We start from the raw sequence: 56,358 nt of genomic DNA, 5'->3' as shown, positions 1-56,358 counted from the left end.
CGCTTGAAGACTAGCGGAAAGTCCCAATATCTACCGTAAGCATTTTGAAAAAATTGAGGTAATAATGAGCCAGAACCCCTTACTTGAACAGGGTCAGCTTCCTGACTTTGAAAGCATTAAGCCAGAGCATGTAAAACCTGCGGTAGAACAATGTATTAATGATGCGCGACAAACTATTGATGACGTGCTGGCGAGAGGAGATTTCAGCTGGAACGGCTTAATTGAGCCTTTAACCGACGCTGATGAAAAGTTAGAGCACGTGTGGGCACCGGTGTCGCATTTAAATTCGGTTGTCAGCACGCCTGAGTTGCGTGAAGCCCATGACAGCTGCCTGCCGTTGCTGTCTGACTATGCAACTTATGTTGGTCAGCACAAAGGCTTGTTTGATGCCTACGAAACGCTGCGTAACAGTGACGAATTTGCCGAGCTGACCGAAGCTCAGCAGAAGCTCATTAACGATACCTTGCGTGATTTTCGTTTGTCGGGTGTCGATTTACCTGCGGACAAAAAGAAACGCTACGCTGAAATTTCGTCTCGCCTATCTGATTTGTCGTCGACGTTCAGCAACAATTTGCTGGATGCGACTCACGCCTGGACGTGTTTAATTACGGACGAAAGTCGCTTAGCCGGGCTGCCTGACAGCATTAAAGAAGCGGCGAAAGAAACAGCCGAGGATCAGGAAAAAGAAGGCTGGCTATTTACCCTGGATATCCCCAGTTACCTGCCAGTGATGCTGTATGCCGAAGACCGTGAGCTTCGCAAGGACATGTACCAGGCCTTTGTGACCCGAGCGTCAGAAACCGGCCCTAACGGTGGTAAGTTCGATAACTCGGCAGTGATGGATGAGACCCTGGCTTTGCGTCATGAAATGGCCAAGTTGCTTGGTTTTAATGACTATGCCGAAATGTCGTTAGCAACGAAAATGGCGGAGTCACCCGAGCAAGTGCTGGGCTTTGTGAAAGACTTAGCTGACAAGTCCATGCCGCAGGCAAAAGAAGAATACGCTGAGGTGGAAGCCTTTGCCAAAGAGCAGGGCGTTGAGAAAATGGAAGCCTGGGACGTGCCGTATTTCAGTGAGCAACTGAAGCAACAGCGTTATTCCATTTCCGATGAGTTACTGCGCCCGTACTTCCCGGAACAACAAGTGTTAAATGGTCTGTTTGAAGTGGTTAAGCGCTTGTTTGGCATGACGGTGAGTGAACAAAAAGACGTGAAAACCTGGCATGAGAATGTCCGCTTTTTCCGCATTCACGACGCGGATGGTCACTTGCGTGGCAGCTTTTATTTAGATTTGTATGCCCGCCAGGGTAAACGCGGCGGCGCCTGGATGGCAGACTTTGTTGGGCGTCGGGTTCATGCCGACGGTGAGGTACAAAACCCGGTGGCGTTTTTAACCTGTAACTTTAGTAAGCCTGTGGGTGGTAAGCCTGCGCTCTTTACTCATGACGAAGTACTGACGTTATTCCATGAGTTTGGCCATGGCTTGCATCATATGCTGACGCAGGTCGATACGGCTGGGCTTTCTGGTATCAATGGCGTTGAATGGGATGCCGTAGAGCTACCAAGCCAGTTTTTAGAAAACTGGTGTTGGGAGCCGGAGGCACTGGCGCTTATTTCTGGTCATTATGAAACCGGAGAACCATTACCGCAGGAACTGCTGGATAAAATGCTGGCGGCACGTAACTACCAGTCGGCTATGCAAATGATGCGTCAGTTAGAGTTTTCGCTGTTTGATATGCGCATTCACCACGAGTTTGATGAAAGCAAAGGCGCGCGTATTAGCGAAATTTTGAGTGAAGTTCGCGAGCAGACCTCAGTACGTATTCCGCCAGAGTACAATCGGTTCCAGCACAGCTTTGGTCATATCTTTGCCGGTGGTTATGCGGCGGGGTACTACAGCTACAAATGGGCGGAAGTATTGTCGTCAGATGCGTTCGCACGTTTTGAAGAAGAAGGCATTTTCAGTGCCGCAACCGGCCGCGACTTCCTGCAAGTTATTCTGGAGCGCGGTGGCAGCCGTAAAGCCGCTGACTTATTTCAGGAGTTCCGTGGTCGCGAACCCAGCGTGGAGCCGTTGCTACGTCATAGTGGCATCAAGGCTGCATAGCTATTGGGGCGCTCTAAAGGTTGTGAGGGGTCTTCAAGAGGTGTGTAGCGCCATGGATGGCGCTACTCAAGCCCTACAGGGAAGTACTCGCGGGCGTCCTCATGAAGACCCCTCACAACCTTCGCGCCCCTAATGTTATGCGGCGGATGCCATAACTAGACTCACAACGCCAATCAGGCCAAACACAAAAAGAATGGTCAGAATGACGCCAATAATGATATAGGCTTTGGGGTTTCCATGTTGAAAGTCGCGATGCCGATTTTTCTCGGTTTGCACACCTAAAAACGCCGCCAGTACGCTGACAACCATGCTAATGAAACCGGGTTTTTGTTGGTTGTTTTCCTGCTGTTCAGACATTATTTGACGTCTTAACGAGAGTAGTTGTTTTTGTAGCGTTCTTTTTGAGCGTCGCTAGAGCTTGAAAAAAGCTCTATTAAGTCGAAGAAGTGGAACTGCACTGAACGACTGTGGCCTTTTAGCCAGTCACCCCAGGTGACTTCCTCTGTGGCCAGTCCACATTCTTTTTTCGCCTGAGAGTTTTCGCTACCAGCCAGAAGTTGCTGGCATTGCTGAGTGGCATTTTGCTGGGCGAACAATGTGCTAGGCGTTACCGTCGCAACTGCGGCAAGAGCCATCAGTGTCAGTGATAGAGTAACTATAGATAAGCGCATAACGTCCCCCCAAAAGCATTAGACTGAACAATTTATCAGCGATTTTGTAAAAATTCCAGTTATCAATACGAATTTTTTTGTTTCGGGTTAACTGCTACAATAGCCGCCTATTTTGACACCGTGGGATAAATAACGATGAAGCCATTAATTGCCCCTTCTATCCTGTCCGCAGATTTTGCGCGCTTAGGAGAAGAAGTTGAGTCTGTATTAAGCGCTGGCGCCGATGTTGTCCACTTCGATGTGATGGACAACCACTACGTGCCAAACCTGACCATAGGCCCTATGGTTTGTCAGGCGTTACGAGACTACGGCATTAAGGCGCCTATCGACGTGCATTTAATGGTTAAGCCGGTAGATAGAATTATTCCTGACTTTGCAAAAGCCGGTGCTTCAATTATTACCTTCCACCCGGAAGCGTCTGATCATGTGGATCGTACTTTGCAGCTCATTCACGAGCATGGATGTCAGGCTGGGCTGGTATTGAACCCAGCGACACCTTTGCATTACTTAGACCATGTTATGGACAAAGTTGATGTTACTTTACTGATGTCGGTAAACCCGGGTTTTGGTGGGCAGTCGTTTATTCCTTCAACGCTGGATAAACTCCGGGCGGTGCGTAAGCGAATTGATGACAGTGGCCGCGAGATCCGTTTAGAAGTCGATGGCGGTGTTAAAGTCTCAAATATTGGTGAAATAGCAGAAGCGGGTGCTGATATGTTTGTGGCCGGTTCGGCTATTTTTAATGCGGATGATTATGCCAGTGTCATACAGACCATGCGTGATGAAATTGCTGCAGTAACAGGTTCGTAGAGGAAAGAAAAAGAATGTCGAAACCAATTGTATTAAGTGGTTGTCAGCCGTCAGGGCAGTTGTCTATTGGGAACTATATTGGTGCCTTGCGCCAGTGGGTGAATATGCAGGACACGCATGACTGTAAGTTTATGCTGGTTGACCAGCATGCAATAACCGTTCGCCAGGAACCTGAACAACTGCAGCAGGCGACGCTGGACGGTTTAGCGCTTTATTTGGCGTGCGGTTTAGACCCTGAGAAAAGTACCGTCTTTATTCAGTCGCACGTACCTGAGCATGCACAGTTGGCCTGGGTACTGAACTGCTACACTCAAATGGGCGAACTGAATCGCATGACCCAATTCAAAGACAAGTCACAACGTCACGCGAATAATATCAATGCGGGTTTGTTTACGTACCCTGCACTAATGGCGGCTGATATTTTGTTGTATCAGGCCAACGAAGTGCCTGTGGGCGATGATCAAAAGCAGCACTTGGAAATGACGCGCAATGTCGCAGAGCGTTTCAACAATCTGTACGGTGATATTTTCACGATTCCTGAGCCTATGATTCCAAAAGTAGGCGCACGGGTTATGTCGCTGCAAGATCCAACCAAGAAAATGTCGAAATCAGATGACAACCCAAATAACTTTGTCGGTCTGTTGGAAGAGCCCAAGAAAATTCTTAAGAAAATTAAGAAAGCGGTTACTGACTCGGACGAGCAAGCACGTATTTATTTTGACCCTGCCGAAAAGCCGGGCGTATCCAATTTGCTGAGCATTATGTCTGCCGCAACAGGCAAGTCGATAGACGAGTTGGTCCCTGAATACGAAGGCAAAATGTACGGGCATTTGAAAGTCGATGTGGCGGAATCAGTAGTTGCTATGCTTGAGCCCGTTCAGCAGCGCTACCATGACATGCGTAATGATCAGGCTTTTTTGCAAAGCGTCATGAAGCAAGGCGCCGACAAAGCGCGCGAAGCTGCCGCAAAAACCTTAAAAGATGTTTATAACGCCGTTGGATTTGTGCCCTACCCAGAGGCGTAACGCCGGTACATGATTGTACTTATTGATAATTTTGACTCTTTTACTCATAACCTGGCTCGCTATTTCTGCGAGCTGGGTGAGTCGGTTGAGGTTTTCCGCAACAACGAAATAAGCGTAGCTCAGATTAATCGTTTAAATCCAAAGGCTTTAGTTATCTCTCCAGGCCCATGCACACCCAATGAGTCGGGCGTGTCGCTGGATGCTATTTCCGCCTTTAAAGACAAGCTTCCGATTTTAGGCGTCTGTCTGGGTCACCAAGCTCTGGCGCAGGTGTTTGGTTCAACGGTGGTGCGTGCTGAACAGGTGATGCACGGAAAAGTATCTAACCTGACACACAACAGTCAGGGATTGTTTGAGGGGTTGCCAACCCCGATGGAAGTCACCCGGTATCACTCGTTGGTTGTTGAACCTGACACATTAGCTCAAGAGTTTGTCGTAGATGCCGAAACCAAAAGTGAGACAGGCCAGCGGGAGATTATGGCTATTCGACATAAAAAATGGCCGCTTTTTGGTGTTCAGTTTCACCCTGAATCGGTTATGACCACGCAAGGCCATAATCTATTAGCGAATTTTTTACGTTATATACGATAATTAGTAACTGTTGCCAGGCGCTGAAATCGCCGATACTTAAGCTGTTTTAAAACTCATAGGCGAACATCGATGTTTCACTTTTTCTCAAATACCACGGAAGGTGGTTCTAAAGACCCCGCACTAAGGCTGGAGAAACGGTTTATTAACTATCTCATTAGTTTTCCGTTTGCTCGTAAAGCCCGTTCTAAAGCCGATGGGGTCGAAGATGAAGAAAAAGAGCAACGTCGTAAGCTACTAGAGGTAGAGCGTTTAAACTACGAAGAGCGTGACCGAAAAGCGCAGGCGCGCCAACGCTTCTCCGATAGGGTCTCAGAAGAGCTGCATGAAGAAATTTATCATCGCGCACTAGAAACCATAGAAGACGGCGACTATGTGCGAGAGCGCCTAATACCTCTACCCGAAAAACTTCCCGAATTGTTAGATACGCTTAGCTTAAAAGCAGCGTCTATGCGCCGTATTGAGTCCCTTGTTCAGGGGATGGACTGGTTTCATACTGGTTTACTGCGTACCGTGAACCAACCTCCGTTTATTGACCGTAACCGACAGGTTAAAGTCGATAATTTACGGGTTGCGATGAGCTTTGTGGGTACTGAAAACCTCCGTTTGCTGGCACCTGCCTACATCATGCAAAACTGGCTGCCGCCATCGACGCAGCCTTTTACTTTATTTCGTCGCAAAGTGTGGGAGCACTCATTAGGCACCGCCATTGCCGCTCATAATATTGCGGTTGAGAGAAAGCTGAAAGACCCCATATTGGCTTACACTATGGGGATGTTCCACGAGCTGGGCAAAATTGCATTGACCAAGTTGTACCTGAAACTGTTTGATGATGTGCAGCGCGAGTATGCAATGGCTTCAGTTAATGACAAGTCGCCTGAGCGCCACAATGCCTTAGTTCAGCTGACGCCTGACGAGCGTTTCCTGCGTGATTTAATGCTGGAAAAAGACAAGGAAGTGAGTTACTTGGTGGCTGAAGGGTGGGGACTAAAGCGCGTTCCAGTAAGTCAGCACTTACTGTCTTTTACACAAGCCGATAGGGTGAACCCAACATACGACTCAGACTATGCTGAGGTATTGGCACAGGCTAATGCGTATTGCGAATTTCGTATGATGCGTGAAGTCGACTTAGCAAGCCTGGAAGAAGGCAAACGCATACTGAACAAGTACTCGGTGTCGGCGGAAACGGTGGCCAGATTGAACAACGTTAGCTTAAAACGCCCACCAATTATAGTTCCTGACTAACACTCGAAGTCGGTGTCGATAAGCAGGTGATTAAACACTTCGGTTATGTGTTCTTCTGGGTCGGTGAAACGAACACCGATACCAATTCGCCCAACCTCTTTGCGTTGGTTCATAATTTGGCCGGAGAGAGTTAACGGTTCTCGTTGAGAGCCAGAGCCAATGTTTATTTTAATGTTCATGTGCGTCACATTGCCTGCGTTACTCTGTGCTTTGAAGAGTATGCGGCAACCTGCCGTTGAAATATCCACAATAACGCCACTGGCAAGTTTCTTGCGATCACCTTCTTGAACAGCTGTGGAAGTCACATCAACGGGAATATGGGTACTGACTCTTTTTTGTGCCCGTAGCGCCCGTTGCTCAACTTCTTTAGGGTAATCGAGATAAATAAGCCGAAAAGGGAAGTTGGTCACTGCCCGTATCTTACTTTTGAAAGCGATACACTCGCCGGCTTCGCCTTCTATGACAAGACGAACAACAACTGGGTTGCCTTCATACAGAACGTCAACGTAGCTTCCATCGGTTTTCGGGTTAGGTTGTTTTAATAAAAGGTAACGACCGCTATCAAAACCAATTAGCTGCAGTTTGGTGCGCACTTTGGTGGCGGATGCAAATTCAACATCTATCATATCGCCAGGGCGCAAGTAATTGAGCTTCATATGAGGCTGCGACGATTCTGGTAGTGTCGATGTCTCTTTTTCCATAACATCTGCCGAAGTTGTATACGAATAGTCTCAGGCTAAAAGAAGGCGGTAAAAATTGCAATGCAATTCATGATATAGAGTTGTTAATAAATTTTACAAAAAGAAATTTACAGAAAAAATGTGAGTAAAGATTCAGTGACTATTCACGCTTAAGCATAACTATTCAGTTAAAACGCAATAAATCCCCAAATGCTGATATGAAAAGGCTTTTGAAAGGAATTAACACAGACAAGCTGGTCAAATTTTGGCATAATAGCGCCCTTTTCAAGACATTCATTTGTTGACACCTTTGTTAATTCGCATGAGCGATAAGGACGAGAGTAATGACAGACAAAATGGCAGTAAATCGCGAAATGTTTAACGACGTTATGGTTCCAAACTACAACCCAGCGTCAATGATCCCGGTTAAAGGCGAAGGCGCCCGCGTGTGGGATCAAGACGGCCGCGAATATGTAGATTTTGCTGGCGGTATTGCTGTTAACTGTTTAGGTCACTGCCATCCGGCAATGGTGTCAGCGTTGCAAGAGCAAAGTCAGAAGCTATGGCACTTAAGTAACGTATTTACTAACGAGCCGGCGATTCGCCTTGCTAAAAAGCTGACCGATGCAACTTTTGCAGACCGCGTTTATTATGCAAACTCAGGTGCAGAAGCCAACGAAGCTGCGCTGAAACTGGCACGTCGCTGGGCGATTGAAAAGTACGGTGAACATAAGCAAAAGATTATTGCTTTTACTAAAGGCTTCCACGGTCGTACTTTCTTTACGGTAACCGTTGGTGGACAACCGGCTTACTCAGACGGCTTCGGTCCGAAACCAGGCGCTGTTGAGCACGTTGACTATAACGACGCTGAGGCGTTGAAAGCGCTTATTTCTGACGACACTTGTGCCGTTATGATGGAGCCGCTGCAAGGTGAAGGTGGTGTGGTAGCGCCAGATGTCGAGTTTGTAAAAACTGTTCGTGAATTGTGTGACCAGAATAACGCGTTGCTCATTTTTGATGAAGTTCAAACAGGCTTTGGCCGCACGGGTACTTTGTATGCTTATGAACAATTAGGCGTAACACCTGACATTTTGACTTCTGCTAAAGCGTTGGGCGGCGGTTTCCCAATTGGCGCTATGCTAACCACCAAAGAAATTGCCGAGCACCTGAAGCCAGGCACGCATGGTAGTACTTACGGTGGTAACCCGTTGGCTTGTGCTGTCTCTGAAGCGGTATTCGATATTGTGAACACCAAAGAAACCCTGGATGGCGTTAAAAAGCGCGAGCAGCTTTTCAAAGAAGAACTGCAGCGCATCAATGAAAAGTATAACGTCTTCAGTGAAATTCGTGGTCAGGGGCTCTTGTTGGGCGCGGCACTTAACGAGCAATACGAAGGTAAAGCGCGTGAATTCTTGTTAGCCGGTCAAGAGCATGGCGTTATGGTGTTAATTGCAGGCGCAAATGTTGTGCGCTTCACGCCAGCGCTCATTATTTCTGAAGACGATATCAAAGAAGGCCTGCAACGCTTTGAAAAAGCTGTTGCTCAGGTTGCCGGTTAATTACTGAGGCGTTTTTATGTTGCTAATCAGACCCATTAAGCCGTCAGATTACGAAGCCTTGTATCAGTGTGCGATTGAGTCAGGTCACGGGTTTACCTCGTTGCCCGTCGACCAGTCGCTACTAGAGCGCCGTATTGATCGTGCCCAAAAGGCTTTTCGAAAAGAGAACGTCGAAACACCGGGTGATGAAAGTTACCTATTTGTGATGGAAGACACCGAAACCGGAACCATCGCGGGTGTTAGCGGTATTGAAGCTGCGGTGGGTCTGGATGAAGCATTTTGGCATTACCGTCTCGGTAAAGTCGTGCATCATTCAGAAAAACTTAATATCTATAATGCATTGGAAACTTTGACCTTGTGTAATGACTACACGGGGGTGTCAGAGTTGTGCACCTTGTTCTTGCGCGAACCATACCGTCACAACATGAATGGTCGTACGTTGTCGCGTTTCCGTATGTTATTTTTGGCCCAGTTTAAACAGCGTTTCAGCGACTGGGTGATTGCCGAAATGCGTGGGGTTTCCGACGACAATGGTGACTCGCCGTTTTGGACTTGGCTAGAAGATAATTTCTTTTCAATGGATTTTCCAAAAGCGGATTATCTAAGCGGTATTGGCGATAAAACCTTTATTGCTGAGCTAATGCCACGCTTTCCAATTTACACGAACTTGTTGAGTGAAGACGCTCGTGCAGTTGTCGGAAAAGTACATGACAACACGCGACCAGCACTTAAATTGCTGGAGTCGGAAGGTTTCCGTTTCCGTGGCTTTGTCGATATTTTTGATGCTGGTCCAACGGTAGAAGCAGAGGTCTGCAACTTAAACAGTGTAAGAAACAGCAAAGTGGTAACCGTGAGTGTTAAAGAACAAGTGCCTGAAGTTGAAGCAGCGGTGCCTCATATTGTCTGCAATACACAGTTGGAAAACTTTCGAGCCACCAAACTGTTGTTAGCAGAAGGTGCAGATGAGCTGATTCTCGATAACGAGCAAGCCGAAAAAATGCATTTAAGTGACGGCGACGACGTTCGAGTTGTCGCACTTTAAGCAGGAGTTAAATTTATGACAAACAGTATTCAGTTTATTAACGGAGCATGGGAAGCAGGCGAAGGCCAAAAATTCGATTCTGTTGACCCGGCTCGTAACGAAGTCATTTGGTCGGGTGAATCGGCCAGCGCGAACCAAGTGGAAAAGGCTGTTATGGCTGCTCGACAAGCGTTTCCGGAATGGGCTGAAAAGTCTGTCGACGAGCGTTTGGCTATTTGTAAAAAGTTTTCAGAGTTACTGGAAGAAAACAAAGAGCACTTAGCGCGTACCATGGCAAAAGAGACCGGTAAGCCGGTTTGGGAAACTCGTACAGAAGTTGGCGCTATGATGGGAAAAGTAGCAATTTCAGAGCGAGCTTATAATGAGCGTACGGGCACGGTTGAAAATGAAATGCCAGGCGCGAAAGCCTTTATCCGCCATAAACCGCACGGTGTTGTTGCCGTTTATGGTCCTTATAATTTCCCAGGTCATTTGCCAAACGGACACATAGTACCAGCACTTATTGCCGGTAATACCATTGTCTTTAAGCCCAGTGAGCTAACGCCTATGGTCGCTCAGGAAACCGTTAAGCTTTGGGAAAAAGCGGGTATACCTGCTGGTGTTCTTAACTTAGTGCAAGGCGAAGTTGAAACGGGTAAGGCGCTGTCTGCACACCCTCAAATTGACGGCTTGTACTTCACCGGCTCATCGAATACCGGACACCTACTGCATAAACAGTTCGGTGGTCGTCCGGATAAAATCTTAGCGCTGGAAATGGGCGGTAATAACCCATTGTTAGTGACCAATGTTTCGGACATTGATGCGGCGGTTCACAACATTGTGCAGTCTGCGTTCATTACCTCAGGCCAGCGCTGTACTTGTGCGCGCCGCCTGTTTATTGAAGACTCAGAACAAGGTCGAGCGGTACTAAAACGCTTAGTCGAAGTCACTGAAAATATTCTGGTTGACGACTATGAAGCAGAACCTCAGCCATTCATGGGCGCAATGATTTCTGCTAAAGCTGCCGGCGAAATGGTCGATGCACAGAATGAGCTTTTGCATAAAGGTGCCAAGTCGCTGGTTCGTATGAAGCAGGAAGACCCTAAAAAAGGCTTTGTGACACCAGGTATTGTTGATGTCACGGGTGTTGAAGGTCTTGAAGACGAAGAGCACTTCGGTCCGCTGTTAAAGGTGTATCGTTATAAAGAGCTTGATGATGCAATTAAAGAAGCAAACAACACGCGTTATGGTTTGTCGGCTGGTGTTCTTTGTGATGACGAGCAGACCTATCGCTACTTCTTTAAGCACATTCGGGCAGGCATTGTGAACTGGAACAAGCCAATTACAGGTGCGAGCAGCGCTGCGCCATTTGGTGGTATTGGAGCCAGTGGTAACCACAGAGCAAGCGCTTACTACGCGGCTGACTACTGTGCGTACCCTGTTGCTTCAGTTGAAGCTGATACCATGACATTACCTGAGTCATTGGCACCAGGACTTAAATTCTAGTCACAATCTGTGCTACTTTAGCGGTTGGGCAATTTGAATGATTGTCCAGCCGCATACGTAAAGAGAGTCAGATGATAGTAGAAACCGACGGATACATTGAGCTGATTCAGTACTTAACGGGGCAATTACCGTTATTTTCTGACCAAAGCGCACAGGTAAAAACCGCAGACTACACTTTGCGAGACTTAATGGAAGAAAAGCTTTCCATGAGCATGATGGCGGTTTTTGAGCAAAATGAGCTGAGTCAGGAGCAGCGGCTCGATATTGTTCGTGAAACAGATGCTATTGTTTATGACTTAGAAGAAGCTCTCTCCAAAGTATTGGATACCCATCCAACTCCAGAGCAGGAATCTTTCATAGATGAGTTTGTCGGGCTGGTGAAAAACCTGTTTGACGAGCACCTGCGAGAGTATCGCGTATAACCTTACTGAAAACGACAAGGAACAATAATGGCTGATAACACGATGAACGCAAAAGTGAGCTGGCATGAGGACATGACGTTTGTAGCTACCTCCGGCAGCGGTCATCAGGTCATTATGGATGGGGATTCTCCCGGCAAAGCGCCAAGCCCAATGGAAATGGTCTTGATGTCTGCGGGCAGCTGCGCCTCAGTCGATGTTGTCAGTATTTTGCAAAAAGCCCGTCAGGACTTCAGCGAATGCTACTGCGAGCTTTCTGGTAAGCGAGCTGACTCAACGCCCAAAGTGTTTACAGACATTCATATTGAGTTTGTGGTGGTTGGTAAAAACGTCAGTGAAAGTCATGTTGAGCGTGCGGTCAAACTGTCAGCCGACAAATACTGCTCAGTGGCTAAAATGCTGGAAGCCTCTGTCAATATCACCCATAGCTACCGAATAGAGGAAGCTTAAAAGCTATTGCTGGCTTGAGATCCAGTCGACTTGTCGGCGAACTTGGTTCTTTCTATCCATAATTTGCTCAATTAATGGCGTTAAAATTAGCTCCATTGCCAACGCCATTTTTCCACCCGGAACGACTAATGTGTTGGTCCGGGACATAAATGAACCTTCTATCATTTGTAAGTAAAACGGAAAGTCGACGTTTTTAATTCCGCGGAAACGAATAACCACGAAGCTTTCATCCAGTGACGGTATGTCCTTCGCGCTAAATGGGTTGGACGTGTCTACGGTGGGAACGCGCTGAAAATTAATATGGGTGCGTGAAAACTGCGGCACAATATGGTGAATGTAGTCTTCCATACTGCGTACAATGCTGGTGGTGACCGCCTCTCTTGAATGACCGCGCTCTGAGGTGTCACGAATGAGCTTCTGAATCCATTCCAGGTTAACAATGGGAACCATGCCAATGAGCAAGTCGACATATTGCGCCACATCATAACTGTCGCCACAAACACCGCCATGAAGGCCTTCGTAGAAAAGTGCGTCGGTGCTTTCCGGAAGCTCTTCCCAGGGAGTAAAGGTGCCTGGCATCTGGTTGTATGGCACAGCATCATCAAAACTGTGTAAATAACGTCGGATTTTGCCCTGACCGGTTTGTGAATAGGAGCGAAAAAGCGACTCTAAGCGATCAAAGTCATTGGCTTCAGAGCCAAAGTAACTGATGTGCCGCCCCTGCTCCTGAGCTTTGCGAATGGCTAGGTCCATTTCCGGTCGGGAGTAGCGGTGAAAACTGTCACCTTCCACAAAGGCAGCGCTTACATCTAATGAGCGAAAGATGTGCCTAACCGCTTGGCCCGTTGTGGTGGTTCCGGCGCCTGATGAGCCGGTGACCGCAATAATTGGGTGTTTTGATGACATAACATTCCCGCAAACTAAAACAGAACAGTTGTTATACGTTGCTTAGCCCGCAAGATCAATATTAGTAATGTGGTGGTGGCGGCTCTTTTGATGGATCAGAGCTGTCTGAGCTTTGCTCCTGCATTTGCTTTAAACGCTTACCCAGCCAGCGAATTTGACGTTGCATTTCAGTCATTTGCTGAGTTTGTTCAGTGACGAGCTTATTCAATGATTCAATGGTGTCTTCCTGAAAGGTTAATTGCATTTCCAGGTTTGCCATTTGTTGTTCGACTTTCTTTAAATCCATTATTTACTGCCTGTTAAGTCAATTTCCCACCATTCAACGAGGCCTGCTGAGCTTTCGCTGACGACGGTATTTTCAGCTTCATCGAAGACTACCGCTAAAACGGACGCATTACTTGGACGTCCACCGTCTCGTAAGTCGACTCGCCAGTCACTTAATAGTTTGCCAGTAGCAGTGTCCCAAATAGCAATGCGACGCGAAGGAGCTCCCGTGATTAAGTAGTCTCCCGATTCACTAAAGCGGGCTGCGCTAAAAATACGTTGCCGGTCAGGAAACTTCAATCGACTCACTTCCTCCCCTCCGGGCAATGCTCGAATAACTGCATTATCCGTAGAGTCGGCAGCAAACGCATACCTGCCACTGGGGTGAAGTGCCACTTGCGTCATACGACCTTCATACTCCCAGCGGTGCACAATTTGGCCACTGCGAGTGTCCCATAAAATGGCGGTGTAGTCGTTAGATGCACTGAGTACATAAAAACCATTGGGTGAAATATCCAGCGCATTGACGGCTTCGGTATGACCGTAAAACTCTATGCGGCGGCCGGACTGCGGGTTAAAAGCGACCTGAGTGCCGTCACGTTTACCTAACACAACGGTACCACCGGACTTGCTCACAACAATTTTCTGAATGCGCCCATTACCAATGCTCCAAAAACCTAAGTTTTCACCGGTTTTCATATCCCACATAGAGAATTCATAGCGCGACGCAGCAACGGCAACACTATTGTCCGCGGCAATATCAACATCAATAATTTGTGAGACTTCACCTTCTTCGTGTTCCCACTGATACTTTGCGTTATTCGCGTAGCGTGGCCATAACAGTAAGCCGGTTTCGTCAGTAGACACTAAGCTGTAAGATCCGTCGTCTGATATGTCAGCCGCGTAGGTGCCATTTTCAGCATGGACCTTCTTGTGAATTTTATCAGGGGAAGGCTGGCAGGCACTCACTGCTAAAGTGAATAGCAGTATAGCGCTAAGCTTTATAAAAGGCATAGGCAACTCCCCTGTGGTTGTGTAGTATGGTTCTGTTCACTAACACTATTATGACATAGTCCGAAAGGATGCAAGACGATAATTGGAGAAAACAATGAAACATCTGATGAAACCGTTGGCAGTATCAGCGGTCGCCCTGGCGTTAGCCGCTTGTTCACAAGAAAAATTTCCGGCAAACGACACTCAGTTGCAGACAGAAAAAGACAAACAAGCGTACGCGTTGGGCTCATCGGTTGGCGGCTTTATTGCACGTAACTTGGAGCGTCAGGAAGAAGCCGACTTCATTCTGGAGCGTGATGTTATTATTGCTGGTTTTGTGGATGCTATTAAAGGCGACCCTCAGCTGAGCGACGAAGAAGCAGAAGAAATTTTGAACGCTATGCGTCAGGAAGTGATGGAGCAGCGCCAAAACGTTTTAGGTCAGAAGTCGGCTGAAGAAGGTCAGGCTTACCTGGAAGAAAACAAGAAGAAAGAAGGCGTTAAAGTGACTGAGTCCGGCTTACAGTACGAAGTTCTTGAAGAAGGCAGCGGCGAGAGTCCAGCCGAGACCGATATGGTCGAAGTTCACTATGAAGGTACATTGATTAATGGCGAAGTCTTCGATAGCTCATATGAACGTGGAGAGCCAACCTCGTTTCCTCTGAATCGTGTCATTCAGGGCTGGACCGAAGGTCTTCAACTGATGAAAGAAGGTGCGAAATACCGCTTTGTCATTCCAGCTGAGCTAGCTTACGGCGAGCGCGAAGTGGGTGGCGGACAAATTCCACCAAACTCAACGCTAATTTTCACGGTAGAGCTGTTGGACGTGAAAAATACTGAAGAAGAGCCGGCAGGCGATACAGAGCAGTAATACTTTGTAATATGACGTGGCCTGACGTAATTAACGTCAGGCCACGTGCGTTTTAGGCTTATGCAGTTATAAGCTGATGCTCTTCTAAGTGGTTGAGTAATTGATCCTCAAACTCCATGCGAAGCTCAATGGCTTCACCTAACGCAGACAAGTCTCGGTCAAACTTGTCGCAATGATTGGTTGAATCGATATCGCCGTATTTGTCGTTAAAGTCTAATGCAATATCGGTTGTATCAGAGATTAACGGGAATAAGTCGTCTGCTAAGTCATCAACTGAATGTCCCTGACTGCTCGCTTCTCGGACAATCTGGTCATAAATTTCAAAATGACCACTGGATACATAATCAACTAACTGACCGCAGAAGTTTCTTATATCAACAACGTCTGGCAAGCCTTTATGACTGTTTTCATAAGGCGGTAAGGCGGCAAGTTTAAAGTAATTGATCAGCAAGTCCTGGCGTTCTTCCAGCCAGTGATCAATGGTTTTATGAGCGCCACCCCAGCGCTTTTTTGCCTGTTCATTACGGCTTAACATGATACTCTCCGTTATTGATATCAGTCATCAATGTAAATTCTCAGTCGTTAGAACTCAATAGGTTTTACGCAAAAATCGTCTTACAGAAGAAAGAACCGAAATATGGCAACTTTATACGCAACTCCAGCGAATGACGAACCCGCATGGTGGTTTGTTGTCAGCGCCGATCATATTTTTCTGACTCATGATGGCGAAGTGCCTTTTGGGCAACTAAACCAGCTTGCGTTTCCGGACTTGGCGCAATACCAGGTTATTGAAATTGGCGAAATTCGCGAAAGAACCTGCTATCTGGTCATGGCGGATTACATGGATGAGCAGTTTAAAGGCGGTGATTTTGCACCGTTGCGACAGCTGTTAAGACCGGATGACATGGAAATATTCGAGATGGCCGGGCGCGCGCGGCAGTTCAGCGACTTTTTGAATACACACCGATTCTGTGGCCGCTGTGGTACTCGCATGCAAAGTGTTGAATGGGAACTCGCCATGCACTGCCACCAGTGTCAGCACCGCTGTTATCCGCGAGTGTCCCCTTGCATTATTGTTGCAATCACAAAAGGCGAGCAACTGCTTCTAGCTCAGGGTAAACGACATAAAGCGGGGCTTTACTCTATTCTAGCCGGATTTGTGGAAGCGGGAGAAAACCTGGAGCAAGCACTTAAGCGCGAGGTGTACGAAGAAGCTGGTATTCGTGTGAAAAACATTCAGTACCATATGAGCCAACCTTGGTCTTTTCCGCATTCTCTTATGATGGGCTTTACCGCCGAATGGGACTCCGGCAATTTGCATATTGACCCTCACGAACTGGTTACCGGAGACTGGTTCCCAATTAATGACTTACCTCAAATACCCCCGCAGGGAACTATCGCACGCACACTTATCGATATAGCCATAAAGAGGTAGAAACCAGCTAGCTATAAGTTTTCATGGAGTGCGCGCGCATGCACTGCTAAAATGCGCGCCAGAATTTTGTAAAAATGGATGAGTTATGACGGCTCCAGCATTAAAAAATGATCGTTACCTTCGCGCTTTATTGAAGCAACCTGTTGACCGGACTCCAGTTTGGATGATGCGTCAGGCTGGACGTTATTTACCTGAGTATAAAGAGGTTCGGGCTGAAGCTGGCGACTTTATGTCGCTTTGTCGTAATACGGAATTGGCGTGCGAAGTCACTCTGCAGCCGCTACGCCGTTTTGATTTAGATGCAGCTATTTTATTCAGCGACATTCTCACTATTCCTGATGCTATGGGTCTTGGGCTGTATTTTGAAGCGGGTGAAGGGCCTAAGTTTAAAAATCCAGTCAGAGATATGGCGGCGATAAAGAATTTGTCAGTACCTGACATGGAAGATGAACTGGGCTATGTCATGGATGCGGTCAGAATGATTCGCCGTGAACTGCAAGGTGAAGTGCCCCTGATAGGCTTTTCCGGCAGCCCCTGGACGCTGGCGACTTATATGGTCGAAGGCGGCAGCACTAAAAACTTTTCCAAAGTTAAGCAGCTAATGTTTGCAGAGCCCGAAGCCATGCACCACCTGCTGAATGTACTGGCTGACTCTGTCACTCAATATTTGAACGCGCAAATAGCTGCAGGAGCGCAGTCGGTTATGATTTTCGACACCTGGGGCGGCGTTTTGTCACCACGAGACTACAAAGAGTTCTCGCTAGCCTACATGGAAAAGATTGTACAAGGCCTGACGCGTGAAGCCGACGGTCGCAAAGTACCAGTGACGTTATTTACTAAGAATGGTGGTCAGTGGTTAGAAGCAATGGCGGCGTCAGGAGCCGATGCTCTGGGAGTTGATTGGACAACCGACTTATCAGACGCGCGAGCTCGCGTTGGCGGACAAGTTGCCCTGCAGGGAAATATGGATCCGAGCGTTTTGTACGCTTCGCCTGAGCGCATTGAACAAGAGGTTCAGACAATACTGGAAAGCTTTGGTCACGGGAATGGTCATGTGTTCAACTTAGGGCATGGTATTCACCCGGAAGTAAACCCAGAGCATGCGAAAGCGTTTATTGACGCCATTCATAAGCACAGCCCGATATACCATAAGTAAACACCCTGACTTGTAGATTCGGGCAAAAACGCATCTAAAATACTGAATTTGCGATTAAAGACCGATAATCCTCGTTAAGTGCACCGCCTTTATGGCGGTGTTTTTCGTACAATAAGCTATGTTTAAAACCGTTGGACACAAGCTTTTAGAGGTCAACATGGCGAAACGTAGCTGGATTAACCCAATTACCATTGTGGTTGTCGTTTTATTAGCGGCAGCAATTTACTTATTTGGGTTTCCACCAAAAGAAGCGGTAGAGCAGGGAGAGCAGCAGGCCGTGCCGGTAAAGGTACAGCAGGCAGAGGTCAGTGAGTTTCGGGATACTATCGAGGCTTTGGGTACTGCTATGGCCAATGAAACTGTCGAAATTACTGCGCAGACACAAGACGTGGTTGATAAAATCTACTTCGACAGTGGTGACCTGGTGAAAGAGGGTCAGCTTTTAGCCGAGCTTAACGCACGCAAAGAAGTTGCTCGTGTTCAACAAATTAAGTTCAGCTTAGACGAAGCAAAACGTCAGTTAGATCGTATTGGTGAGCTGCGTCGTGGCAATGCAGCGTCACAGCAACAGCTCGATGAACAACAGGTAAAAGTTAATGGCTTACAGGCAGACCTGGAAGTCGCAGAAGCCACGTTGCGAGAAATGAAGATTTACGCTCCGTTCTCAGGACGCGTAGGTATCCGTCAGGTCAGTCCTGGGTCTTTAGTAGGTCCAGGCGACGTATTCACAACTTTAGACGACATTAAACCGATAAAAATTGATTTCAGTGTGCCAGAACGTTTCTTTGCCAGCATAGCGGTGGGTCAGGAAGTGATGGCGCGCAGCCGGGCATACCCGGGAGAGCTTTTTAGCGGACGCATTACCAGCATTGATTCACGCATTGACCCGGTAACCAGAGCTGTACGTGTTCGAGCCAAAATAACCAATGATGATGAGCGCTTGCGCCCGGGGATGCTGTTGCAAATTACCCTATTGCGCAGTATCGACGAAGCCATGTTGTTACCGGAAAAAGCGTTGGTTCCTATTCAAAACCGCCAGTATGTCTATGTGTTAACTCCTGACAACAGAGCCCGTCAGAAAGAAGTGACCATTGGTCGAAGAAAGCCGGGGATTGTTGAAATTACTGATGGTCTGAAACCTGGCGAGAAAGTCATTATTGAAGGTATTGTCCGCCTTCGCGACGGAATTCCAGTATCCGTTCAGGGAGAGTAATTTATGTTGTTGTCTGATCTCTCTGTTAAACGTCCGGTATTTGCGACGGTTCTAAACATACTTTTATTGGTGTTTGGTATTGTTGCGTTCACGATGCTGCCGCTGCGTGAATACCCTGATATCGATCGCCCAATTGTCTCAATTGATACCGACTACCCGGGAGCCTCCGCCGAAGTTGTGGAAACGCAGGTCACTCAACTTGTGGAAGACCGCATCAGTGGCATTGAGGGCATTAAAAATATCAGCTCCAGTAGCAGTAATGGCCGCTCGCGTATCAGTATCGAATTTAATTTAACCCGTGACATTGATGCGGCATCGAACGACGTTCGTGAGCGCGTATCGCGTGTGCTCGATAACCTGCCTGAAGAAGCCGACCCGCCTGAAGTGTCAAAAGCCTCCAGCGACGAAAGTACGGTCGTTTGGTACAACCTGCGCAGTGAAAGCATGTCCATTCTTGAGCTGACCGACTACGCTGAACGGTACATTGTGGACAGACTGTCGGTGGCTGACGGGGTAGCGCGAGTGGTAATCGGTGGTGACCGCCGTTATGCCATGCGTGTTTGGCTGGACCGCGATGCAATGGCGGCACGGCGTGTGACGGTGACTGATATTGTTAATCGGTTGCGTGAAGAGAACGTTGAATTACCTGCCGGTGAGGTTGAGTCAACAGACCGGGAGTTTTCGGTTCGAATGGCCCGGGCTTACCTGGCGCCGGAAGACTTTAAAAACCTTGTAATACGCCAGGGCGATGATGGTTACCTTGTTCGTTTAGGGGAGGTTGCCCGGGTAGAACTCGGCGCCGAGGACGATAAAACCGACTTCCGCGGTAATGGCGTGAATATGGTCGGTATTGGCATCATTAAACAGTCCAAGGGCAATACGTTGGAAGTGGTGAATAATGTTCACCGGGAAATGGAGAACATACAGGAAACACTTCCGGAAACCATGTATTTGGCGCCAAGCTACGACTCATCGATATTCATACAGGGGTCAGTGGATGAGGTATACAACACCTTAGCCGTAGCGATGTCGCTGGTTATTGTCGTGATTTACCTGTTTTTGGGGAATGTACGGGCGACCATAGTTCCCGCGTTAACGGTACCTGTCGCCATAATTGCCTCTTACATTGTGCTTTTTGCCTTAGGCTTCTCTATCAACCTTCTGACTTTGCTGGCGCTGGTATTGGCGATAGGCCTTGTGGTTGATGACTCCATTGTCGTGTTAGAGAACATTTACCGACGTATCGAAGAAGGCGAGCCGCCATTGTTGGCCGCTTACCGGGGCGCGCGAGAAGTTGGCTTTGCCGTTATAGCAACCACATTAGTGCTTATTTCCGTGTTTGTACCTTTGGCGTTTCTGGAAGGGAACATTGGTAAGCTCTTTACCGAGTTTGCTTTAGCCATAGCTGCGGCGGTCGCTTTCTCAAGTATTGCAGCACTGACGCTAACCCCAATGTTGAGCTCCAAAGTACTCAGCAAAAAAGAGCGAACCAGTAAGTTTGGTCGGGCTTTTGATGCGACCTTTAACTGGCTGGAAAACGGCTACGGCAACATTCTTGAAAAAAGCGTGAAGCGCCCGCTAGTGGCGGTAGTTTTAGTCGTAATGTCAGGTGTCGTTGCTTATGGCTTGTTTAGTTTTATTCCGCAAGAGTTTGCGCCACCGGAAGACCGCGGAACCTTTTATATCCGTGTAAACAGTGCCGAAGGTGCCAGCTTTGAGTCGAGCTCACGACACATGGATGAAATTGAGCAAATACTTCTTCCATATATTGACGAAGGAAAAATTGACCGCTTAATTGTCCGAGCGCCGGGTTGGGGCGGCAGTGCCGGTATCGCCATTGTTGGCGCAGTGCCATTTGATGAACGCGACTGGTCAAGCTTTGACTTAATGGAAGAAATGCGAGAGCAATTAGACTCTGTCGTTGGTGTTCAGGCATTCGCTTTCATGCGCAGCGGCATTAGTGGTGGCGGTGGTCGACCGGTACAGTTTGTATTACAAGGTAATACGTATGAGCGCCTAGCGGAATTTCGCGACATCGTTATCGAAGAGGCGTCAACAAACCCAGGGCTGCAAAACTTGGACAGCGACTATAAAGAAACGCTGCCACAACTGCTTATTGAAGTTGATGAAGCCAGTGCGGCGGACTTAGGTGTGTCGGTTCAGGATATTGGTATTACGCTGCAGTCCGTGCTGGGTCAGCGCCGTGTCACCACGTATCTCGATAGAGGTGAAGAGTATGACGTTATGCTCGAAGGTGAGAAAGCAGACTACCGCAGTCCAAGCGCTATCGATAATATCTATGTGCGTTCGCGCAAAAGTGACGAGCTCATTCCGCTTTCAAACTTAGTCAGCGTTACTGAGCAGGCAACTTCAGCGCGACTGAACCGTTATAATCGTATGCGCAGCGTGACCATAGAAGCGAACTTAGCCGAGGGCTATTCGCTTGGCGAAGCTTTGAGTTACTTAGAAGGCGTGGTTCAGGAGAAGTTGCCTGAAGACGTTTCTATTGACTATAAAGGTGAGTCGCAACTTTATAAAGAAAGTGGCAGCTCTATCGTCTTTGTATTCGGCTTAGCGTTGGTGATTACCTTCCTGGTACTAGCCGCTCAGTTTGAGAGCTTTATACATCCGTTGGTCATCATGCTAGCGGTTCCAATGGCGATTGTGGGTGCTCTCATAGGTCTTTACGTAACGGGCATGAGTATCAACATTTACAGCCAAATTGGTATTGTCATGCTTATTGGTTTGGCTGCCAAAAACGGTATTTTGATTGTTGAATTTGCGAACCAGCTTCGTGACTCCGGTGTCGATTTTAAAGAGGCGGTGCTGCGGGCTTCGCGTCAGCGTTTGCGGCCTATTGTGATGACTGCATTTACGACTCTCATGAGTGCTATGCCGCTTATTCTTGGCTCAGGGCCGGGCGCTGAAAGCCGTCAGGTTATTGGTACGGTGATATTTGCCGGTGTGGCGGTATCGGCGTTCTTAACCTTGTTCGTCATTCCTGCGTTGTACATTGCGCTGGCTCAGAAGACCAGTTCACCTATGGCAATTACACGTAAGCTGGAGTCGATGCAGGAAGAGTATCCGGACCACCACAGTTAATAGTGCAAGATAGGATCATTGCCGGCAGTCGTTAAGCCGGCAATGACATTTTGTGCAAAGCTTGGATGGTTCGTGAAAATGCCATCAACGCCCATTTCGTGCAGCTCTTCAATATCGTGTCTTTCGTCGACCGTGTAGACATACACCTGAAGTCCCCGTTCATGTCCGTCTTCGACCAGTTCTTTAGTCACAAAGTCCACGGCGAAGTGAGCGGAATAGGCGTTAAGATCCTCCGCAAACTGACAGTAAGTTAACGGACAGCTGGCACTTAAAGCGCCAATAAGGGCGTCGGGGCGACGCTTTTTGAGGCGTTGCAACCAATGATGGTTAAACGATGAAAACAAAAGCTGCTCTTGCGAAAAGCTCGTATTGGTTAGTGCGAAATCCACATCTTTAAGCAATTCGCGAGTCGGAATGTCGCCTTTTAGCTCAATGTTCACATGACAGTGACCATTAATGTGTTTAAGGGCATCGCGTAGCGTCGGTATGGGTTGCTGTCCAAATATTTTTAGATGCTTTATTTGCTCGGCAGATAAGTCTTTTAAGCGACCAGGCGTTGCGGTGAGGCGCTCGAGGTAGCGGTCGTGAAAGACGAAGCGCTCGCCGTCAATGCCGTAAACATCGAGCTCGATGCCATGGACGCCGGAGTCCATGGCGCGCGTAAAGGCCGCTAGTGTGTTTTCCGGGGCTTCGTAACTTGCGCCCCGGTGAGCCCATAAAATCAATCGTCACTCTCTTTAGTTTCTGCTTTTCTTTTTGCCATGACCTGACCCATGCGAGTTGTAGAGCGAGGCTCAAGGTCATCGTCAAATTCTATAGCATCCTTGGCAAACGTCAGCACCACGGTCGAGCCTAATTTGAAGTGACCCATTTCTTCACCTTTCTTTAGGTGTATAGCCGCAGGGCCAGATGCCGGATAAGACCAGCTTTGAATGCGTCCACCAGTTGGCGGTGTCACAGTGCCGGACCAGACTGTACCAATACTGGCAACAATAGTGGCGCCAACCAGAACCATCGACATGGGGCCAACTTCTGTGTCAAAAATAGCCACAACACGCTCATTACGAGCAAATAAATTGGGCACATTGGCTGCTGTGAGTGGGTTCACTGAATAAAGGTCCCCCGGTACGTAAACCATTTTCTTGAGCACGCCATCGCATGGCATATGAATACGGTGATAGTCTTTCGGTGCCAGATAAATGGTCGCGAAACCGCCATTCATAAAGGGTTTGGCATCTTCTTCGCTGCCGCCTAGCAGCTCTTGTAACGAGTAGTCGTGACCTTTGGCCTGGAATATACGCCCGTCTTTAATTTCGCCAAGCTGACTGACTGCACCGTCTACCGGATGTGCCAACTCGTCATCATCCGCCTTTAATGGTCTTAGTTCGGGCTTTAGACGGCGCGTGAAAAAGTCATTAAAGGTTTTATACGCTTGCGGTGACTCTTCAATAGCCTCACTCATATCAATTTTGTATTGACGGATAAACCAACGGATGAATGTCTGTGTGAACCATCCGGCACGTGCCGCTGCAAATTTTCCCATCAAGCGGGAAATAAGGTGCTTCGGCATAACGTGCTGAAAGAATATTTTGGCTTTATCGGTTTTTGCCACAGTTAATTACCTCTAATGACCCTGCTGGGTTTCTGTGTTTTCATCGTTTCAATAATGCGATGATAATTAGAAAGGCGCCAGTCGTGCAATTCATTCTTGCTGACAGCCTCTTGTAAAGCACAACCGGGGTCTTCTGCATGTTTGCAATCCCGGAATTTGCAGCCGCCTAAATAGTCACGAAAGTCGACATAACACCAGGCAACACGCTCTGGCTCCAGGTGCCACAATGAGAACTCCCGAATACCGGGCGAATCGATAAGCGCACCGCCCTCGGCTAAGTCGTACCAAGTCGCTACCGTTGTTGTGTGCTGGCCGAGCCCGGAATTATCTGACACTTGTTTGGTTTCGGCGTTCACTTCAGGCAATAGCTGATTGACCAGCGATGACTTCCCGACACCGGATTGTCCGACAACAATAGATACATGGTCTTTAAGCCGTTGCCTAAGTGCTTCAAGCCCCTCGCCGGTTGTACTGCTGACCTGAAGCACCGTGTAGCCAATATTCTGATAGTCAGCTAAACGTTGCTCAATATACGCTTGTTCTTTGTCATCGATATTGTCGAGCAAGTCGGCTTTGTTAAGTACAATAATAGGCTCAATACCTATGTCTTCGCACGCCACTAAATAGCGATCGATAATTTGTGCCGAAAAGCTAGGCAATACGCTTGATATGACAAAAATTTGGTCAATATTGGATGCCACAGGCTTCAGGCCGTCGTAATAGTCTGGACGTGAAAGCAGGCTTTGGCGCTCGTGCACTGCGATGACAACGCCCTGCATACCCTGCTGCTCAGTCGTCGCCCGTGCCCATTGAACAATGTCTCCACAGACTAAGCTGTCGACCACACGGCGAATATGACAACGATAGGTGTTGCCTTGCTCATCTCTAATGTCAGCGTGCTGTCCAAAACGGCTAATGACACGGCCTGTTTCAGGCGCATTAAGCTGGCCGTCGTTCCATTCGACGTCATTACCTTTCAGCCGCTTTTTTTGATTCGCCGACACACGGCGCTGCTGACCTTTATTGAGACGTTTGCGTTTTGCCAATCGGGATAACCTGTTGTCGAGCTTTAAATGACGCTATCATACAACAAATTGCATTGAGAGAGCAGGGTAATGGCTGAAGACAATAAGAAACAACGCTTAATCTGGATAGATTTAGAAATGACCGGATTGGTGCCGGAAGAACACCATATTATTGAGGTAGCGACTATAGTCACGGATGCTGAACTCAATACAATAGCCGAAGGTCCGGTAATTGCGGTTCATCAACCTAAGAAATACCTCGATCGTATGGACGCCTGGAATGTGAAAACCCATACCGGCTCAGGTCTAGTCGAACGCGTGCAAAAAAGTCAGCATAACGAGCGCACAGCAGCGGCAGCAACCATTGAATTTTTGCAGCAGCATATCGATGCCGGCGTATCGCCTATGTGTGGCAACAGTATCTGCCAGGACCGTCGTTTCTTAGCCCGTCACATGCCGGATCTCGAAGCGTTTTTCCATTACCGAAACCTCGATGTGAGCACCTTAAAAGAACTGGCTAAACGCTGGCAGCCAGAAGTAGCGGATAGCTTCAAAAAGTCCGGTGCTCATGAAGCTCTGGCAGATATTCGAGAGTCTATCGATGAGCTGAAACATTACAGAGAACATTTTTTCAGCAAATAAGCCAATTGCAGCGCAAAAACTATTGACCTTATCAGTGGTATCAGTAGAATACACGCCGCACTGACGAAGCGGGAATAGCTCAGCTGGTAGAGCACAACCTTGCCAAGGTTGGGGTCGCGAGTTCGAATCTCGTTTCCCGCTCCAACGTCAGACTTTCCAGAATACTGCAAAAGTACCAATATGCGGGAATAGCTCAGCTGGTAGAGCACAACCTTGCCAAGGTTGGGGTCGCGAGTTCGAATCTCGTTTCCCGCTCCAAGTTTTATCTAAAAGTCAGCTAATAAGTCTCTCTTTTCGACGATTAAGACCTTCAAAAATAGGCTCTGCAACTTTCATTGGAAAGTGTTTGGGTAAGCGCTTACTAACCTTTTCAATAACGTTATCTGTGCTTTCATACATTACCTTAAGAACGTCCTGCATCTGTTTTAGGCTGTACTGCGCTTCCTTTGCTGAACTTATGAAGTGACGCCCGTAAATCTGAAAAAGCTTTGATTTTCGACCTTTTGAGCCTTTAAGTGTCATAGCGAGTTTTAAGTCTCTTAAATGAAGCCCTTGACCGCCGACAGCTGGGTACGCAGAAAGAATGTCATAAATCGGAGTTAACTTGAAACCACCCCCTGGCTCTATAAACACAGAAAAGTTTTTAGCGTGACCGTCGGTTGCTCCTAGCAGAAAAAATAGCACCTGTGCTGCCATAAAAGTTCTTCTGTCTTTGTGAGAGTTAGAAGAACTTTGTAAGTGCTTCATAATTTGCGCTATGGACGGACCGCCGTCAGACTCGTACTTTCGAGCAGAAGGGCAGCTAAGCACCTGACAGTAATCCTCTTGCGGCAGGCGCATGAGCCAGGATCTATCACTGGAGTGCTTGCGATCAAAACGTTCTACAGCCAAGGCTTTTACTCTACCTGTATTAACAATCTCACAAGCGGGCACGTCGAACCCGAACTCTCTGGCAATTTCCAGACACAGCAGCTCATTTTCAACGCTATCGGATAAGTCGATAGTATGGTCTGCTCCCTGAATCTTGCCTATAGGTAGCTTGATGATGTGGCTTGTCGGTGTAGTCCCTTCGGGAATGCACCATTTATCTTCTATTTTCAACAGCGCCGTCTTTTCTTGCGCGCCGGCTATAGATATACGAAAGTCATTGAGCTCATTCACCATGCCAAGTGGTGCTTTTGACTGGTAGCCGAGAAGAACCTTTTCTAGCTCGCTGTCATTCAGAGGCTGGTAGTTTATTGTCTTTATATTGCCAGGTTGTTCCCCTTGAGGGTAAAACTGTAAAGCGCCTACTGTATCTCGGCCTACTGCTTTGAGAAGATCGAAAGGTTGTTTCGAGTCGGCTCGGTAGCGTGCAACAATCCTGTCTCTAACTTCCTGGCTATCGGGCAGAAGATTATCGAAAAAGTTGATGACTTCAGGACCTTCGTAGGCGTTCCTTGTTAGAGGCATTGATAACGAAATGGGACGGGCGCCCGGTGTATCGAGCCAGTTGATACTGTAAGTAAAACGGTGCGCGCCAGAGTTACTGCGGTGCAGCTCACCGACCAGCAACCCGTTCATATAAATATCGAGTTTATCCATTACCATTCCTCGTTCCATGAGTGTTCAGTGTTGTTTTCCTGAGCGTTTTCCTTGCTCTTAATGCTTAATTCTAACCCCAGCGCTGATAGAAGCCGAAATAACGTATCTATTTGGCTTTTCTCAGGAGAAAGCTCAAAGCTTGAGACAGTGCCCTGTCTTAAACCAACAGATTCAGCAACTTTTGCCTGACTTAAACTTTGTCGTTTTCTTTCATCTTTTAAATGAACCGCTAACGCGTGGGGGCTTGTAATTTTCATACCTATTCCTAAACGTGAGTCCGTTTAAGAACAGTATTATACGCATTTGCGTGTAAATCAAATTTTAATCGCTAGTGCGTGTATATAAATTTATAAACGCACTAGCGACTAACCGAGCTTGAAGGTTTTCACTAACTCTTTTTCGAGCTGTCCACAAACATCGCAATAGCACCGTCACCGGTAATATTACAGGCAGTACCGAAGCTGTCCTGAGCCATGTACAAGGCTATCATCAAGGCAACTGCAGTTTCGCCGAAACCCAGCATGGAACCTAACAGGCCAACCGCCGACATAACCGCACCGCCTGGAACACCCGGTGCAGCTAACATGACAATACCCAACATTAAAATAAACGGCAGCATGGTAAAGAACCCGGGAATGGCGAGGGAGTTATGCAGCACCATAACCGCAACAGCACAGCTGACAATGGTAATGGTGGAGCCGGCTAAGTGAACGGTGGCGCAAAGTGGCACGGTAAAGTTGGCAACGTCGTTATCGACTTTGTTCTTGCGCACGCTTTGCAGGGTGACAGGAATAGTGGCGGCGCTGGACATAGTACCTAGTGCGGTAAAATACGCCGGCAGCATGTTTTTGATTAAAAACAGCGGTGAACGACCGGTTTTTATGCCCGCCATAATGTACATAGAGGTAATGTAAACCCAGTGCAGGGCGACAGCGAGTATCAGAATAACACCAAAGGTTTTCAGCGTGTTAAACACCGTGCCTGCAACGGCCATTTCCGCGAAAATGCCGGCAATATACAGCGGCAGTAAAGGAATAATGACTTTAACCAATAGCAGCTCAATAATGTCACGGCCTTGATCCGACAGTTTCTTCAGGTTTTCTGCTTTGGTACTGGCAATACCCAACCCGAAAATAAAGGCTAACACCAGTGCTGACATCACCTCCATTAGCGGTGGAACCGACAGCTCAATAAAAGGTTCGATAGTGGCTTTTGCTTCGGTAGAAACACTCTGCGCATCGGTGGTCAACCAGGGCACGACAATGCTGGCAGCGAAAAAGGCAACAATACCAGCTGTAACGGTTGAGGCATAAGCAATGCCTAAGGTTTTACCCAGCATTTTTCCGGAGTTGCTTGGTAAGCTCGCAATACCGCTGGTAATAAAGAACAAAATAAGTAATGGGATAGTGAAGAACAGCAGCTGACCGAACAGTGTTTTGAAAGTCAGCAGAAGTTGGCTGACCCATTCTGGCATGTATAACCCAATAAGAATACCGGCGACAATACCCGCCACAAGCTTAAGAACTAATCCCATAATATTCGACTCTTTTTTATGAATGTTTTAAGAATAGAGGTGCGCTTAGAGTAAGCCTTTTAAATGCGCAACAACACTGCGGCCTAACGCGCTGAGATTATACCCACCTTCGAGCGTAGATACGATACGACCGTCACAGTGTTTGTCGGCAATTTCTTTCAGCTTAACGCTTATCCAATGGTAGTCCTCTTCTTTCAGGAGAAACTGAGACATGTCGTCTTCTGCGTGACCATCGAAGCCGGCAGAAATAAGCACCAGTTGAGGCTGGAATTGGTCGAGGGCATGGAACCATTTTTCTGAAACGGCTTGTTGCCATTGTTCGCCTTTACAGCCAGCCGGCAGTGGCACGTTATGTACATTGCTGGCGCTGCTGTCTTCGCCGGTAAAGGGGTAGAAGGCCTGCTGGAATGACGAGCAGAACAAGATACGGTCATCACCCTGAACTATGTCTTCGGTACCGTTGCCGTGGTGTACGTCAAAATCGACAATAGCAACGCGCTCAAGCCCGTGTTGTTCAATAGCGTGGTACGCCGCAACGGCAATGTTGTTGAATAAGCAAAAGCCCATGGCTTTTGAGCGCGTAGCGTGGTGGCCGGGTGGGCGAACGGCACAAAAAGCCTGTTTGTTGAGGGTAGTCATAACATCGTCAACCGCATTAACCGCTGCTCCGGCTGCTTTCAAGGCAGCGTTTAAGCTACCCGGTGTCACTAAGGTGTCCGGATCTATCCATTCATGGTCGAACTCAGGAATTTCCGCACGAATAAAGTCGATATGTGCTTGCGAATGCGCCGCTTGAATAGCTTCCCAGGGTGCTTCTGTTGCTTCTTTTCGTATGAGAACGAAGTCGAACCCGGAGCGAATGAGTTGGTCATTAATAGCTTCAATACGGGCAGGGCACTCGGGGTGCTGCTCGTTGGGTATGTGTTTAAGGCAGTCATCGTGACTGAATACGACTATCGACATAATTTATTCACTGCCTTCTTTAAGGTCGAGTTTTAGCAAAACCTCACCGGGCTCTTCACTGGGCAAGCGCTTAAAGCCGCCCCGTTCAAACACACTCAGCATGGGTTTATTCGCGGCTAATACGTAGGCTTGCATACTGTCCAGGCCGCGCTCCCGGGCTATGCGGATCATTTCATCTAAGAGCTTGCCCGCCATGCCGCGGCCCTGGTATTTCTCGCGGGTTACAAAAGCAACTTCGCAACTATTTTGCGACTCGATGTAGTAGTAACGCCCAACGGCCTGAATTTGAACGGCTGAACCTTTTTGGTGAACAATACAGAGTGCTAGGTCTTTAGATTGATCAACACTGACTAAGTTACAGGACTTTTCACGACTCATGCTAGTGGGCACGGCGTTATAGCGCAATTGCAGCGTTTCTTTAGTGTGCGAGTAGAAAAATTCCTGCAGGCGACGTTCATCAGATGGGTATAGCGGGCGCAGATCGAAATTTTCGCCGTTGATTTTCAGCTTTTTAAAGCCAATGTCGCCAAGCTCCGGCACATCAACCGGCGTTTGTTGCTGATAATGTGGCACCCAGTAGTGTTTACGAACCTCCTGCAATAAGTGACTACGGAATTTAGGGTGAGCTACCCGAATTAACTCCATAGCTCTCTCGCGGATACTTTTGCCACGCAATGAAGCGACCCCAAACTCTGTGACCACATAGTGAACGTGCCCTCGAGTGGTAACTACGCCAGCCCCTTCTCTTATAAAGGGAACGATGCGTGATACTTTACCGTCGTTTGTGGTTGAGGGAAGAGCGATAACTGGTTTACCGCCTTTACTTAAGGAAGCCCCTCGGCTGAAGTCCACTTGCCCGCCTATACCGCTGTAAAATTGATGTCCAATAGAGTCCGACACGATTTGTCCGGTTAAATCGACTTCAATAGCACTGTTTATCGCCACTAACTTATCGTTACGTGCGACATTAGCGGGTGAGTTGACGTATTCACTCGGATAGAAGCCTACGTGGGGGTTGTGATCGACAAAGTCGTATAGGGCTTTTGACCCCATGCAGAAACTCGTCACAATTTTATTCGGGTGAAAGGTTTTCTTGCGGTTATTAATGACACCTTTCAGCATCAAATGCATGATATCGTCGGTAATCAGTTCGCTATGAATGCCTAAATCTTTATGATTACTGAGGTATCTCAAAGCGGCTGCACAAATATTGCCAATACCAACCTGCAACGTGGCACCGTCCTCGACGAGCAAGGAAATATACTGACCAATACGCTCAATGATTTTGCTGTTGTCGTGCTCTGGCGGCGCCAGTTCCGGCAAGGGTGAGGAATGCTCCCAAAAGTAGTTAATTTGATTTTCGTGTAAAAACGACTGTCCGTAAGTGACAGGCATTTGCGGGTTAACCTGAGCTATCACGGTTTTTGCGGATTTAGCTGCAGCCGCTACCACATCAACTGATACACCCATTGAGTGATAGCCATACTTATCGCCCGGAGCAACCATAATCAACGCTGCATCCAGTGGCAAAATACCATTATTGAACAGGTTGGGGATGTCAGAAATAAAGCTTGGCGTGTAATCAGCCCGGCCTTCGTTAACAGCCTTGCGAATTGTACCGCCACCGATAAAAAAGGTATTTACCTTAAAAAGTTGCTGATATTGCGGCTCTGCCCATTTGTTATCGGACAGCGTCATAAGCTGCACAATTTCAATATCGTGCAGATCTTTTGAGTTCTCTATCAGGTCGTCAATTAAGGCTGTTGGCACCGCAGCATGAGAGCCGATAAAGATGCGCTGACCCGATTTTAGAACGTTCGACCAATTAATTTTTGTTTCTGTCATAACATCCGTTTTATCGCAGATGTATATTTTGTGCAATGGTTAAAATTCGGGTAAACTCGGCGATTAATTTATAAACGAAACGACGTCGCACCCATGCATAACAAGAACAATAAATGGGCTCACTTTGGGGCTACTTTGTCATTATTGCTGCTACTTAGCTTTGCGGTTAACGCAAACCAGGCACCTATTGAGAATATCAACGGAGTGCCGGTTGATATGGCGATAGAGAAGCAGCTCGATAAGTATCTTACGACTAGCGGTGAAGAAGGCGTCGATTCCAAAGCGTTGCTTTTTGGCGTTCTTGAAAAAATCTCTAGCGAAACCCCGGTTGCAACTCGTGCCAGAGCGTTGAGCTATGAAGCTTACTGGCACTATTATGAAGGCAATACAGAGCTTGCTTTTGAAACGCTGGATAAATTATTTAATCTTGCTGAAAATACAGAGCTAGCTGATGTAAAAGTGGAAGCTTTAGCAACACAGCTGGAGCTGCTCCAATATGAAGGCAAGTACGGTGAAGCATTTTTATTACTTAGTGATATAGAGATTCACCTTTCCAGCGCACGCATGCCTCGTCTTAGATACTTTGCACACAACCGTATTTCCCGTGTTTATGCTGACTGGAATAGGTATGACGATGCCCTGCGTCACTTGCTCGCTGCTCAGGAAGCTGTTAGCGAAACCAACAACGAAAGAACCCCTATTCGTCAGCAGTACCTAGACTATTCTATCGCTGTTATTCAGTCCGAACTGAAGAACTGGGAAGGTGCTTTAAGCACCATTAACAAAGCGATAGAGCATGCTAAACAGCATGAATTAACTTACGATTTGCCTGACTTTTACCTTCATAAATCGTATGTCGAAGCCGGCATGGGTGACAGGCGAGCCTCGCATGACTCATTAAGAAAAGCCTATGATACCGCTAAAAGTGGCGAACGAATTTATTTGTTGCCGACAATTTTGAACAATTTCGGCGATCATTACATGTATGAAAAAGACTGGGAGAAGGCACGCAGCCATTTACTAGAAGCGCTAGAGCTTGCTGAAGAGGTTGAAGATGTTTGGATGGCTCAAACTATACATTTTAATTTAGGGTTTGTTGAGGTGCATCAGGGGAATACTGAGGCGGGCCTAAAAGAAATGACGGATGCCGTTCAATTTTACAGGGATGAAGAGTTAACAAAAGAAGTGGAAGCGATGTTAGGTGAACTCGCTCAGGCTTACGAATTTGCGGGCTTATATCAGAAACAAGCAGAAACTCTAAAAGAGCAGGTTGCGTTGTCAAAGGAGCACTACCAAAGCGATCAGCAAAAAAACCTCGCAAACCTGCAACAACTTTATGAAACCAAAGACAAAGAGCAACAAATCGAGTTATTAGAGCGGCAAAATGAACTTAAAGAACAGTTGCTTGAAATAAACAAACAGCGGAATATGATTTGGTTGTTGCTTGGTATTGTGGCGTTATTTGCTACTGTTTTCGTATTCATCATGTATCGAAAAGCACGAAAAGCGAATTTACGTTTGAAAGCTGCGAACAGTATGTTGGCTGATCAGTCGCTAAAAGACCCGCTTACAGGTTTGTGGAATCGGCGCGCACTACAAAAAGAAATGGATGAGCGCAGGAAACATGGTGAGCGCCGTGATGCCGCGACTCAATCCGATGGCTTAATCCTGCTTGACCTCGACTTTTTCAAGCGCATAAACGATCAGTTTGGGCATGCGGCGGGGGATGAAGTATTGGCCGAAGTTAGCCGACGCCTGCAGATGATCTGTCGAGACAGCGACAAGCTGATACGCTGGGGCGGGGAGGAGTTTCTATTCTTGGTTCGCAACGTCGATGATGAGAACTTAAAAGAATTGAGTGAACGCATACTGAACGAGCTTGCCAAAAAGCCTGTTAGGTTTGAAGGTCATGAAATTCCAGTGACAACCACTATTGGTTTTATTCGCCTACCTTTCTCGGGTGTTTCAGAGAAACAAATGGATTGGGAAAAAGTACTTCAGGTTGCTGATATGGCGTTATATATGGGCAAAGCGCACGGACGTAACCGTGCTTGTGGGGTTACTGAGTTGCATGTGTCTTATGAAGAAGCTCAGGCAATACTGGAAACCGACTTATCTGAGGCATTAAGTAATAAATGGATCTCTATGGAAACCATTGAGGGTCCGGACGCGCCTCAAGACCCCTCATGAAACTCTCTCAGTTTGGCCCCGGCGCGCTGGTCGCTGCCGCTTTCATAGGGCCGGGAACTGTTGTTACAGCGTCGCTAGCCGGTGCGAATTATGGCTATGCTTTGTTATGGGCTTTAGTTTTTTCTGTTTTCGCTTGTCTTATCTTGCAAGAAATGTCGGCTCGTATTGGGTTAGTAACGCAGGCTGGGCTGGGCGAGAATATCCGAAATAATCTAACCTCCGGCTGGCTGCGGTGGTTAGCTCTTTTGCTTATTTTCAGTGCAATAGCCATTGGCAACAGCGTTTACCAGGGCGGAAACTTGTCCGGAGCGAGTTTAGGAGCTTATGAACTGTTGGGCCCTGTGCCATTAGTTGATAAATGGTTAAGCAATGCCTGGGCCGTCGTTATTGGTATTGTGGCTTTTCTGGTACTTTGGTCGGGTAATGCGCGGGTTATTGAGAAATCGTTAATCGCCATGGTGCTCCTTATGAGTATCGCATTTCTAGGTACGTTCTTTTTGACCGATCCTGACTGGACTGGCGTATTTAACGGTATTTTCGTGCTCAGCATGCCTTCGGGAGCGACGCTTACTGTGGTTGCGCTCATTGGCACAACGGTTGTGCCTTATAATATCTTCCTGCATGCTTCCAGTATTTCTAAAAAATGGCAGTCAACCAGTGATTTGCCAGCAGTTCGCCGCGATTTATTTGTTTCCATTCCATTAGGCGGCTTAATATCCATGGCAATTGTGGCGACTGCCGCATCAGCGTTTTTTGGTCACCAAATTACAATCTCCAGTGCTGCCGATTTAGCCGTCTCTTTAGAGCCTCTATTTGGTGATGCCGCAACGTATCTAATGGCAATTGGTCTGTTTGCTGCGGGAATTTCTTCAGCGACAACGGCCCCTTTAGCAAGCGCCTATGCGCTAAATGGTATTATGGGGTGGTCAGTGAATTTGAAGAGCAGGGCCTTTAGAACGGTCTGGTTGAGTATTCTGGTCTTGGGCGTAACTATTTCCAGCCTTGGCATAGAGCCTGTCACCGTTATTTGGTTTGCGCAGGTCGCTAATGGGATTTTGCTGCCTGTTATTGTGGGCTTTTTATGGTGGTTGAGTTGGGGAAGCTTGTTGGGTCAAAATCGCAATTCCTGGTGGCAAAACCTGTTAGCGGCAATGGTGTTCATCATTTCAATTGTACTGAGTGTCAGAAGTTTAGGCTCAGCGTTCGGAGCTTTTTAGCTCTCTAAATAAGAAAAAGGCAGCGTCCCTGCTGCCTAAAACTGTGAAACGAGTTATTCGCTTGCTGCACCAACGAACTCGAGTTCTACTGGCTCACTTGATGCTTCAATGGTGACATTTTCAGTGAGGAAAAACTCTATGTCATCATCTGCTTCTGGGTCATCCGCATCATTACAAGTTAACGCAGCGGTGTACTCGCCGGTCGCAATGAAACCCATCGTAAAGTCATAGGTATCAACTCCGTCAAAATAAACCGCTGTGCTCGCGTACGGCTCATTCTCTTCGCTACCGCCGTTGTCTGCTAATGTCGAAGCCTCTAAGTCGCTGCCCTCATAAAGGTAAACGTAAGCAACGGGCTGCGACTCATCTTCAGGTGCGACAGTGCAGGCTTCATTAAACAGCAGAGCCCCTTCCGCGACCGTTCCTTTCAAGTGACCAACAGCTGAGTTATCAACTAAGCGAACGCCGCGAGGCTTGATAATATAGTGTTCTTGACCAACAGGGTTGGTCATGGCGTGGCGCAAATCAAACTCAACGGTGAAGTTAAGGTTACCGCCTGCATCAGCGATGAACCCATCGAGTTTAAGTTCATTAGACGGCACCTGGACAGGCACTTGCTCAGCTTCTCCATCGCCATTTGTGTCAGTCATAATGTACGAACCATCGGCCATTACCAGTCTGAGCTGTCCATATTGACCGGCTTTAATTTCCGCATTTTCGAGAAACACCATCGACTCGTTACCCGTAAATTCAAGTAAGTCGATGCCTATAGTATTAGGAATCGGGTTACCTTCATCGTCGAGGCAAAGATCATTCTCTTCAGGCGCTTCTAAATCATCGCCAACAGTAAATGTCTGCGTTCCATTACCGTTTCCAGTGAGCTCCACGGCATTAAAGCAGGCAATCACGGACTCCGCGTTATCGACAGGCGCGTCACTCACTCCTAAAGTAAACTGAGCAGTATCCGGTGTGGTCGGGTCATCATCTGAACCTCCACAAGCGGCTAGCGTTACTGTCGCCAAAGCTAACGTAGTGTAAGCAAATAAACGCATGGGCATTCCTCCTTATGAGTTAACTCCTGTTATTTATAGGCATTACCGCACTTATTTAAAACGCGTTTTACAAACATTTTCATTGACAAATTCTCAGTATGGCTCTATATCGTTTTTGTCGTAAATAACGACAGGCTTTTTGTTCGGTTTTAGTCTGTAGGAAGGGCTTATCATGACCATTATTACCCGAGAGTTATTATTGAAGAAACCGTTTAACGATTTCAGAAACTACCCTTATGGCTTCGCGCGTTCTGGCGACTTTTCTATCCGGGAAAGCGATGCTTTGACACACTACGGTTGTTTAATTACCGCCATGCTTAATGGAGAGTTTAAACCGACTTCTCAAGAGGATATCGACTTACTGGCTGCTGCAAAAGGCGAGCAAGCGCCTGCTACCCCGGTTGAAAAAGCCTGGGCCAAATATCAAGCGCGAATTCACCGCCCTAAAGTCGCCAGTATGTATGGCAAAGGTAAGTTTGCAGATGACTCATTAGGTTCTTCTTCAGACACAGAAGACGATTTGATTGTCGAAGATTAAGAATGTGAACTAACAAGCTTTAAGCGTCTGGGGGCTTGGCGGTGGCAAAGGTAACAATGGCTGCCGCCAAAACGCTTTGCTTCTTTCTTGGCCTCGGTTGCTAGTAAGGCAACGTCATGGTGCGACTCACAAAGTTTAGCGTCTGGGCTGACCACTCCAACGGCAATGCTCAATAAAGAAAAGAATGTTGGGTGACCCTCTCGGTTAACTGCCTTAATGCCGCCAAGCTTTATATGTTCCTCTTGATAAAACTGAATGACATCCCTATCAAACAGCTCAATAACGTTTTTACAGCTGTTTTCAACGAGACCTGCATTTCCCGCTGAGTGATCAAATATTACAACAAAGTCATCACCACCAATATGACCGACAAAGTTACTGCACCCTGTAAGGCGTTTCTGCAGTAGCTGAGCAACCCACTTGATCACTTGATCACCTTGCTCGTAGCCATAAATATCGTTATAGGGCTTGAAGTGGTTTAAATCGAAGTAGGCGACACTAAATGGGGTTTGAGCTTTCAACTTTTCGTTGATAACCCGATTTATAGCTACATTACCGGGCAATTGAGTTAAGGGATTGGCATGTCGGGCATCATTAATTTTTAGCTCAGTTATTTTCCGCAGTAAGCTCTTTATAGAAGCTACGCCGTAATATCTGTTATTGCGAGTGACGATAATATGTTGATAGACATCGGTTTCTTCGTGCTCAGTGATTAACTGACTGACGTCTTCTAACGATGCTCGCCAATCAACAGCTATCGGTTCTTTTTCCATAATATGCACAACGTGCTTGCTGGCATTTAAGGCATGCCCATAAGAGCCGGAAAAACGCTCTAACAGTTTTTCTCTGCGAAGCACGCCTACCACTTGCTGGTATCGGGTGACCGGAAGTAACGACAATGAGGCATTCTTGGTAAAACGGTTGAGTGCCTCTAGTGCCGGTTCATCATCAGCAATAGTTTCCAGTGAATTAACAACGCTGGCGATAGTTTCGTGGTAGCTGCTTTTAGTAGGCTGATATGTATTTAAAAGGGATGTGTTTACATCTCTCGCAGGCAACTTGGCAGGCCTACCGAACAGATAGCCCTGGCAGTGCTTAATGCCTAATGCGTGAAGCTGTTCAAGCTCATCTTTGGTTTCAATCCCCTCAGCAATAACTTTCGTTTGTATATTTTTTGCCAGCGAGAGAATGCTTTGAACAAACACCCGTTTAACCGACGACTCATGAATATCCTGAATGAAATAGCGGTCAATTTTAACGTAATCAGGATGCAGCTCAGACCAAAGCTTTAAGCCAGAATAGCCGGCACCTAAGTCGTCGATGGCTATCATAAAGCCTAATTGACGGTAATGAATAATGGCTTCTTTCAGGTTTTCGGTATCCTCTATTGGATATCGCTCTGATATTTCAATAACAATTTGGTGAGGATCCAGTCCCAGCTGCTGTGACAGTCGTAATGTTGAACCATGGGGGTGGGAGTCATCTTTTAAAACGTTGGGGTTTACGTTTAAAAACAGTTTGCCGGTCATACCTCGGCGCTGAAACTCTTTTATCGCGGCGTAACGACAGGCAAGCTCAAGCTCTGAGAGTAAATCGCTTTCGTGAGCAACCGAGAACAGTTTATCGGGAAACTCCAGAACATGGCCTTTAGGCCCCCTAATAAGGGATTCATGACCAATCACACAACCGCGGGTAGTATCAACAACGGGCTGAAAGAGGGGATACAATTGTTGATTATCAATGAGTGAAATGAGTGCCCGGCGGTTATCGCTCGTTGACATAAAGCCTCCTGTCATAAACACCACGGATGATAAGTCCTTTTTATGACGGTGTTATGACAGGAGGTGGGTTTTAGCTTTCGCGTTTAATGGCTCTGTGGGCAATATCTGTGCGGAAGTAGACATTGTCCCAGCTAATATTATCAACCAGTTGGTATGCGAGGCTTTGAGCTTCGGTTACGGTTTTGCCAAGTGCGGTGCAGCAAAGAACGCGACCTCCGCTGGTAACTACGTTTTCGTCGTTCATTTTGGTACCGGCGTGAAAAACCTTTTGGTTCTCCAGTTCAGCGTCCAGTAAACCGTGAATAACGTCGCCTTTATGGTAGCTTTCAGGGTAACCACCTGCAGCCATGACGACGCCTACCGCCGCGCGCTCATCGAACTCGATAGGTGCTTGGTTTAATTTGCCCTCGACTGCTTGCAGACATAGCTCAACTAAGTCTGACTTAAGGCGCATCATAATTGGCTGTGTTTCCGGGTCTCCGAAACGGCAGTTATACTCGAGGACTTTAGCGGTTCCGTCGTCGGCAATCATTAAGCCGGCGTACAGAAAACCTTTATAAGGTGCACCTTCAGCCGCCATTCCGTCAACGGTTGGCTTAATAACATGGCGCATTACCCAGTCATGAATAGCCGGAGAAACGACCGGCGCTGGAGAATAGGCGCCCATACCACCGGTGTTCGGGCCGGTATCGCCATTGTCACGAGCCTTATGGTCCTGACTTGATGCAAAGGGTATTGCGCGTTCACCGTCAACCATCACAATAAACGACGCTTCTTCGCCTTTTAAAAACTCTTCAATGACCACGCGGTGACCTGCGTCACCAAAGCGGTTGCCTGCCAGCATATCGTCTATCGCTGCGTTAGCTTGCTCCAGGGTTTCAGCGATAATAACGCCTTTACCGGCTGCTAAGCCGTCTGCTTTGATGACAATAGGCACGCCTTTTTCAGCAACATAAGCTTTTGCAGGTTCTACTTCTGTGAAGTTTTGGTAGTCGGCGGTTGGAATCTTGTGACGTTGCAGGAAGTCCTTACTGAACGCTTTAGACCCTTCCAGCTGAGCGGCTTTAGCTGTAGGACCAAAAGCGGCTAAGCCAGCTTCAGTAAATTTGTCGACAATGCCGGCGACAAGAGGTGCTTCAGGCCCAACAATGGTCAGCCCGATGTTTTCCTGTTTGGCAAAGTTAAGCAGGCCGTCGATGTCTTCGGCCGCAATATCAACGTTTGTGAGGTTTGGCTCACGTTCAGTTCCTGCATTGCCAGGAGCTACGAACACACAGTCTACTTGTGAGGACTGTGATGCTTTCCACGCCAGTGCGTGTTCACGGCCTCCGCCGCCAACAACTAAAACTTTCATGAGTATCCTTATTCTACGGGTTTTCTAAACTTCAGTGTGAATCGGTCGCTCTCACCGATAGCTTTATAAATTTCAGCGTCATCACCATCTTCGACATTGAGTGTTGGAGGTAAATTCCAAACACCGTTAGGATGGTCCGCTGTATCTTTCGGGTTTGCATTAATTTCACTGCTTTCGACAAGCTCAAAGCCAGCCTGTTCAGCAAGATCAATAACCCAGCTTTCTTTAATGTAACCACTGTTTTCCATAGCGCCGTCATCGGCACTTTCAGGCAAACGATGGTCGACCACCCCTAAAATGCCGTCAGGAATTAGCGCTTGGTGGAACTGACGAAAAGCGCTGAGTACAGCTTCTTCACCGCCGCTCATATACCAGTTGTGTAAGTTACGGAAGGTCAGTATGCGATCAGCGCTGTTTGGCGGCGCAATATCAGTTTCCAGTGGTGTCAAAGGGGCAAACTGAGTCAGCTCAACATTGCCAAAAACAGCTTCGCTGGTGAGGCGTTCTTTAAATTTATTGAGTGAGCGCTGGTAATAGTCGCTTTGCGTGTCTTCCGGAAAATGTGCAGCGTAAAATGTACCTTCGTCAGCGAGGTATGGCGCCAGAATTTCGCTGTAGTAACCTCCGCCTGGCCATATTTCGACAACGGTCATCGAAGGTTCAAGTTCGAAAAACTCTAGAGTTTCTTTTGGATGGCGGAACTGATCACGCTCAACATACGCAGGCGTGCGATCCTCGTGGTTAACTGCGCTTTCTAAAGTGATAGGTGCGCCTTGCTCTGTGCTTGCCGGTGCCGACGACTTCGGACCACTGTCACAGGCTGATAACGCCAAAAGAGAAACCATGGATAATGCGATTGCAGAATATTTCATATAACTGCCTCTTCGTTTTTATAAGTGTTTGTAAAGATTAGCCCCGAATCGTCGGGGCAGCAAATAACATCACTTATCACTACGCATTAATGGCGGAAATGGCGCATTCCGGTAAAGACCATGGCAATACCGTGCTCGTCTGCGGCCGCTATAATCTCGTTGTCGCGAATAGACCCACCGGGTTGAATAATGGCTTTAATGCCCGCTTCAGCGGCAGCATCGATTCCGTCCCGGAATGGGAAGAATGCGTCAGACGCCATGACTGACCCTTCGACTTGAAGACCTTCATCAGCGGCTTTAATGCCGGCAATTTTTGCACTGTAAACCCGACTCATTTGCCCAGCGCCAACTCCAATGGTCATACCGTCTTTGGCATAAACAATGGCATTTGACTTAACAAACTTAGCCACCTTCCAGCAGAACATTAAGTCAGTCATTTGCTCTTCGGTTGGTTGAACCTTGCTAACGACTTTCAACTCGTCTTCGTTAAAGTCTTTTGTGTCGGTATCTTGTACCAATAAGCCGCCGGTGACTCGCTTATAGTCGAGCTGAGTGCCAGAGTCAGCCCACTGGCCGCACTCAAGCAAACGTACGTTTTTCTTACCGGAGACGGCTTTTTTCGCGGCATCGCTAACGCTTGGCGCAATAATAACTTCGACAAACTGGCGCTCAACAATTGCAGTTGCTGTCGCTTCATCCAGTTCGCGGTTAAACGCAATGATGCCACCAAAAGCTGAGGTTGGATCAGTTTTAAAAGCGCGGTCATAGGCATCATTAATAGACTCTCCAATGGCAACGCCGCAAGGGTTCGCGTGTTTTACAATGACGCACGCAGGCTCTGCGAAACTTTTCACACATTCCAATGCTGCATCGGTATCGGCAATGTTATTAAAAGACAGTGCTTTGCCTTGTAGCTGCTCTGCTGTAGACACGTTACCTTTAGGCGCATTACGCTCAGTGTAGAACGCTGCCGATTGATGCGAGTTTTCACCGTAGCGCAAGTCTTGTTTCTTAGATACTTGCAAGTTCAAGGTGCGCGCAAAGTCATTGTCGCTGAGCTGCAGGCCTAAGTAGTTCGCTATCATACCGTCGTATTGGGCTGTGTGTTCAAACGCAGCAACCGCTAGATCAAAACGGGTGTTGTAGCTGACACTACCGCTGTCATTAATCTCATTTAAAACACGGTCATAGTCAGACGCATTAACTACTATAGTGACATCTTTATGGTTTTTAGCTGCTGCGCGAACCATGGTTGGACCGCCAATATCGATGTTCTCTATGGCGTCTTCTAAAGTACAGCCTTCTTTCGCTACCGTTTCGGCAAATGGGTATAGGTTGACTACTACCATGTCGATAGGCGCAATGTCTTGCTCCTGCATAACGTCCTGATCAATGTCTCGTCGACCTAAAATGCCGCCATGAACTTTCGGATGCAGCGTTTTCACGCGGCCGCCCATAATTTCCGTTTGACCTGTATGCTCAGAGACATCAATAACGGTTAAGCCAGAGTCGCGCAAAAGTTTAGCAGTGCCACCTGTAGAGAGAATTTCAATATTTTTCGCTGCTAACGCCTGAGCAAACTCAACGATGCCTGTTTTATCTGAAACACTGATTAACGCGCGTTGGATAGGACGGTTTTCCATGGTTTTGCCTTTCTGTTCTGAGTTACTTTTTAAGCCATAAAAAAAGGGCGCCAAAAGGCGCCCAAAAATCGTATTAGTTCATGCCGTATTTTTTCAGCTTTTTGCGTAAGGTGCCGCGGTTAATGCCTAGCATGGTCGCGGCGCGGGTTTGATTACCCCGGGTGTAAGTCATGACCTCTTCAAGTAATGGTGCCTCTACTTCTGAAAGCACCAGTTCATACAGCTCTTCTGGGTCCTGACCGTCAAGCTGGCGCAGGAAGCTGTGCAGTGCTTGCTTTACGGAGTCACGCAGCGGCTTAGGCTGAGCGTTGTTTCCGATAGTGGTCAGGGGAGATACATTCTCACGATTAGGGTTTTGATCAAACATAATACGCTTATCTCTTCTCTACAGTGACAAAATAATCTTCAAGTGCCTGGAGTTGCTCGCTGGCGTCTTCCAGACGATTAAATACTTGCCGGAACTCATCGTTGCTGGCTTGTTCTTTTAAGTACCAACCAACATGTTTTCTGGCTATCCGAACACCTTGAAAGCTGCCGTAAAATTGATGCAGCTGTTCAACGTGATTAATCGTTGTTTCCGCGACTTCCGATATTGACGGTGGCGCTAATTCTTCACCGGTTTCCAGGAAATGGCTTATTTCCCTGAATAACCAGGGATTTCCTTGCGCGCCACGTCCTATCATTATTGCGTCAGCACCGGTATAAGCTAAAACCTGTTGTGCTTGCTGTGGTGTACGAACATCACCATTAGCAATGACAGGGATTGAAACCGCTTCCTTTACCGCTCGTATGGTGTCGTATTCGGCTTCGCCTTTGTACATACAGGCTCTTGTTCGACCATGCACTGCGAGCGATTGAATACCACAACGTTCGGCAATTTTTGCTATTTCAATGCCATTTTTATTGTCCCGGTTCCAACCGGTACGGGTTTTTAACGTGACCGGAACATCGACAGCTGAAACCACGGCTGTCAGTATCTCTTCAACAAGCTCCGGGTATTGCATCAGCGCAGAGCCTGCCATTTTTTTATTCACTTTCTTCGCTGGGCAGCCCATATTGATGTCAATAATTTGAGCGCCCATATCGACATTCACTTTGGCCGCTTCTGCCATTAAAGAAGGCTCGGAGCCTGCAATTTGCACGGCGCGAATACCTAATTCACCCGAGTGGTCCATGCGTTGCCTGGATTTCCCGGTTTTCCACACTTTCGGGTTACTGGACAGCATTTCAGACACTGTCAAACCTGCCCCTTTGCTGTAACACAGCTGACGAAAGGGCTGATCAGTAACTCCGGCCATGGGAGCTAGAATGACCTGATTGTCGAGTTGATATGGACCAATCCGCATCGGTTAAAAACTACTCAGCGAAAGGGGAGAGAATTTTATGGAATTTGCGCAATAAAGAAAAGGCTATTTATTACGCAATTTGATTCTTTTTTTAACTTTTTACTATTGACAAAGCGAACGCTTGTTAACCAACTCGAGTACCGCTGAGCATTGCCCAGTCGCCGTCTATGACGGGCGTGTCGAATTTTATGTCAGGCTGGTAGGCTTGTATTACATCGCTGACTTGACGTTCCAAAATTCCGGAAAGTACGAGCTGACCACCGGGTTTAACAAATGCCAGTATGGTGTCCGACAACTCTCTGAGTGGTCCGGCGAGCACGTTGGCTAGGACTAAGTCGACCTGTGTTAGTGGTTGCTCGCTTGGCAGGAATACGTCGAATTTGCTGCTGACACCATTACGCTCCGCATTGTCTTTAGTGGCGATAAGTGCCTGTTGGTCAATGTCGATACCAATAGCGTGCTTCGCATCAAACAAGAGTGCGGCAATACCCAAAATACCGGAGCCACAGCCAAAGTCTAAGGTGGTCTTATCTTTTGGTGGGTTAGCGTCAAGCCATCGCAAGCACATAGCTGTCGTTGGATGCGTACCGGTACCAAACGCCATGCCTGGATCAAGCAAGATATTTACTGCTGACGGGTCAGGAATATCGCGCCAGCTAGGGCAAATCCAAAGGCGCTCGCCAAACTGGATAGGGTGGAAGTTATCCATCCACTCACGTTCCCAGTCCTTGTCTTCAAGCGCATCGGTTTTGTATTGAAGCGGGGTCGGTAAAATCGACGACTTTTCCAAATTCGTGACAACGGACTTAATGTCGGCTTCGGCGTCAAACAATCCCGTTACTAGAGTGTTTTGCCATAATGTCACTTCGCCCGGTCTGGGTTCAAAAATAGGTGTGTCGGCGCCGTCACGGTAGGTGACCGCTTGAGCGCCATTGCCCATGAGCATGTCGCCGACACGCGGCGCATGCTCTTCACTACTGGAGAGGGTGAGTTGTATCCAGGCCATTCTGTTAATGACCGCCCATACCGAGCTTTTTCTCTAAGTAGTGAATGTTGGTACCACCATGCTGGAAGTTTTCATCCGCCATGATGCTTTTTTGCAGAGGTACGTTGGTTTTAATGTTCTCAATAATGAGCTCACTCAACGCATTGCGCATACGTGCTATAGCAATATCGCGGTTTTCGCCGTAGGTAATGAGCTTACCAATCATTGAGTCATAATTAGGTGGCACTTTGTAGTCTGCATAAACATGAGAGTCCCAGCGAACACCAAAGCCGCCCGGAGGGTGGAATCGTGTGATTTGTCCTGGTGACGGCACAAAGGTGTCAGGGTCTTCTGCGTTAATTCGGCACTCTACAGCATGTCCACGAATAACAACGTCTTCCTGGCTGATAGAAAGCTGTCGGCCAGCAGCAATGCGAAGCTGCTCTTTAATAAGGTCGATACCGGTAACCATTTCGGTGACTGGGTGCTCCACCTGAATACGGGTGTTCATTTCAATGAAGTAGAATTCGCCGTTTTCATATAAGAACTCAAAAGTACCAGCACCGCGATAGCCAATTTCTATACAGGCCTTGGCACAGCGCTCACCAATGAACTTACGCATTTCTGGCGTAATACCTGGGGCTGGCGCTTCTTCGACCACTTTCTGGTGGCGACGCTGCATAGAGCAGTCTCGCTCGCCTAAATGAATAGCGTTGCCCTGGCCGTCGGCGAGAACCTGAACCTCTACGTGGCGAGGGTTTTCCAGGAACTTCTCCATATAAACAACGGGGTTCCCGAAAGCCGCTCTTGCTTCATTCTGAGTCATACTAATGGCGCTTAGTAACTCGCTTTCTTGACGCACAACGCGCATACCGCGGCCACCGCCGCCGCCTGCCGCTTTGATAATAATTGGGTAACCAATGCGCTTGGCGAGTTTAATATTGCGCTCATCATTGTCGTCCAGAGGACCGTCTGACCCTGGAACACAAGGAACCCCGGCTTTTTTCATGGCTTTTATCGCCGAGACTTTATCGCCCATCAGGCGGATAACATCGGCAGTAGGGCCAACGAAAACAAACCCCGATTGTTCAACTTGCTCAGCGAAGTCTGCATTTTCAGCAAGGAAGCCGTAACCTGGGTGAATGGCGGCTGAGTCGGTAATTTCTGCAGCGCTAATAATTCTGGGTATGTTCAAATAGCTTTCATTCGCCGGTGCTTTACCAATACAAATGGCTTCATCAGCAAGCAGTACGTGCTTTAAATTTCTGTCGACCGTCGAGTGAACCGCAACCGTTTTAATGCCAAGCTCTTTACAAGCTCGCAAAATTCTCAGTGCAATTTCGCCGCGGTTGGCTATGACCACTTTATCTAACATGACAAATTCCTGCGGTTACTTTATTCGATAACAAATAGTGGCTGATCAAACTCAACTGGCTCTTCGTTCTCGACCAGAATTTGTTTCACAACACCGGACTTGTCTGCTTCAATTTGATTCATCATTTTCATTGCTTCAACGATGCACAGTGTTTCGCCGGCGTTGACTTGTGAACCCACAGTGACAAATGGCTTAGCATCAGGTGAAGGCGCTTCGTAGAACGTTCCCACCATGGGTGAGCGAACGATATGACCGGATATTTCTTCACTGGGTGCTTCAGCACTATCGGCAGCAGCTGGTGCTGACTGAGCTTGAGGCGCCGCTTGAGGTGCTGGTTGCGGAGCGTACTGAACGGGCGCTGGTGCAGCCTGAGCGCTGTATCGGTTAATACGAACTGACTCTTCACCCTCGGTGATTTCTAACTCAGCCACGCCTGACTCTTCAACCAGTTCAATCAATTTCTTAATTTTACGAATGTCCATGCTAACGCTTACCTTTCAATGTCGTTGTTATTTAAATGCTGTAAAGCGGCCTTCAAAGCGTACTCATAACCTGAAGGTCCTAAGCCGCAAATAACGCCGGTTGCGGCGTCCGCTAAATACGAGTGATGCCGGAATGACTCACGGCGATAAATATTGGAAATGTGTACTTCAATAAATGGAATAGCAGTGGCTAATAGCGCGTCTCTTATTGCAACGCTGGTGTGAGCGTAAGCCGCAGGATTGATGATGATGTAATCAACGTCAGATTCTGCTGCTTGCTGTATCCAGTCAACCAATTGGTGCTCCGCGTTTGACTGCTTAAAGGTCAGTTCCGCGCTCTCTGCTTTAGCGATACTGTTTAAGTTCTGCTGAATATCAGTGAGTGTTTTATGACCATAAATAGAGGGTTCCCGCGAGCCTAGCAGGTTAAGATTCGGGCCATTTAGCACTAATATATGAGAAGGTTTCGCCATTATGCCGCCATCTGCTTCGAAATCACTGAAAACTAACTATTGTAGACAGCAACTTCTAATGTGAGTTCTTATTTTCCGTATTATAGGCAAAAATGACAGGAATGCAGCACATTACTGGTCTTATCAGAGCATTTAGGCGCAAAATTACTCATTTAGCATCTTCTCAAGATGCGCGTTAAAGTCTTCGGCGTCTTTAAAGCCAGTTACGCGGTACATTTTTTGTTCTTCACCCTTGGGTGAAAAGAACAAAATGGTTGGCAGACCCAGCACTTTGTAGTGATTCAGTATAGCGATGTCCTGCTTATTGTTGGCGGTAACGTCAGCTTGTATCAAATGCATACTTTCAAAGTGTTTTTGTACGTTGGCGTCAGAAAAGGTGTACTGCTCAAACTCTTTACAGGCAACACACCAGTCAGCGTATAAATCCAGCATGACCCATTTATCGCTCTCGGTTATCTCGCGCTGAATGTCTTCAAGAGTACTCACTTGCTTAAATAAGCCATGACTTTGCTGTTCCAATTGCGCTTTATTCACTTGCCAGTAGATACCAACGGTTGCCAGGCTCGATAAAATGACTAATAAAACAACGGTCGGTTTAACTGAAGTAATTCGACTAATGGCGGCAATTAACGCTCCGGCGGCAATCACAAAGTAGAATACCCAGAGCCACATACTTATATGGGTTGGTAGTAAACGCTCGATTAAGAACAGCGTGACAGCAAGCAGTAGCCAGCCAAAAACCTGTTTCACAACGGTCATCCAGGCGCCGGCTTTAGGCAGCAGCTTACCGCCACTGAGACCGAACAAAATAAGAGGAACACCCATGCCTAAACTTAACGCATAGAGTATTGCCGCTCCGTTAATGATATCGCCTGATTGTGCAATAAAGAGTAAAGCGCCGGAAAGAGGTGCCGTTGTGCAGGGAGAGGCCACTAATCCGGAGATGGCGCCGATAATGAATACACCTAAGGGGCTACCTCCTTTTTGTTGGCCGCTAAACTGCTGCAATCGAGACTGCCAGCTAATGGGAAGCTGTAAGGTAAATGCGCCAAACATGCTGAACGCGAACGCGGTGAACAATACTGCTAAAACAATGAGAACGACAGGGTGCTGGAAATAGGCTTGGTATTGCATGCCTGCGAGCGCAACGACTAGGCCTAATAACGAATAGGTGATAGCCATACCTTGCACATAAATAAAGGACAGCCATAACGTATTACGCCAGGTGCGCTGACGGTTTCCCAGGACAACGCCCGACAGAATCGGATACATAGGGAAGACACAAGGGGTAAATGCTAAACCGATACCTAAGGCAAAGAACAGAAGAAGAGTCACCACAAGTGACTGCTCGCCAATACCGAATAACGACTCGTCGGAACGTGTTTCGTTTGCTGTACTGGCGTCAGCTTCGGCGCTAACGTCAAGCGTTATGGTTTTCTGGGTCGGTGGGTAACATAGCCCCGCATCAGCACAGCCTTGATACTGAATGGTAATTTGTTGGCCGGAGTAGTCTTCGCTTAGCTCGAAGGTAAGCTCTGCATACTCTCGGTAAATAAAAGACTCGCCGAAAAATTCGTCGTGATGAGACTCTGCTTCAGGGAAGTTTAACTCACTAGCTAAGGCGTTCTTTGGAACCACCGAAAAGCGGTGTTGATACAAATAGTAGTTTGGCGCAATTAACCAACTGACAGTTACTGTTTTGCCATCAACGTCGCTGCTAAAGTCAAAGGCTTCATCGACCGGTAAAAACTCTTGGTTATTACTGGCGAATGGACTCTGTGTCGCGGTAGCGGGTAATGTCGCTGCGACTATCAATAATAAAGCTAGAGTTACCTGGAACAGCGATTTTATCATTTTACGGTATCCTGAACCCATTGTAGGTAATCGGGTAAGCCGTCGGTAACATCGACACTGATAAGCTCTGGTGAATCGTACGGGTGTATCTTCATTATTGCTTCTTTGAGAGCCTTAGACATGTCGTCAGTGGTCTTAATAAGTAGCAGCCATTCTTGATCGTGCTGAATTTCGTTATTCCAATGATACACCGAGGTAATGCCCGGGATGATATTAACGCAGGCGGCCAATTGCTGTTCCACAATCGATGCGGCTAACTCATTAGCGGACGACTGACTATCGGTTGTGCAATAGAAGAGTTTGACCATGGAAACACCTGTATCATTGCGTTATTCAATTGAGCAGCAAAATTACCATAAAAAATTTTTATCTGCCCCCTTGATAAGACAAAAATTTCCCCCATTTATTGAGCACAACGTTTTTAACACGCCCCAAAGGGGTATTTACCACTAACAACATAGGTTGAGGAGTTATCACCAATGAAACTTCGTCCTTTACACGATCGAGTCATTATCAAACGCATCGAAGTCGAAGCTAAATCGGCAGGCGGCATTGTTCTGACTGGTTCTGCGGCAGAAAAATCTACACGCGGTGAAGTCGTCGCTGTAGGTAATGGCCGTATTTTGGATAACGGTGAAGTGCGTGCGCTGGACGTAAAAGCCGGCGACAAGGTTCTGTTCAACGAAGGTTACGGTGTAAAAACCGAGAAAATCGACGGTGAAGAGTACCTGATCATGAGCGAAAGCGACATTTTGGCTATCGAAGAATAAGCCAAACCCTAACGCATAAATCGTTAAACCGCATTTGAGAGGAAAGCAAACATGGCAGCTAAAGAAGTTAAGTTTGGTAACACAGCGCGTCAAAAAATGCTGAAAGGCGTCAACGTACTGGCTGACGCAGTAAAAGTAACCTTAGGCCCTAAAGGTCGTAACGTTGTTTTAGATAAGTCATTCGGTGCGCCGAACATCACTAAAGATGGTGTGTCAGTTGCAAAAGAAATCGAGCTGGAAGATAAGTTCGAGAACATGGGCGCACAAATGGTCAAAGAAGTGGCGTCTAAAGCAAATGACGAAGCTGGTGACGGTACAACTACTGCGACCGTATTGGCGCAAGCTATCGTAAACGAAGGTTTAAAAGCGGTAGCTGCGGGCATGAACCCAATGGATCTAAAACGTGGTATCGACAAAGCGGTTATCGCTGCCGTTGAAGAGCTGAAGAAAATTTCTCAGCCATGTGCTGACAGCAAAGCGATTGCCCAGGTAGGTACTATTTCTGCGAACTCAGACCATACTATCGGTCAAATCATCGCTGAAGCGATGGACAAAGTTGGTCAGGAAGGCGTTATCACCGTTGAAGAAGGTCAGGCACTGACTGACGAGCTGGATGTTGTTGAAGGTATGCAGTTCGACCGTGGTTACCTGTCTCCTTACTTCATTAACAATCAGGAAAGCGGTTCAGTTGAACTGGATAACCCATTCATCCTGTTGGTTGACAAGAAAATCTCTAACATCCGTGAATTACTGCCGGTATTAGAAGGTGTTTCTAAAGCAGGTAAACCATTGCTGATCATCGCTGAAGACGTTGAAGGCGAAGCGTTGGCAACCTTGGTTGTAAACAACATGCGCGGCATTGTTAAAGTTGCAGCCGTTAAAGCGCCTGGTTTCGGTGACCGTCGTAAAGCAATGCTGCAGGACATCGCTGTATTGACAGGTGGTACTGTTGTTTCTGAAGAAATCGGCATGGAGTTGGAGAAAACTCAGCTGGAAGACTTAGGTACAGCGAAGCGCATTGTTATCACTAAAGATAACACCACTGTTGTTGACGGTAATGGCGACGACGCCGCTATCGAAGGCCGTGTAACGCAAATCAAACAGCAAATGGAAGAAACCACTTCTGACTACGACCGCGAAAAACTGCAAGAACGTCTGGCTAAGTTAGCTGGTGGTGTTGCGGTCATTAAAGTAGGTGCTGCGACCGAAGTTGAGATGAAAGAGAAGAAAGCACGCGTTGAAGACGCGTTGCACGCGACTCGCGCTGCGGTTGAAGAAGGCGTTGTCCCAGGTGGTGGTGTTGCACTGGTTCGTGCAGCAAGCAAACTGGGTGAATTACGCGGCGACAACGAAGAACAGAACGTCGGTATTCGTTTAGCATTGCGTGCAATGGAGGCGCCACTGCGTCAAATCGCAACCAACGCTGGTGCAGAAGCTTCTGTTGTTGCTAACAACGTACGTGACGGCGAAGGTAACTACGGTTACAACGCGGGTAACGATACGTACGGCGATATGCTGGAAATGGGTATTTTGGATCCAACCAAAGTGACTCGTTCAGCGCTGCAGTTTGCTTCTTCAGTAGGTGCGTTAATGATTACTACCGAAGCTATGATTGCTGACATCCCACAAGATGACAATGCTGGCGGAATGCCTGGCGGCGACATGGGTGGCATGGGCGGAATGGGCGGCATGATGTAATACGCGCTTAAACGCCTGAAAAAGGGAGCCTGCACTGGCTCCCTTTTTTTATGGAATTTTTTTAGCATTGCGTACTCTAAGGCTGTATAAGCAAAGCGTATGATGGAGGAATAAGCATGCGTATTCGTAGTTTAGTGGTATTAATGGCTATCTCCTTTAGTGCTTTTTCCTTTGCTGGAGAAGCCGAAGTGAAATGGGAAGGTGTTGATAAGTATACTGACTTTAAACCGGCTAACAGCAACGAAGAGCGTTATCAGGAAAAAGTGAAAGAGCAGTTGACTGAGCATATTCATCAGTTAGCCGGTGAGCTACCTGATGGACAAAAGCTGCATATGGTTGTAACCAATGTCGACTTAACCGGCCGTTTGGAGCCAACGTTTGGGCGGTCAACGTCTAATTATGTGCGTATCGTTCGTGAAATAGACTTTCCACGCATCAGCTTTAATTATCAGCTAACGGACAGTAGCGGCGAAGTGATAAAAGAAGGCCAGGAGAAGTTAAAGAACATGGGCTTTAACTATGACAGCCTGGCTTCGGTAAAACGTCGTGACGATTTGTATTTTGAAAAAGAAATGTTAACCCGCTGGTTCAACGAAACCTTGGGCGAAAAAAGTTAACCGGCCTGGCGAATACTTTTAAGCCGCGCCAGAGTTTCAGTCATAAGCTGCAGTTGCTGAACCAGTAGCTGCAGTAGCTCTTCATCACTTTGGTTTTGTTTCCAGGCTTCAAAGTTTTCAGTGATCTCATTTAAGTAAGGCTGAAACTTATTGCCCTTACTTTTGAAAATTGTCTGCTCGGCAAACACTCCCTGGAACTTGGCCTTACCCTGTTGACGCATATCATCTAGATATTGATCGGCATCGACGACCTGTCTATAGAGAACTTGCAGGTGCTCCTGAATTTTCTGTTCAACACTGTCAAAGCTGTCGCTCATGAATCATCCTTCATTATGTTGTTAAGCCATCGGGCATTATGGCTGTTTTACTGGGTTTGCGAGCTTGCTCCCGAACAAGCTTAGGAACTAAAAAGCCGGGTAACTGTTGCGTCATGTCCAGCCATAGTTGTTGGGCTTTGTCGTCACTCACTTCAAAATGGCTGGCGCCTTCAACTTTATCCAGCTGGTGCAGATAATAGGGTAACACGTTTGCACGAAAGAGCGTTTCACTCAGGCGGCAAAGTGCATCAGAACTATCGTTAACTCCTCTTAGCAAAACGCTTTGATTCAGCAGGTGTATGCCGGCGTTATGCCATTTCTTTAAAGCAGCGGACAAATCATTAGAAATCTCGTTCGCGTGATTCGCGTGTATAACTAACACGACTTGTAATCGGCTTTGGGTTAAAGACGTTAATAGCCCGTCAGTCAGCCTGGACGGAATAACCACGGGCAGCCGGCTGTGAATGCGTAAACGAGTCAGCTGAGGTAAAGCTTCTAGCTCCCGCACGAGTTTATGCAGCCGCTCGTCTTTCGCCATTAGTGGGTCACCGCCACTTAAAATCACCTCGTTAACTTCTGGATTCTGTTTTATGTAGTCTAGCGTGTCATCAATTTGCCGCTGACTAATGGTTAACTCGTCATAGGGAAAGTGCCGGCGAAAACAATAGCGGCAATTAACGGCACATCCGCCTTGCAGGATTAATAAAACCCGTCCGTGATATTTATGCAGCAGACCATTAGCCGGAGAGCTTTGCTCGTCGAGCGGATCTTTATGGAACCCCGGTTCGACTCTAAATTCGTCTACAAGAGGAAGTACCTGCCGCAGCAAAGGGTCATTAGGGTCGCCAATGTTCATTTGTTGAACGAAGGGGCGTGGCACTCGCATGGAGAATAGTTGCCGTGCTTTAATATCGTCAGCATACGCGCTGTCGTCCAGCTGCAAGGCTGATAGCAAGTCTTCAGGTCGGGTATATGACTTTTTTAATTCGTAGAGCCAATCAGCTCGTGGACTGACGGACACTGAATTTTCGGTCATGCGACCTCCCTATACTCAACAAAGTTCGTATTTTACCTGAAAATAAAGTCATTTTGTTTTATTATTGCGCGCAAATAATGATGGTTTAAGCAAGGAAAATGTCGTTATGGCAAATTACAGTACAAGTGAATTCAAAGGTGGTTTAAAAATCATGCAAGACGGCGAGCCATGCTCGATCGTCGAAAATGAGATGGTTAAGCCTGGTAAAGGTCAAGCATTTAACCGCGTAAAAATCCGTAAGTTAATTAGCGGAAAAGTGGTAGAGAAAACCTTTAAGTCGGGCGAGTCAGTTGAGGGTGCTGACGTTATCGAGCTTGAGTTATCTTATTTATACAACGACGGTGAGTTCTGGCACTTCATGAACAATGAAACGTTTGAACAGGTGCCTGCTGACGCTAAGGCTGTTGGCGATGCGGAAAAATGGTTGGTTGAACAGGACGTGTGCACATTGATTTTATGGGAAGGAAAGCCAATCAGTGTACAGCCACCAAACTTTGTTGAATTGGAAATTACCGAAACAGACCCGGGCTTAAAAGGCGATACCGCGGGAACAGGTGGTAAACCGGCAACATTAAGCACTGGTGCCGTTGTTCGAGTGCCGTTGTTCGTGCAAATTGGTGAAGTGATCAAAGTGGATACGCGCTCTGGCGAATACGTTTCACGCGTTCAGAAGTAAGTTTGAATAATGAGCTGGCGCCCTGACGCAAGTTGGAGCATGCTGCAACAGCGGGCTGACCTATTTAAGTCAGTGCGCCAGTTTTTTGAAAATCGTGGTGTGACTGAAGTCGATACCCACTTACTTTCCCAGTATGGTGTTACTGACGTCCATCTAAAAAACCTGTCTACCGAGTTTAGTCAGCCTCTTCCGTCTGGTACAAACACCCTCTATTTACAAACCTCGCCTGAATTTGCAATGAAGCGGCTTGTCGCAGCTTACCAACAAGACATTTACCAGCTCAGTCATGTGGTTCGGGACGATGAAGTTGGTCGGTATCATAATCCTGAGTTTACTTTACTCGAGTGGTACCGTATTGGCTTTGACGATAACGCGCTTATTAATGAAGTCTCTCAGTTGTTGTCGGAAACCTGCGGCGCTCCGCCGATCGTTGAGCGTAGCTACCAACAGTGTTTTCTGGAGACGCTAAAGTTGGATCCTTTGACGCCGGACGGCATTGAGGGCATAAGACAACATTTAGAGAGCGTTCCTGCGCTGACTGACTGGATGCAAAAAGAAACTGATGCGTCCACTATATTACAAGTAGCTTTCTCGGAATGTATTGAACCAACTTTTACTAAAAACGTGCCGCAATGTGTAACGCGCTTTCCTGTAGAACAAGCTGCACTAGCTCGAGTGGATGAGTCTGACCCACGAGTCGCAAAACGGTTTGAGGTTTATTATCAAGGTGTCGAGCTTGCCAATGGTTATCACGAATTGACCGATGCTGTTGAGCAGACAAGGCGCTTTCAAGACGACAATCGACACCGAGTGACAAACAAGCAGCCGCAGATGGCGGCGGACAAGCGACTAATTTCAGCTTTGGAATCCGGTTTACCCGACTGTGCCGGTGTCGCTTTAGGTTTCGATAGGCTCCTAATGATAAAATCCGGTGCCAAGCACATTAGCGAAGTGCTTCCTTTCACGACTAACAACGCCTAAAAACCAGCAATAACTCTGTCTTAAATCAAAATTTAGATGATCTGTCTTGGATAATAAACGCGTATGTTATAATATAACACGTCAGTTAGATGATGAGTTCAATAAATTCATTCAGTAATAAAGAGTAAGGCAGAACGTTTTATGCAGGCTAATACGCCCCAAAACTTAGACAAAGCAGGAATCTGGATTACCACATTATGTGCTATCCACTGCCTATTGCTGCCTCTTATCTTGCCATTATTAGCGATGGCGGGTTTAGCATTCATCGGTGAAGATGCGCTTGAAAATACCATTCTTGGCCTGAGTGTATTTGTTGGGCTTTGGTCATTAGTCAGTGGCGCTCGCAAACACGGTAACTGGAATCTGTTAACGCTCCTACTGTTAGGTGCGGCTATTTATTCACAGCGAGACGTGCTTGGTCATTGGGGTGAACCCGTCATTATTCTATTTGGCGCAGGCTTGATAATATACGCTCACGTATCAAACTTACGCCTTATTAAAAAGTTGGCTTTTACCTCTTCTCAGCAACCGCTGTAAAGCTAGTCAGTTTTAGCCTTAAGTACGACCCCCGTTTCTACATGATCAGTATATGGAAATTGATCAAACATAGCGGCGGCAATAATCTCATGAGTTTCCGTTAAATAATCTAAGTTCTCTGCTAATGTATCTGGGTTGCAGGAAATGTAGATAATTCTGGAATAAGCCGACACCATTTTCAGTGTTTCAGTATCAAGCCCGGCGCGAGGCGGATCAACCAACACGGTTTTGCAGTCAAAGCTTTTAATGTCAGCCTCATCAGCGCGACGAGATGACCGCTCACCATTTAGCGCTTCAGTAAACTCTTCAGCAGACATACGAACAATGGTGACGTTTTCAATGTTATTCAGCTCAGCACTTCTCCGGGCAGACGCTACCGAGCTTTTACTAATTTCCGTGGCTAAGACTCGCTGGAAGTTTTCTGCTAAAGGTAGGGTGAAGTTGCCGTTACCGCAGTACAGCTCTAATAAGTCGTGGTCATTTTGCCCAATATGCTGTTTGACCCAACCAATCATCGCTTCGTTAATTCTTGCATTGGGCTGGGTAAAGCTATTTTCGGTTTGAATCGATTGGTAGGTTTTATTTCCGACATTGACGTGCTCGATGACACTGTCGTCAAACAAAACGCGTTTTTGCTTACGAGCACGACCAATAATATTAATATCCGCCAACTCTTTAAATTCTTCACGTAAAGCTGTGGCTTCTTTTTCCCATTCGTCATCCAGGGGGCGATGATAAAGCAAAGAGATAACTGCTTGGTTCGTTGTGGTTGTAAGAAAGTCGACTTGAAAAAGCTTGTTCCTGAGTATTGGATTAGGTTTTAGCTTTTCTATTAGTTGTTTCATTAGGCGATTAATTAACTCGCTACCCGGTAAAAATTCGCCCATTCGGATTTTTTCCCGCGTTTCCGGGTTGAACATGATGTAATAGAGAGCATCGCCCTCATGCCAAACACGAAACTCAGCACGCATACGGTAGTGTTTCCTGGGTGACTCGAAAGTATCTAATTGCTGTACCCCAAATTTCGACAATTTCTTTATTAAACTTTCTTCTTTGTGTCGGAACTGCTCTGGGTAGTTTGTTGTATCAATCTTTTTGTACGTCATAGTATCCGCTGTTGCGTAAGTTTCGTTTATTCCCCTATTTTACGCACCGAAACTATTAACTACCAAGTTTTGCTCAGATTTAACGCATAAAATGTTAACTCTTGATTACATTTGAACGAATACTGAACGGTCGAGAGAAAAACAGTTAAAAAGGCATAAAAAGCGCTTGACGGTGCGAGTTAAATCTCTAAAATGCGCTCCACGTTCGAGGCAGGCAACGAAGCCGCCGAAA

56 protein-coding genes and 2 tRNA genes are annotated in these 56,358 nt (G+C 47.2%); 27 read left to right on the top strand and 31 right to left on the bottom strand.

The features are described from left to right. The first annotated feature begins 64 nt into the window (after positions 1–64). Entirely contained in the window at positions 65–2,107 is a 2,043-nt protein-coding gene (gene prlC, locus BLT32_RS11200) for an oligopeptidase A (protein WP_053954352.1), read from the top strand. Between the two features lie 135 nt (positions 2,108–2,242). Here prlC and BLT32_RS11195 read toward each other — a convergent pair whose 3' ends face one another. Both BLT32_RS11195 and BLT32_RS11190 read right to left on the bottom strand, forming a co-directional pair. Beyond that, on the bottom strand, positions 2,243–2,464 hold the full coding sequence (locus tag BLT32_RS11195; RefSeq protein WP_053954351.1) for a DUF2970 domain-containing protein: 222 nt from the start codon (positions 2,462–2,464) through the stop codon (positions 2,243–2,245). Between the two features lie 11 nt (positions 2,465–2,475). Next, positions 2,476–2,778: a hypothetical protein gene (locus BLT32_RS11190; RefSeq protein WP_053954350.1), complete on the bottom strand. Its 303-nt coding sequence runs from the start codon at positions 2,776–2,778 to the stop codon at positions 2,476–2,478. A gap of 135 nt (positions 2,779–2,913) precedes the next feature. Between BLT32_RS11190 and rpe the strand changes: the two genes are divergently transcribed. The 4 genes from rpe (at position 2,914) to BLT32_RS11170 (ending at position 6,446) form a co-directional block, all read left to right on the top strand. Then, positions 2,914–3,588 (top strand): ribulose-phosphate 3-epimerase, encoded by a 675-nt coding sequence (gene rpe / locus BLT32_RS11185; RefSeq protein ID WP_053954349.1) that lies wholly within the window; start codon positions 2,914–2,916, stop codon positions 3,586–3,588. A 14-nt stretch (positions 3,589–3,602) separates the two neighbouring features. Next, positions 3,603–4,613, top strand: a complete 1,011-nt coding sequence (gene trpS / locus BLT32_RS11180) for a tryptophan--tRNA ligase (protein ID WP_053954348.1) — start codon at positions 3,603–3,605, stop codon at positions 4,611–4,613. 9 nt (positions 4,614–4,622) lie between these two features. Next, positions 4,623–5,204 (top strand): anthranilate synthase component II, encoded by a 582-nt coding sequence (locus BLT32_RS11175; protein ID WP_053954347.1) that lies wholly within the window; start codon positions 4,623–4,625, stop codon positions 5,202–5,204. Positions 5,205–5,273: 69 nt separating this feature from the next. Next, a complete protein-coding gene (locus BLT32_RS11170; protein ID WP_053954346.1) occupies positions 5,274–6,446 on the top strand; it encodes an HDOD domain-containing protein in 1,173 nt (390 codons plus the stop codon). On the opposite strand, the gene BLT32_RS11165 is transcribed toward BLT32_RS11170, so the two are convergent. Continuing rightward, on the bottom strand, positions 6,443–7,147 hold the full coding sequence (locus BLT32_RS11165) for a flagellar brake domain-containing protein (protein WP_053954345.1): 705 nt from the start codon (positions 7,145–7,147) through the stop codon (positions 6,443–6,445). The two genes, BLT32_RS11170 and BLT32_RS11165, sit on opposite strands and share 4 nt — an antisense overlap. Positions 7,148–7,482: 335 nt before the next feature. Here BLT32_RS11165 and BLT32_RS11160 point away from each other — a divergent pair, with 335 nt between their 5' ends. From BLT32_RS11160 to BLT32_RS11140, 5 genes are all read left to right on the top strand, one after another. Beyond that, positions 7,483–8,685: an aspartate aminotransferase family protein gene (locus BLT32_RS11160; protein ID WP_053954359.1), complete on the top strand. Its 1,203-nt coding sequence runs from the start codon at positions 7,483–7,485 to the stop codon at positions 8,683–8,685. A 16-nt stretch (positions 8,686–8,701) separates the two neighbouring features. Continuing rightward, positions 8,702–9,727, top strand: a complete 1,026-nt coding sequence (astA, locus tag BLT32_RS11155; protein WP_053954344.1) for an arginine N-succinyltransferase — start codon at positions 8,702–8,704, stop codon at positions 9,725–9,727. Between the two features lie 15 nt (positions 9,728–9,742). After that, entirely contained in the window at positions 9,743–11,212 is a 1,470-nt protein-coding gene (gene astD / locus BLT32_RS11150) for a succinylglutamate-semialdehyde dehydrogenase (protein ID WP_053954343.1), read from the top strand. A 71-nt stretch (positions 11,213–11,283) separates the two neighbouring features. Continuing rightward, the gene (locus BLT32_RS11145) at positions 11,284–11,634 is read left to right on the top strand and encodes a DUF3802 family protein (protein ID WP_053954342.1); all 351 of its coding nucleotides are present in this window, start codon (positions 11,284–11,286) and stop codon (positions 11,632–11,634) included. Between the two features lie 42 nt (positions 11,635–11,676). After that, complete coding sequence (locus BLT32_RS11140; RefSeq protein WP_176764957.1) at positions 11,677–12,081, top strand: OsmC family protein; 405 nt, start codon at positions 11,677–11,679, stop codon at positions 12,079–12,081. A 3-nt stretch (positions 12,082–12,084) separates the two neighbouring features. Here BLT32_RS11140 and BLT32_RS11135 read toward each other — a convergent pair whose 3' ends face one another. From BLT32_RS11135 to BLT32_RS11125, 3 genes are all read right to left on the bottom strand, one after another. Then, the gene (locus tag BLT32_RS11135) at positions 12,085–12,987 is read right to left on the bottom strand and encodes a phosphoribulokinase (protein ID WP_053954340.1); all 903 of its coding nucleotides are present in this window, start codon (positions 12,985–12,987) and stop codon (positions 12,085–12,087) included. A gap of 61 nt (positions 12,988–13,048) precedes the next feature. Further along, positions 13,049–13,273, bottom strand: coding sequence for a SlyX family protein (locus BLT32_RS11130; RefSeq protein WP_053954339.1), 225 nt, complete (start codon positions 13,271–13,273; stop codon positions 13,049–13,051). Then, positions 13,273–14,265, bottom strand: a complete 993-nt coding sequence (locus BLT32_RS11125; RefSeq protein ID WP_053954338.1) for a WD40 repeat domain-containing protein — start codon at positions 14,263–14,265, stop codon at positions 13,273–13,275. The genes BLT32_RS11130 and BLT32_RS11125 overlap by 1 nt, the downstream gene beginning before the upstream one ends. Before the next feature lie 94 nt (positions 14,266–14,359). On the opposite strand from BLT32_RS11125, the gene fkpA reads away from it, so the two are divergent. Then, complete coding sequence (gene fkpA / locus BLT32_RS11120; protein ID WP_053954337.1) at positions 14,360–15,115, top strand: FKBP-type peptidyl-prolyl cis-trans isomerase; 756 nt, start codon at positions 14,360–14,362, stop codon at positions 15,113–15,115. Positions 15,116–15,173: 58 nt separating this feature from the next. On the opposite strand, the gene BLT32_RS11115 is transcribed toward fkpA, so the two are convergent. Further along, on the bottom strand, positions 15,174–15,650 hold the full coding sequence (locus BLT32_RS11115) for an Rsd/AlgQ family anti-sigma factor (RefSeq protein WP_053954336.1): 477 nt from the start codon (positions 15,648–15,650) through the stop codon (positions 15,174–15,176). 102 nt (positions 15,651–15,752) lie between these two features. Here BLT32_RS11115 and nudC point away from each other — a divergent pair, with 102 nt between their 5' ends. From nudC to BLT32_RS11095, 4 genes are all read left to right on the top strand, one after another. After that, positions 15,753–16,550, top strand: a complete 798-nt coding sequence (gene nudC, locus BLT32_RS11110; protein ID WP_053954335.1) for an NAD(+) diphosphatase — start codon at positions 15,753–15,755, stop codon at positions 16,548–16,550. 85 nt (positions 16,551–16,635) lie between these two features. Continuing rightward, positions 16,636–17,706: a uroporphyrinogen decarboxylase gene (gene hemE / locus BLT32_RS11105; RefSeq protein ID WP_053954334.1), complete on the top strand. Its 1,071-nt coding sequence runs from the start codon at positions 16,636–16,638 to the stop codon at positions 17,704–17,706. A 157-nt stretch (positions 17,707–17,863) separates the two neighbouring features. Next, the gene (locus tag BLT32_RS11100) at positions 17,864–18,919 is read left to right on the top strand and encodes an efflux RND transporter periplasmic adaptor subunit (RefSeq protein WP_053954358.1); all 1,056 of its coding nucleotides are present in this window, start codon (positions 17,864–17,866) and stop codon (positions 18,917–18,919) included. Between the two features lie 3 nt (positions 18,920–18,922). After that, a complete protein-coding gene (locus BLT32_RS11095; RefSeq protein ID WP_053954333.1) occupies positions 18,923–22,021 on the top strand; it encodes an efflux RND transporter permease subunit in 3,099 nt (1,032 codons plus the stop codon). Here BLT32_RS11095 and BLT32_RS11090 read toward each other — a convergent pair. From BLT32_RS11090 to rsgA, 3 genes are read right to left on the bottom strand one after another with little or no spacing between them, the layout of a single operon-like run. Beyond that, entirely contained in the window at positions 22,018–22,746 is a 729-nt protein-coding gene (locus BLT32_RS11090; RefSeq protein WP_053954332.1) for a glycerophosphodiester phosphodiesterase, read from the bottom strand. The two genes, BLT32_RS11095 and BLT32_RS11090, sit on opposite strands and share 4 nt — an antisense overlap. After that, entirely contained in the window at positions 22,743–23,591 is an 849-nt protein-coding gene (gene asd / locus BLT32_RS11085; RefSeq protein ID WP_053954357.1) for an archaetidylserine decarboxylase, read from the bottom strand. Before asd ends, BLT32_RS11090 begins: the two co-directional genes overlap by 4 nt. A gap of 44 nt (positions 23,592–23,635) precedes the next feature. Continuing rightward, on the bottom strand, positions 23,636–24,679 hold the full coding sequence (rsgA, locus tag BLT32_RS11080) for a small ribosomal subunit biogenesis GTPase RsgA (protein ID WP_053954331.1): 1,044 nt from the start codon (positions 24,677–24,679) through the stop codon (positions 23,636–23,638). A gap of 69 nt (positions 24,680–24,748) precedes the next feature. On the opposite strand from rsgA, the gene orn reads away from it, so the two are divergent. The 3 genes from orn (at position 24,749) to BLT32_RS11065 (ending at position 25,558) form a co-directional block, all read left to right on the top strand. Further along, entirely contained in the window at positions 24,749–25,300 is a 552-nt protein-coding gene (gene orn, locus BLT32_RS11075) for an oligoribonuclease (protein ID WP_053954330.1), read from the top strand. 68 nt (positions 25,301–25,368) lie between these two features. Continuing rightward, positions 25,369–25,444: transfer RNA gene (locus BLT32_RS11070), tRNA-Gly, on the top strand. 38 nt (positions 25,445–25,482) lie between these two features. After that, positions 25,483–25,558, top strand: a tRNA-Gly gene (locus BLT32_RS11065). 15 nt (positions 25,559–25,573) lie between these two features. Here the strand turns inward: BLT32_RS11065 and BLT32_RS11060 are convergent. The 5 genes from BLT32_RS11060 to BLT32_RS11040 form a co-directional block, all read right to left on the bottom strand. Continuing rightward, positions 25,574–26,884: a type II toxin-antitoxin system HipA family toxin gene (locus BLT32_RS11060; RefSeq protein ID WP_053954329.1), complete on the bottom strand. Its 1,311-nt coding sequence runs from the start codon at positions 26,882–26,884 to the stop codon at positions 25,574–25,576. Beyond that, positions 26,884–27,141: a helix-turn-helix domain-containing protein gene (locus BLT32_RS11055; RefSeq protein WP_053954328.1), complete on the bottom strand. Its 258-nt coding sequence runs from the start codon at positions 27,139–27,141 to the stop codon at positions 26,884–26,886. The genes BLT32_RS11060 and BLT32_RS11055 overlap by 1 nt, the downstream gene beginning before the upstream one ends. Before the next feature lie 131 nt (positions 27,142–27,272). Then, positions 27,273–28,418 (bottom strand): dicarboxylate/amino acid:cation symporter, encoded by a 1,146-nt coding sequence (locus BLT32_RS11050; protein ID WP_053954327.1) that lies wholly within the window; start codon positions 28,416–28,418, stop codon positions 27,273–27,275. 45 nt (positions 28,419–28,463) lie between these two features. After that, complete coding sequence (locus tag BLT32_RS11045) at positions 28,464–29,381, bottom strand: histone deacetylase family protein (RefSeq protein WP_053954326.1); 918 nt, start codon at positions 29,379–29,381, stop codon at positions 28,464–28,466. Positions 29,382–29,384: 3 nt separating this feature from the next. Then, positions 29,385–31,226, bottom strand: a complete 1,842-nt coding sequence (locus BLT32_RS11040) for a bifunctional acetyl-CoA hydrolase/transferase family protein/GNAT family N-acetyltransferase (protein WP_053954325.1) — start codon at positions 31,224–31,226, stop codon at positions 29,385–29,387. 93 nt (positions 31,227–31,319) lie between these two features. Between BLT32_RS11040 and BLT32_RS11035 the strand changes: the two genes are divergently transcribed. Then, positions 31,320–33,416, top strand: a complete 2,097-nt coding sequence (locus BLT32_RS11035) for a tetratricopeptide repeat-containing diguanylate cyclase (RefSeq protein ID WP_053954324.1) — start codon at positions 31,320–31,322, stop codon at positions 33,414–33,416. Beyond that, positions 33,413–34,633 (top strand): Nramp family divalent metal transporter, encoded by a 1,221-nt coding sequence (locus tag BLT32_RS11030; protein ID WP_053954323.1) that lies wholly within the window; start codon positions 33,413–33,415, stop codon positions 34,631–34,633. Before BLT32_RS11035 ends, BLT32_RS11030 begins: the two co-directional genes overlap by 4 nt. Before the next feature lie 53 nt (positions 34,634–34,686). Here BLT32_RS11030 and BLT32_RS11025 read toward each other — a convergent pair whose 3' ends face one another. Further along, positions 34,687–35,685, bottom strand: coding sequence for a DUF4382 domain-containing protein (locus BLT32_RS11025; RefSeq protein WP_053954322.1), 999 nt, complete (start codon positions 35,683–35,685; stop codon positions 34,687–34,689). A gap of 172 nt (positions 35,686–35,857) precedes the next feature. Between BLT32_RS11025 and BLT32_RS11020 the strand changes: the two genes are divergently transcribed. Then, the gene (locus BLT32_RS11020; protein ID WP_053954321.1) at positions 35,858–36,223 is read left to right on the top strand and encodes a MaoP family protein; all 366 of its coding nucleotides are present in this window, start codon (positions 35,858–35,860) and stop codon (positions 36,221–36,223) included. Here BLT32_RS11020 and BLT32_RS11015 read toward each other — a convergent pair. The 12 genes from BLT32_RS11015 to cutA form a co-directional block, all read right to left on the bottom strand. Next, positions 36,220–38,004, bottom strand: a complete 1,785-nt coding sequence (locus BLT32_RS11015; RefSeq protein WP_053954320.1) for a bifunctional diguanylate cyclase/phosphodiesterase — start codon at positions 38,002–38,004, stop codon at positions 36,220–36,222. The genes BLT32_RS11020 and BLT32_RS11015 overlap by 4 nt on opposite strands. 70 nt (positions 38,005–38,074) lie before the next feature. Continuing rightward, positions 38,075–39,358: a phosphoribosylamine--glycine ligase gene (gene purD, locus BLT32_RS11010; RefSeq protein ID WP_053954319.1), complete on the bottom strand. Its 1,284-nt coding sequence runs from the start codon at positions 39,356–39,358 to the stop codon at positions 38,075–38,077. An 8-nt stretch (positions 39,359–39,366) separates the two neighbouring features. Beyond that, the gene (locus BLT32_RS11005) at positions 39,367–40,230 is read right to left on the bottom strand and encodes a class I SAM-dependent methyltransferase (protein ID WP_053954318.1); all 864 of its coding nucleotides are present in this window, start codon (positions 40,228–40,230) and stop codon (positions 39,367–39,369) included. Positions 40,231–40,316: 86 nt separating this feature from the next. Continuing rightward, positions 40,317–41,873, bottom strand: a complete 1,557-nt coding sequence (purH, locus tag BLT32_RS11000) for a bifunctional phosphoribosylaminoimidazolecarboxamide formyltransferase/IMP cyclohydrolase (protein ID WP_053954317.1) — start codon at positions 41,871–41,873, stop codon at positions 40,317–40,319. A gap of 73 nt (positions 41,874–41,946) precedes the next feature. Next, positions 41,947–42,240: a DNA-binding transcriptional regulator Fis gene (gene fis, locus BLT32_RS10995; protein WP_053954316.1), complete on the bottom strand. Its 294-nt coding sequence runs from the start codon at positions 42,238–42,240 to the stop codon at positions 41,947–41,949. Positions 42,241–42,247: 7 nt separating this feature from the next. Then, positions 42,248–43,219, bottom strand: a complete 972-nt coding sequence (gene dusB / locus BLT32_RS10990; RefSeq protein ID WP_053954315.1) for a tRNA dihydrouridine synthase DusB — start codon at positions 43,217–43,219, stop codon at positions 42,248–42,250. A gap of 124 nt (positions 43,220–43,343) precedes the next feature. Next, on the bottom strand, positions 43,344–44,225 hold the full coding sequence (prmA, locus tag BLT32_RS10985) for a 50S ribosomal protein L11 methyltransferase (protein ID WP_053954314.1): 882 nt from the start codon (positions 44,223–44,225) through the stop codon (positions 43,344–43,346). A 4-nt stretch (positions 44,226–44,229) separates the two neighbouring features. Beyond that, positions 44,230–45,579: an acetyl-CoA carboxylase biotin carboxylase subunit gene (gene accC, locus BLT32_RS10980; RefSeq protein ID WP_053954313.1), complete on the bottom strand. Its 1,350-nt coding sequence runs from the start codon at positions 45,577–45,579 to the stop codon at positions 44,230–44,232. Positions 45,580–45,599: 20 nt separating this feature from the next. Continuing rightward, complete coding sequence (gene accB / locus BLT32_RS10975) at positions 45,600–46,061, bottom strand: acetyl-CoA carboxylase biotin carboxyl carrier protein (RefSeq protein ID WP_053954312.1); 462 nt, start codon at positions 46,059–46,061, stop codon at positions 45,600–45,602. 8 nt (positions 46,062–46,069) lie between these two features. Next, on the bottom strand, positions 46,070–46,534 hold the full coding sequence (gene aroQ, locus BLT32_RS10970) for a type II 3-dehydroquinate dehydratase (RefSeq protein WP_053954311.1): 465 nt from the start codon (positions 46,532–46,534) through the stop codon (positions 46,070–46,072). A 144-nt stretch (positions 46,535–46,678) separates the two neighbouring features. Then, entirely contained in the window at positions 46,679–48,388 is a 1,710-nt protein-coding gene (locus BLT32_RS10965; RefSeq protein ID WP_053954310.1) for a protein-disulfide reductase DsbD, read from the bottom strand. Next, on the bottom strand, positions 48,385–48,696 hold the full coding sequence (gene cutA, locus BLT32_RS10960) for a divalent-cation tolerance protein CutA (RefSeq protein WP_053954309.1): 312 nt from the start codon (positions 48,694–48,696) through the stop codon (positions 48,385–48,387). The genes BLT32_RS10965 and cutA overlap by 4 nt, the downstream gene beginning before the upstream one ends. A 171-nt stretch (positions 48,697–48,867) precedes the next feature. Here cutA and BLT32_RS10955 point away from each other — a divergent pair, with 171 nt between their 5' ends. From BLT32_RS10955 to BLT32_RS10945, 3 genes are all read left to right on the top strand, one after another. Next, complete coding sequence (locus BLT32_RS10955; RefSeq protein ID WP_053954308.1) at positions 48,868–49,158, top strand: co-chaperone GroES; 291 nt, start codon at positions 48,868–48,870, stop codon at positions 49,156–49,158. Between the two features lie 51 nt (positions 49,159–49,209). Continuing rightward, on the top strand, positions 49,210–50,856 hold the full coding sequence (groL, locus tag BLT32_RS10950; RefSeq protein ID WP_053954307.1) for a chaperonin GroEL: 1,647 nt from the start codon (positions 49,210–49,212) through the stop codon (positions 50,854–50,856). A gap of 116 nt (positions 50,857–50,972) precedes the next feature. After that, entirely contained in the window at positions 50,973–51,473 is a 501-nt protein-coding gene (locus BLT32_RS10945) for a DUF3016 domain-containing protein (RefSeq protein ID WP_053954306.1), read from the top strand. Here BLT32_RS10945 and BLT32_RS10940 read toward each other — a convergent pair. Beyond that, complete coding sequence (locus tag BLT32_RS10940) at positions 51,470–51,790, bottom strand: hypothetical protein (RefSeq protein WP_053954305.1); 321 nt, start codon at positions 51,788–51,790, stop codon at positions 51,470–51,472. The two genes, BLT32_RS10945 and BLT32_RS10940, sit on opposite strands and share 4 nt — an antisense overlap. 13 nt (positions 51,791–51,803) lie before the next feature. Next, positions 51,804–52,826: an EF-P beta-lysylation protein EpmB gene (gene epmB, locus BLT32_RS10935; RefSeq protein ID WP_053954304.1), complete on the bottom strand. Its 1,023-nt coding sequence runs from the start codon at positions 52,824–52,826 to the stop codon at positions 51,804–51,806. A gap of 106 nt (positions 52,827–52,932) precedes the next feature. On the opposite strand from epmB, the gene efp reads away from it, so the two are divergent. The 3 genes from efp (at position 52,933) to BLT32_RS10920 (ending at position 55,020) form a co-directional block, all read left to right on the top strand. After that, positions 52,933–53,502: an elongation factor P gene (gene efp / locus BLT32_RS10930; RefSeq protein WP_053954303.1), complete on the top strand. Its 570-nt coding sequence runs from the start codon at positions 52,933–52,935 to the stop codon at positions 53,500–53,502. A gap of 9 nt (positions 53,503–53,511) precedes the next feature. Continuing rightward, a complete protein-coding gene (epmA, locus tag BLT32_RS10925; RefSeq protein ID WP_053954302.1) occupies positions 53,512–54,483 on the top strand; it encodes an EF-P lysine aminoacylase EpmA in 972 nt (323 codons plus the stop codon). A 141-nt stretch (positions 54,484–54,624) separates the two neighbouring features. Next, positions 54,625–55,020, top strand: a complete 396-nt coding sequence (locus BLT32_RS10920; protein ID WP_053954301.1) for a MerC domain-containing protein — start codon at positions 54,625–54,627, stop codon at positions 55,018–55,020. Positions 55,021–55,022: 2 nt separating this feature from the next. Here BLT32_RS10920 and trmA read toward each other — a convergent pair whose 3' ends face one another. Beyond that, entirely contained in the window at positions 55,023–56,126 is a 1,104-nt protein-coding gene (gene trmA / locus BLT32_RS10915) for a tRNA (uridine(54)-C5)-methyltransferase TrmA (protein WP_053954300.1), read from the bottom strand. Positions 56,127–56,358 lie beyond the last annotated feature (232 nt).

The organism is Idiomarina zobellii (assembly GCF_900100855.1).
GTDB lineage: Bacteria > Pseudomonadota > Gammaproteobacteria > Enterobacterales > Alteromonadaceae > Idiomarina > Idiomarina zobellii.
Note: the sequence above shows the minus strand (reverse complement) of the source record. Positions and strands in the feature narration are given on the sequence as shown.

Excerpts from the sequence above, each read along its gene's own strand:
- prmA (WP_053954314.1), bottom strand. The coding sequence starts at position 44,225 with ATGGCCTGGATACAACTCACCCTCTCCAGTAGTGAAGAGCATGCGCCG.
- BLT32_RS11125 (WP_053954338.1), bottom strand. The coding sequence starts at position 14,265 with ATGCCTTTTATAAAGCTTAGCGCTATACTGCTATTCACTTTAGCAGTG.
- BLT32_RS10945 (WP_053954306.1), top strand. The coding sequence starts at position 50,973 with ATGCGTATTCGTAGTTTAGTGGTATTAATGGCTATCTCCTTTAGTGCT.
- BLT32_RS10955 (WP_053954308.1), top strand. The coding sequence starts at position 48,868 with ATGAAACTTCGTCCTTTACACGATCGAGTCATTATCAAACGCATCGAA.
- accC (WP_053954313.1), bottom strand. The coding sequence starts at position 45,579 with ATGTTAGATAAAGTGGTCATAGCCAACCGCGGCGAAATTGCACTGAGA.
- BLT32_RS11170 (WP_053954346.1), top strand. The coding sequence starts at position 5,274 with ATGTTTCACTTTTTCTCAAATACCACGGAAGGTGGTTCTAAAGACCCC.
- BLT32_RS11030 (WP_053954323.1), top strand. The coding sequence starts at position 33,413 with ATGAAACTCTCTCAGTTTGGCCCCGGCGCGCTGGTCGCTGCCGCTTTC.
- BLT32_RS10965 (WP_053954310.1), bottom strand. The coding sequence starts at position 48,388 with ATGATAAAATCGCTGTTCCAGGTAACTCTAGCTTTATTATTGATAGTC.
- cutA (WP_053954309.1), bottom strand. The coding sequence starts at position 48,696 with ATGGTCAAACTCTTCTATTGCACAACCGATAGTCAGTCGTCCGCTAAT.
- BLT32_RS11040 (WP_053954325.1), bottom strand. The coding sequence starts at position 31,226 with ATGACAGAAACAAAAATTAATTGGTCGAACGTTCTAAAATCGGGTCAG.
- BLT32_RS11130 (WP_053954339.1), bottom strand. The coding sequence starts at position 13,273 with ATGGATTTAAAGAAAGTCGAACAACAAATGGCAAACCTGGAAATGCAA.
- BLT32_RS10940 (WP_053954305.1), bottom strand. The coding sequence starts at position 51,790 with ATGAGCGACAGCTTTGACAGTGTTGAACAGAAAATTCAGGAGCACCTG.
- dusB (WP_053954315.1), bottom strand. The coding sequence starts at position 43,219 with ATGCGGATTGGTCCATATCAACTCGACAATCAGGTCATTCTAGCTCCC.
- asd (WP_053954357.1), bottom strand. The coding sequence starts at position 23,591 with ATGCCGAAGCACCTTATTTCCCGCTTGATGGGAAAATTTGCAGCGGCA.
- BLT32_RS11060 (WP_053954329.1), bottom strand. The coding sequence starts at position 26,884 with ATGGATAAACTCGATATTTATATGAACGGGTTGCTGGTCGGTGAGCTG.
- hemE (WP_053954334.1), top strand. The coding sequence starts at position 16,636 with ATGACGGCTCCAGCATTAAAAAATGATCGTTACCTTCGCGCTTTATTG.
- astA (WP_053954344.1), top strand. The coding sequence starts at position 8,702 with ATGTTGCTAATCAGACCCATTAAGCCGTCAGATTACGAAGCCTTGTAT.
- epmB (WP_053954304.1), bottom strand. The coding sequence starts at position 52,826 with ATGACCGAAAATTCAGTGTCCGTCAGTCCACGAGCTGATTGGCTCTAC.
- BLT32_RS11160 (WP_053954359.1), top strand. The coding sequence starts at position 7,483 with ATGGCAGTAAATCGCGAAATGTTTAACGACGTTATGGTTCCAAACTAC.
- BLT32_RS11145 (WP_053954342.1), top strand. The coding sequence starts at position 11,284 with ATGATAGTAGAAACCGACGGATACATTGAGCTGATTCAGTACTTAACG.
- BLT32_RS11025 (WP_053954322.1), bottom strand. The coding sequence starts at position 35,685 with ATGCGTTTATTTGCTTACACTACGTTAGCTTTGGCGACAGTAACGCTA.
- BLT32_RS11165 (WP_053954345.1), bottom strand. The coding sequence starts at position 7,147 with ATGGAAAAAGAGACATCGACACTACCAGAATCGTCGCAGCCTCATATG.
- orn (WP_053954330.1), top strand. The coding sequence starts at position 24,749 with ATGGCTGAAGACAATAAGAAACAACGCTTAATCTGGATAGATTTAGAA.
- BLT32_RS11115 (WP_053954336.1), bottom strand. The coding sequence starts at position 15,650 with ATGTTAAGCCGTAATGAACAGGCAAAAAAGCGCTGGGGTGGCGCTCAT.
- rpe (WP_053954349.1), top strand. The coding sequence starts at position 2,914 with ATGAAGCCATTAATTGCCCCTTCTATCCTGTCCGCAGATTTTGCGCGC.
- purD (WP_053954319.1), bottom strand. The coding sequence starts at position 39,358 with ATGAAAGTTTTAGTTGTTGGCGGCGGAGGCCGTGAACACGCACTGGCG.
- fkpA (WP_053954337.1), top strand. The coding sequence starts at position 14,360 with ATGAAACATCTGATGAAACCGTTGGCAGTATCAGCGGTCGCCCTGGCG.
- BLT32_RS11020 (WP_053954321.1), top strand. The coding sequence starts at position 35,858 with ATGACCATTATTACCCGAGAGTTATTATTGAAGAAACCGTTTAACGAT.
- BLT32_RS11175 (WP_053954347.1), top strand. The coding sequence starts at position 4,623 with ATGATTGTACTTATTGATAATTTTGACTCTTTTACTCATAACCTGGCT.
- aroQ (WP_053954311.1), bottom strand. The coding sequence starts at position 46,534 with ATGGCGAAACCTTCTCATATATTAGTGCTAAATGGCCCGAATCTTAAC.
- BLT32_RS11015 (WP_053954320.1), bottom strand. The coding sequence starts at position 38,004 with ATGTCAACGAGCGATAACCGCCGGGCACTCATTTCACTCATTGATAAT.
- BLT32_RS11195 (WP_053954351.1), bottom strand. The coding sequence starts at position 2,464 with ATGTCTGAACAGCAGGAAAACAACCAACAAAAACCCGGTTTCATTAGC.
- BLT32_RS11100 (WP_053954358.1), top strand. The coding sequence starts at position 17,864 with ATGGCGAAACGTAGCTGGATTAACCCAATTACCATTGTGGTTGTCGTT.
- BLT32_RS11135 (WP_053954340.1), bottom strand. The coding sequence starts at position 12,987 with ATGTCATCAAAACACCCAATTATTGCGGTCACCGGCTCATCAGGCGCC.
- astD (WP_053954343.1), top strand. The coding sequence starts at position 9,743 with ATGACAAACAGTATTCAGTTTATTAACGGAGCATGGGAAGCAGGCGAA.
- accB (WP_053954312.1), bottom strand. The coding sequence starts at position 46,061 with ATGGACATTCGTAAAATTAAGAAATTGATTGAACTGGTTGAAGAGTCA.
- efp (WP_053954303.1), top strand. The coding sequence starts at position 52,933 with ATGGCAAATTACAGTACAAGTGAATTCAAAGGTGGTTTAAAAATCATG.
- epmA (WP_053954302.1), top strand. The coding sequence starts at position 53,512 with ATGAGCTGGCGCCCTGACGCAAGTTGGAGCATGCTGCAACAGCGGGCT.
- BLT32_RS10920 (WP_053954301.1), top strand. The coding sequence starts at position 54,625 with ATGCAGGCTAATACGCCCCAAAACTTAGACAAAGCAGGAATCTGGATT.
- BLT32_RS11055 (WP_053954328.1), bottom strand. The coding sequence starts at position 27,141 with ATGAAAATTACAAGCCCCCACGCGTTAGCGGTTCATTTAAAAGATGAA.
- BLT32_RS11140 (WP_176764957.1), top strand. The coding sequence starts at position 11,677 with ATGAACGCAAAAGTGAGCTGGCATGAGGACATGACGTTTGTAGCTACC.
- trmA (WP_053954300.1), bottom strand. The coding sequence starts at position 56,126 with ATGACGTACAAAAAGATTGATACAACAAACTACCCAGAGCAGTTCCGA.
- nudC (WP_053954335.1), top strand. The coding sequence starts at position 15,753 with ATGGCAACTTTATACGCAACTCCAGCGAATGACGAACCCGCATGGTGG.
- fis (WP_053954316.1), bottom strand. The coding sequence starts at position 42,240 with ATGTTTGATCAAAACCCTAATCGTGAGAATGTATCTCCCCTGACCACT.
- prlC (WP_053954352.1), top strand. The coding sequence starts at position 65 with ATGAGCCAGAACCCCTTACTTGAACAGGGTCAGCTTCCTGACTTTGAA.
- BLT32_RS11045 (WP_053954326.1), bottom strand. The coding sequence starts at position 29,381 with ATGTCGATAGTCGTATTCAGTCACGATGACTGCCTTAAACACATACCC.
- BLT32_RS11050 (WP_053954327.1), bottom strand. The coding sequence starts at position 28,418 with ATGGGATTAGTTCTTAAGCTTGTGGCGGGTATTGTCGCCGGTATTCTT.
- BLT32_RS11095 (WP_053954333.1), top strand. The coding sequence starts at position 18,923 with ATGTTGTTGTCTGATCTCTCTGTTAAACGTCCGGTATTTGCGACGGTT.
- BLT32_RS11190 (WP_053954350.1), bottom strand. The coding sequence starts at position 2,778 with ATGCGCTTATCTATAGTTACTCTATCACTGACACTGATGGCTCTTGCC.
- groL (WP_053954307.1), top strand. The coding sequence starts at position 49,210 with ATGGCAGCTAAAGAAGTTAAGTTTGGTAACACAGCGCGTCAAAAAATG.
- trpS (WP_053954348.1), top strand. The coding sequence starts at position 3,603 with ATGTCGAAACCAATTGTATTAAGTGGTTGTCAGCCGTCAGGGCAGTTG.
- BLT32_RS11035 (WP_053954324.1), top strand. The coding sequence starts at position 31,320 with ATGCATAACAAGAACAATAAATGGGCTCACTTTGGGGCTACTTTGTCA.
- BLT32_RS11005 (WP_053954318.1), bottom strand. The coding sequence starts at position 40,230 with ATGAAATATTCTGCAATCGCATTATCCATGGTTTCTCTTTTGGCGTTA.
- purH (WP_053954317.1), bottom strand. The coding sequence starts at position 41,873 with ATGGAAAACCGTCCTATCCAACGCGCGTTAATCAGTGTTTCAGATAAA.